The organism is Companilactobacillus bobalius (assembly GCF_009764355.1).
The window spans coordinates 57,672-115,342 of sequence record NZ_LNUA01000011.1 but is presented as its reverse complement, the minus strand read 5'-3'; the positions used below and the strand labels follow the sequence as shown (position 1 = coordinate 115,342).

The 57,671-nt window shown below is 35.2% G+C and carries 58 protein-coding genes (2 of these 58 cut by a window edge); 10 read left to right on the top strand and 48 right to left on the bottom strand.

Annotation, left to right across the window (positions count from 1 at the left end):
- From ATN92_RS02400 to ATN92_RS02380, 5 genes are all read right to left on the bottom strand, one after another.
- On the bottom strand, window positions 1-154 hold the start of the coding sequence (locus ATN92_RS02400) for a WxL protein peptidoglycan domain-containing protein (protein WP_056953584.1). Its footprint begins 839 nt before the window's first position; the window shows 154 of its 993 coding nt (coding positions 1-154); the start codon lies at window positions 152-154; the stop codon falls past the left edge of the window.
- 96 nt (window positions 155-250) lie between these two features.
- Window positions 251-1,342, bottom strand: coding sequence for a DUF3324 domain-containing protein (locus ATN92_RS02395; protein ID WP_056953582.1), 1,092 nt, complete (start codon window positions 1,340-1,342; stop codon window positions 251-253).
- Window positions 1,343-1,454: 112 nt separating this feature from the next.
- Window positions 1,455-2,285: a WxL domain-containing protein gene (locus ATN92_RS02390; protein ID WP_056953579.1), complete on the bottom strand. Its 831-nt coding sequence runs from the start codon at window positions 2,283-2,285 to the stop codon at window positions 1,455-1,457.
- Window positions 2,286-2,409: 124 nt separating this feature from the next.
- Window positions 2,410-2,877: an LPXTG cell wall anchor domain-containing protein gene (locus ATN92_RS02385; RefSeq protein WP_056953577.1), complete on the bottom strand. Its 468-nt coding sequence runs from the start codon at window positions 2,875-2,877 to the stop codon at window positions 2,410-2,412.
- A gap of 112 nt (window positions 2,878-2,989) precedes the next feature.
- Window positions 2,990-3,502: a GNAT family N-acetyltransferase gene (locus ATN92_RS02380; RefSeq protein ID WP_056953575.1), complete on the bottom strand. Its 513-nt coding sequence runs from the start codon at window positions 3,500-3,502 to the stop codon at window positions 2,990-2,992.
- Between the two features lie 94 nt (window positions 3,503-3,596).
- Between ATN92_RS02380 and tpx the strand changes: the two genes are divergently transcribed.
- Entirely contained in the window at window positions 3,597-4,091 is a 495-nt protein-coding gene (tpx, locus tag ATN92_RS02375) for a thiol peroxidase (RefSeq protein WP_056953573.1), read from the top strand.
- A gap of 125 nt (window positions 4,092-4,216) precedes the next feature.
- Here the strand turns inward: tpx and ATN92_RS02370 are convergent, their stop codons facing one another.
- The gene (locus tag ATN92_RS02370; protein WP_056953572.1) at window positions 4,217-4,978 is read right to left on the bottom strand and encodes a flavodoxin family protein; all 762 of its coding nucleotides are present in this window, start codon (window positions 4,976-4,978) and stop codon (window positions 4,217-4,219) included.
- A gap of 111 nt (window positions 4,979-5,089) precedes the next feature.
- Here ATN92_RS02370 and ATN92_RS02365 point away from each other — a divergent pair, with 111 nt between their 5' ends.
- From ATN92_RS02365 to ATN92_RS02355, 3 genes are all read left to right on the top strand, one after another.
- A complete protein-coding gene (locus tag ATN92_RS02365; RefSeq protein WP_056953570.1) occupies window positions 5,090-5,731 on the top strand; it encodes an SDR family oxidoreductase in 642 nt (213 codons plus the stop codon).
- Window positions 5,732-5,962: 231 nt separating this feature from the next.
- Complete coding sequence (locus ATN92_RS02360; RefSeq protein WP_025085615.1) at window positions 5,963-7,303, top strand: NCS2 family permease; 1,341 nt, start codon at window positions 5,963-5,965, stop codon at window positions 7,301-7,303.
- A gap of 269 nt (window positions 7,304-7,572) precedes the next feature.
- Window positions 7,573-10,755 carry an L-type lectin family protein gene (locus ATN92_RS02355; RefSeq protein ID WP_056953568.1) on the top strand — a complete coding sequence of 1,061 codons (3,183 nt, stop codon included), beginning with the start codon at window positions 7,573-7,575 and terminating at the stop codon, window positions 10,753-10,755.
- Window positions 10,756-10,794: 39 nt separating this feature from the next.
- On the opposite strand, the gene ATN92_RS02350 is transcribed toward ATN92_RS02355, so the two are convergent.
- Window positions 10,795-12,708, bottom strand: a complete 1,914-nt coding sequence (locus tag ATN92_RS02350) for a heavy metal translocating P-type ATPase (protein WP_056953566.1) — start codon at window positions 12,706-12,708, stop codon at window positions 10,795-10,797.
- Between the two features lie 121 nt (window positions 12,709-12,829).
- Between ATN92_RS02350 and ATN92_RS02345 the strand changes: the two genes are divergently transcribed.
- On the top strand, window positions 12,830-13,189 hold the full coding sequence (locus ATN92_RS02345) for an ArsR/SmtB family transcription factor (protein ID WP_054643830.1): 360 nt from the start codon (window positions 12,830-12,832) through the stop codon (window positions 13,187-13,189).
- An 84-nt stretch (window positions 13,190-13,273) separates the two neighbouring features.
- Here the strand turns inward: ATN92_RS02345 and ATN92_RS19275 are convergent, their stop codons facing one another.
- From ATN92_RS19275 to ATN92_RS02270, 15 genes are all read right to left on the bottom strand, one after another.
- Window positions 13,274-13,387 carry a hypothetical protein gene (locus tag ATN92_RS19275; protein WP_411762955.1) on the bottom strand — a complete coding sequence of 38 codons (114 nt, stop codon included), beginning with the start codon at window positions 13,385-13,387 and terminating at the stop codon, window positions 13,274-13,276.
- A 252-nt stretch (window positions 13,388-13,639) separates the two neighbouring features.
- Complete coding sequence (locus ATN92_RS02335; protein ID WP_082604558.1) at window positions 13,640-15,061, bottom strand: LCP family protein; 1,422 nt, start codon at window positions 15,059-15,061, stop codon at window positions 13,640-13,642.
- Between the two features lie 147 nt (window positions 15,062-15,208).
- Window positions 15,209-17,326, bottom strand: a complete 2,118-nt coding sequence (locus tag ATN92_RS02330) for an SLAP domain-containing protein (protein WP_056953564.1) — start codon at window positions 17,324-17,326, stop codon at window positions 15,209-15,211.
- Window positions 17,327-17,415: 89 nt separating this feature from the next.
- Window positions 17,416-18,408, bottom strand: a complete 993-nt coding sequence (locus tag ATN92_RS02325) for an acyltransferase family protein (protein WP_056953561.1) — start codon at window positions 18,406-18,408, stop codon at window positions 17,416-17,418.
- Between the two features lie 67 nt (window positions 18,409-18,475).
- The gene (locus ATN92_RS02320; RefSeq protein ID WP_056953559.1) at window positions 18,476-19,450 is read right to left on the bottom strand and encodes an LCP family glycopolymer transferase; all 975 of its coding nucleotides are present in this window, start codon (window positions 19,448-19,450) and stop codon (window positions 18,476-18,478) included.
- 26 nt (window positions 19,451-19,476) lie between these two features.
- Window positions 19,477-20,892, bottom strand: a complete 1,416-nt coding sequence (locus tag ATN92_RS02315) for an oligosaccharide flippase family protein (protein ID WP_056953558.1) — start codon at window positions 20,890-20,892, stop codon at window positions 19,477-19,479.
- Window positions 20,892-22,010, bottom strand: coding sequence for a UDP-galactopyranose mutase (glf, locus tag ATN92_RS02310; RefSeq protein ID WP_056953556.1), 1,119 nt, complete (start codon window positions 22,008-22,010; stop codon window positions 20,892-20,894). The genes ATN92_RS02315 and glf (ATN92_RS02310) overlap by 1 nt, the downstream gene beginning before the upstream one ends.
- 12 nt (window positions 22,011-22,022) lie before the next feature.
- Entirely contained in the window at window positions 22,023-23,201 is a 1,179-nt protein-coding gene (locus tag ATN92_RS02305; protein WP_056953553.1) for an EpsG family protein, read from the bottom strand.
- Between the two features lie 24 nt (window positions 23,202-23,225).
- Window positions 23,226-24,149: a glycosyltransferase family 2 protein gene (locus tag ATN92_RS02300; protein ID WP_056953551.1), complete on the bottom strand. Its 924-nt coding sequence runs from the start codon at window positions 24,147-24,149 to the stop codon at window positions 23,226-23,228.
- Between the two features lie 23 nt (window positions 24,150-24,172).
- Window positions 24,173-25,165, bottom strand: coding sequence for a glycosyltransferase family 2 protein (locus ATN92_RS02295; RefSeq protein ID WP_056953549.1), 993 nt, complete (start codon window positions 25,163-25,165; stop codon window positions 24,173-24,175).
- Window positions 25,166-26,215, bottom strand: a complete 1,050-nt coding sequence (locus tag ATN92_RS02290; RefSeq protein ID WP_056953547.1) for a glycosyltransferase — start codon at window positions 26,213-26,215, stop codon at window positions 25,166-25,168. It lies immediately after the preceding gene.
- Window positions 26,215-26,988 carry a DUF4422 domain-containing protein gene (locus ATN92_RS02285; protein WP_056953546.1) on the bottom strand — a complete coding sequence of 258 codons (774 nt, stop codon included), beginning with the start codon at window positions 26,986-26,988 and terminating at the stop codon, window positions 26,215-26,217. Before ATN92_RS02285 ends, ATN92_RS02290 begins: the two co-directional genes overlap by 1 nt.
- A gap of 1 nt (window position 26,989) precedes the next feature.
- Entirely contained in the window at window positions 26,990-27,655 is a 666-nt protein-coding gene (locus ATN92_RS02280; protein WP_056953544.1) for a sugar transferase, read from the bottom strand.
- A gap of 65 nt (window positions 27,656-27,720) precedes the next feature.
- Window positions 27,721-28,461: a CpsD/CapB family tyrosine-protein kinase gene (locus ATN92_RS02275; RefSeq protein WP_056953542.1), complete on the bottom strand. Its 741-nt coding sequence runs from the start codon at window positions 28,459-28,461 to the stop codon at window positions 27,721-27,723.
- Between the two features lie 5 nt (window positions 28,462-28,466).
- Window positions 28,467-29,243: a YveK family protein gene (locus tag ATN92_RS02270; protein ID WP_056953540.1), complete on the bottom strand. Its 777-nt coding sequence runs from the start codon at window positions 29,241-29,243 to the stop codon at window positions 28,467-28,469.
- Window positions 29,244-29,508: 265 nt separating this feature from the next.
- On the opposite strand from ATN92_RS02270, the gene ATN92_RS02265 reads away from it, so the two are divergent.
- Entirely contained in the window at window positions 29,509-30,459 is a 951-nt protein-coding gene (locus tag ATN92_RS02265; RefSeq protein WP_056953538.1) for a beta-1,6-N-acetylglucosaminyltransferase, read from the top strand.
- Here ATN92_RS02265 and ATN92_RS02260 read toward each other — a convergent pair.
- The 22 genes from ATN92_RS02260 to ATN92_RS02155 all read right to left on the bottom strand — a co-directional run bounded on the left by ATN92_RS02260 (window position 30,421) and on the right by ATN92_RS02155 (window position 50,845).
- Window positions 30,421-31,077, bottom strand: coding sequence for a hypothetical protein (locus ATN92_RS02260; RefSeq protein WP_056953536.1), 657 nt, complete (start codon window positions 31,075-31,077; stop codon window positions 30,421-30,423). The genes ATN92_RS02265 and ATN92_RS02260 overlap by 39 nt on opposite strands.
- A gap of 244 nt (window positions 31,078-31,321) precedes the next feature.
- Entirely contained in the window at window positions 31,322-32,155 is an 834-nt protein-coding gene (locus ATN92_RS02255; protein WP_056953534.1) for an acyltransferase family protein, read from the bottom strand.
- Window positions 32,156-32,270: 115 nt separating this feature from the next.
- Window positions 32,271-33,380 (bottom strand): LCP family protein, encoded by a 1,110-nt coding sequence (locus tag ATN92_RS02250; protein WP_056953532.1) that lies wholly within the window; start codon window positions 33,378-33,380, stop codon window positions 32,271-32,273.
- Between the two features lie 123 nt (window positions 33,381-33,503).
- Window positions 33,504-34,619, bottom strand: a complete 1,116-nt coding sequence (gene glf / locus ATN92_RS02245) for a UDP-galactopyranose mutase (protein WP_056953529.1) — start codon at window positions 34,617-34,619, stop codon at window positions 33,504-33,506.
- A 15-nt stretch (window positions 34,620-34,634) separates the two neighbouring features.
- Complete coding sequence (locus tag ATN92_RS02240; RefSeq protein WP_056953527.1) at window positions 34,635-35,399, bottom strand: glycosyltransferase family 32 protein; 765 nt, start codon at window positions 35,397-35,399, stop codon at window positions 34,635-34,637.
- Between the two features lie 24 nt (window positions 35,400-35,423).
- Window positions 35,424-36,416, bottom strand: coding sequence for a nitroreductase family protein (locus ATN92_RS02235; protein WP_056953524.1), 993 nt, complete (start codon window positions 36,414-36,416; stop codon window positions 35,424-35,426).
- A gap of 31 nt (window positions 36,417-36,447) precedes the next feature.
- The gene (locus ATN92_RS02230; protein ID WP_056953522.1) at window positions 36,448-37,845 is read right to left on the bottom strand and encodes an oligosaccharide flippase family protein; all 1,398 of its coding nucleotides are present in this window, start codon (window positions 37,843-37,845) and stop codon (window positions 36,448-36,450) included.
- Between the two features lie 23 nt (window positions 37,846-37,868).
- Window positions 37,869-38,969: a polysaccharide pyruvyl transferase family protein gene (locus ATN92_RS02225; protein ID WP_056953520.1), complete on the bottom strand. Its 1,101-nt coding sequence runs from the start codon at window positions 38,967-38,969 to the stop codon at window positions 37,869-37,871.
- Between the two features lie 5 nt (window positions 38,970-38,974).
- The gene (locus tag ATN92_RS02220; RefSeq protein WP_056953518.1) at window positions 38,975-40,273 is read right to left on the bottom strand and encodes an O-antigen polymerase; all 1,299 of its coding nucleotides are present in this window, start codon (window positions 40,271-40,273) and stop codon (window positions 38,975-38,977) included.
- Window position 40,274: 1 nt separating this feature from the next.
- Complete coding sequence (locus ATN92_RS02215; RefSeq protein ID WP_056953516.1) at window positions 40,275-41,291, bottom strand: glycosyltransferase family 2 protein; 1,017 nt, start codon at window positions 41,289-41,291, stop codon at window positions 40,275-40,277.
- 1 nt (window position 41,292) lies between these two features.
- On the bottom strand, window positions 41,293-42,267 hold the full coding sequence (locus ATN92_RS02210; protein ID WP_056953514.1) for a glycosyltransferase family 2 protein: 975 nt from the start codon (window positions 42,265-42,267) through the stop codon (window positions 41,293-41,295).
- 22 nt (window positions 42,268-42,289) lie between these two features.
- Entirely contained in the window at window positions 42,290-43,096 is an 807-nt protein-coding gene (locus ATN92_RS02205; protein WP_056953512.1) for a DUF4422 domain-containing protein, read from the bottom strand.
- A 97-nt stretch (window positions 43,097-43,193) separates the two neighbouring features.
- The gene (locus ATN92_RS02200; protein WP_056953509.1) at window positions 43,194-43,862 is read right to left on the bottom strand and encodes a sugar transferase; all 669 of its coding nucleotides are present in this window, start codon (window positions 43,860-43,862) and stop codon (window positions 43,194-43,196) included.
- A 33-nt stretch (window positions 43,863-43,895) separates the two neighbouring features.
- The gene (locus ATN92_RS02195) at window positions 43,896-44,681 is read right to left on the bottom strand and encodes a tyrosine-protein phosphatase (RefSeq protein WP_056953507.1); all 786 of its coding nucleotides are present in this window, start codon (window positions 44,679-44,681) and stop codon (window positions 43,896-43,898) included.
- Window positions 44,678-45,433 carry a CpsD/CapB family tyrosine-protein kinase gene (locus ATN92_RS02190; protein WP_056953506.1) on the bottom strand — a complete coding sequence of 252 codons (756 nt, stop codon included), beginning with the start codon at window positions 45,431-45,433 and terminating at the stop codon, window positions 44,678-44,680. The genes ATN92_RS02195 and ATN92_RS02190 overlap by 4 nt, the downstream gene beginning before the upstream one ends.
- Before the next feature lie 8 nt (window positions 45,434-45,441).
- Window positions 45,442-46,218 carry a YveK family protein gene (locus tag ATN92_RS02185; protein ID WP_056953503.1) on the bottom strand — a complete coding sequence of 259 codons (777 nt, stop codon included), beginning with the start codon at window positions 46,216-46,218 and terminating at the stop codon, window positions 45,442-45,444.
- A 249-nt stretch (window positions 46,219-46,467) separates the two neighbouring features.
- Window positions 46,468-46,734: a hypothetical protein gene (locus ATN92_RS02180; RefSeq protein ID WP_056953502.1), complete on the bottom strand. Its 267-nt coding sequence runs from the start codon at window positions 46,732-46,734 to the stop codon at window positions 46,468-46,470.
- Between the two features lie 272 nt (window positions 46,735-47,006).
- A complete protein-coding gene (locus tag ATN92_RS02175; protein WP_056953499.1) occupies window positions 47,007-47,522 on the bottom strand; it encodes a PadR family transcriptional regulator in 516 nt (171 codons plus the stop codon).
- Window positions 47,523-47,572: 50 nt separating this feature from the next.
- Window positions 47,573-48,109, bottom strand: coding sequence for a phenolic acid decarboxylase (locus ATN92_RS02170; protein ID WP_056953497.1), 537 nt, complete (start codon window positions 48,107-48,109; stop codon window positions 47,573-47,575).
- Window positions 48,110-48,797: 688 nt separating this feature from the next.
- Window positions 48,798-49,616 carry an SPFH domain-containing protein gene (locus tag ATN92_RS02165; RefSeq protein ID WP_025085357.1) on the bottom strand — a complete coding sequence of 273 codons (819 nt, stop codon included), beginning with the start codon at window positions 49,614-49,616 and terminating at the stop codon, window positions 48,798-48,800.
- 18 nt (window positions 49,617-49,634) lie between these two features.
- Window positions 49,635-49,958 (bottom strand): hypothetical protein, encoded by a 324-nt coding sequence (locus ATN92_RS02160; RefSeq protein ID WP_054643824.1) that lies wholly within the window; start codon window positions 49,956-49,958, stop codon window positions 49,635-49,637.
- A 74-nt stretch (window positions 49,959-50,032) separates the two neighbouring features.
- Window positions 50,033-50,845, bottom strand: coding sequence for a glycosyltransferase family 8 protein (locus ATN92_RS02155; protein WP_056953495.1), 813 nt, complete (start codon window positions 50,843-50,845; stop codon window positions 50,033-50,035).
- Between the two features lie 112 nt (window positions 50,846-50,957).
- Between ATN92_RS02155 and ATN92_RS02150 the strand changes: the two genes are divergently transcribed.
- Window positions 50,958-51,368 (top strand): peptide deformylase, encoded by a 411-nt coding sequence (locus ATN92_RS02150; protein WP_056953493.1) that lies wholly within the window; start codon window positions 50,958-50,960, stop codon window positions 51,366-51,368.
- A 20-nt stretch (window positions 51,369-51,388) separates the two neighbouring features.
- On the opposite strand, the gene ATN92_RS18675 is transcribed toward ATN92_RS02150, so the two are convergent.
- The 3 genes from ATN92_RS18675 to ATN92_RS02135 form a co-directional block, all read right to left on the bottom strand.
- On the bottom strand, window positions 51,389-52,831 hold the full coding sequence (locus tag ATN92_RS18675) for a hypothetical protein (protein ID WP_234032516.1): 1,443 nt from the start codon (window positions 52,829-52,831) through the stop codon (window positions 51,389-51,391).
- A gap of 241 nt (window positions 52,832-53,072) precedes the next feature.
- Window positions 53,073-54,713 carry an Nramp family divalent metal transporter gene (locus tag ATN92_RS02140; protein ID WP_056953491.1) on the bottom strand — a complete coding sequence of 547 codons (1,641 nt, stop codon included), beginning with the start codon at window positions 54,711-54,713 and terminating at the stop codon, window positions 53,073-53,075.
- 30 nt (window positions 54,714-54,743) lie between these two features.
- Window positions 54,744-55,184 carry a universal stress protein gene (locus ATN92_RS02135; protein ID WP_056953489.1) on the bottom strand — a complete coding sequence of 147 codons (441 nt, stop codon included), beginning with the start codon at window positions 55,182-55,184 and terminating at the stop codon, window positions 54,744-54,746.
- A gap of 406 nt (window positions 55,185-55,590) precedes the next feature.
- Between ATN92_RS02135 and ATN92_RS02130 the strand changes: the two genes are divergently transcribed.
- Window positions 55,591-55,752, top strand: coding sequence for a hypothetical protein (locus ATN92_RS02130; RefSeq protein ID WP_156638765.1), 162 nt, complete (start codon window positions 55,591-55,593; stop codon window positions 55,750-55,752).
- Between the two features lie 38 nt (window positions 55,753-55,790).
- Window positions 55,791-56,462 (top strand): metal-dependent transcriptional regulator, encoded by a 672-nt coding sequence (locus ATN92_RS02125; RefSeq protein WP_056953488.1) that lies wholly within the window; start codon window positions 55,791-55,793, stop codon window positions 56,460-56,462.
- A gap of 42 nt (window positions 56,463-56,504) precedes the next feature.
- Here the strand turns inward: ATN92_RS02125 and ATN92_RS02120 are convergent, their stop codons facing one another.
- Complete coding sequence (locus ATN92_RS02120; RefSeq protein WP_143444247.1) at window positions 56,505-56,756, bottom strand: Mor transcription activator family protein; 252 nt, start codon at window positions 56,754-56,756, stop codon at window positions 56,505-56,507.
- Between the two features lie 103 nt (window positions 56,757-56,859).
- Here ATN92_RS02120 and ATN92_RS02115 point away from each other — a divergent pair, with 103 nt between their 5' ends.
- A protein-coding gene (locus ATN92_RS02115) for a helix-turn-helix transcriptional regulator (protein ID WP_082604555.1) crosses the window boundary here: on the top strand, window positions 56,860-57,671 show its 5' portion. 181 nt of this gene lie beyond the right edge of the window; the window shows 812 of its 993 coding nt (coding positions 1-812); its start codon is at window positions 56,860-56,862; the stop codon falls past the right edge of the window.

Below are 57,671 nucleotides of genomic sequence, written 5' to 3'. Positions count from 1 at the left end.
CAAACCTATCAGTAACATCACTATTAGCATCCTCAATTAAGGGAGTCACTGTAACATTACTAATATCGGCCTTCACGACAGTGTTGTTAAACGTTATAAAGCCTATAAAGGCAAAGAATACCATTGATAGAAAATAGATTATTTTTTTATTCATTGTTCTGCCCCTGATAATTACTTCACCTCTAATAATACTAAAAAAGCCGTTCCAAGTCTTGGAACAGCTCAATATTTAATTATTTATCAAAGAATATTAACGACGACGACGTCTTGTAGGTTGATTGCCATCTCCACCGTTGTTGTTCTTGTTATTGTTTCTCTTACCTAAGTAAATACCTAATCCTAGGATAATTGCCAAAGCAAGAATGCCTAATAGGATGTACAACCATAGATAATTAGGCTTGATACCAGCTAATTTATTATACTTAGCAGCATCGTTATTTGTGATTGCAAAGTCTTTATTTAAAACCCAACTCTTCAAACCACCATCTGTTTTATAAGTTAACTTCAAATGATAATTACCCGATTGAAGAGTTTTTTTACCCCACGGAATACTCAAATCATAATTAGTAGTTGAAGCAATATCTTGTGAACTATAATTCTGAGTTATCTTAAAGCTTTTATCACCTTTTTTAGTGACAACAGCCTTAGCAGAAAGTGTACCTGCATATGAATTAGTAGAGTTATGAACATTGGCTAAAACGCCTTGTTTTCTACCCTTAAATGTCTGTACCAAACCAGGTTTTACCGTTCTAACTGAATACTTAGGTTGTACTTTAGGTTGGCCAGTTTGATGAATTTGCACAGGTATAGAATAACTAAACTTATTTTTAATCAAAGTACCATTATCTGAGACGCTTCCTTTAGCCTTCTCTTTATATGGAGCAATTGTTACACCACCCATTAAAGTACCTGCAAATTTTTTCTTAGGAACAGTCACGTTTAAAGTAATTGTGGCTGTTGTATTGCCTGGAACTTTAAATATTGATTTTTTTGGAGATAACGCGTCTTTAGTTTGAATTTTAAGAGATGGATCTTTTACATTCGTATCATCATACGATAAAGTACCATTATTATTAGTATAGGCAGTTGCTGCATAATAAATAAAATTACGTGTATCACTGGCCTTATTAACAACCATCAATTTCAATTGTGCAGTTTGACCAGGTTTACCCGTTACCATATACGATCCATTATCAATATTTACGACATCATTACTTTCGCCACCTGGTTTAATCGTATAGTCACCAGAGGTTGCGGCCCTAACATTAGTAGCACCGAATAATCCTGTTATCATAGTAAAAATAAATGAAATTAGAAACAAGAATCTAACTTTTGGTTTCAAAACTTGAACCTCCCTTTTTAAAATCAATGCATAAGTCGTTTATATTATAAAATAAAAACCACTACTATTGTAGTAGTGGTTAACATTTTAACATTTATATTTTAAATACTCACTATGCTGTAACAGTAGATTTTGTCTTCAATGTCCATGTAATTGTAGCATTGTATGATTGAACACCATCTTTGCCACTTGTTGCTGGAGTATCTGTAGCTAAGTTCAAGTATGTGTTCTTGTCAGTTGGTGTAAATGAAGCATTGATAGGACCATCTGTATATGTACCCTTATCCAAGTCAATCATAGTTGAAGCTTCTGGAGCTGTTGAATCAGCACTTCCGGCTTTATTAGCTGCACCGGCAATATTGATACCTGTAGTATATCTAGGACCATCGGCTGAAACATCGCCACCCTTATCATTCTTCAATTGTGTCTTTTGTAGATTCAAAACAAATGGTTGACCTGTCTTGTCATCACTACCGGCAAAGAAGTTTGTAATAGCAGCATCAACTGTGAATCCAGGTGCGTCAGTACGTGAATCAGTTACTGTTAATACACCTTTATCTTGACTATCTGTAGCACTGTCATCACGATTGTTGCTATCCAAAGCAACTGTTGTGCCAATGGCAGCATTACCAAATCCAAAATCAGGAACAGAATCTAATGTCAAAAGACCTGATTGAACTTTAACATTAGCATTTGATTGAGCTGATGCTTCACCAACAGCTGTAGTCTTTCCATCTGTAGTTTCATCATATGCAATTGCTAATTTACTATCACTGCCACCAAGTGGTCCAACATCTGTACCAGCTTTGTATGAAACAGTTCCATCAGCAGCTGTAGCACCTGAAGATGTAGCAGCTTGTGCTGTGATTGTTGGTGCAATTGCTCCTAAAACGATTCCTGCTGTTGCTAATGATCCTGCTAAAACACTCTTAGATAATTTCATGATATATCCTCCCTGATATAGAAAATTATTTTTTGTTTTTGTCTTTCTTGATTACAATTAGATAATACCAAATTTTACGAACCGTACATCTCATAATTTGTAAAAGATATTTATCAGAATTGAATCAATTTGTTACCTTTGAAACGTGTAAAGATTGGAAGCTTTTCCGGAACTTCAATCCATAAAAAGCGAATAGACCAATCAAAATAGTAAAGCCTAAAATGACTAATCCGGTATCATGCGCATCCCCGGTTTGTGGGTATGTTGACATGTTGTTGACGTTGACTGACGGTGTATAGTCAGTATCTTTAGCTTGTGTTTGGCTACCGGTACTTGTTCCAGTATTATCACCAACTAAGACGTTAGCATTAGTTGCTGCACCGCCTGCGCCTGAAGTACTACTATCAGACGTCTTAGCGAGTACCGCAACTGGTGCTGCAGCGTCATTCCCTGCCGTGCTGTCAGATTCAGCAATAACTTTGTTAATACTGAATCCACCAACCACACCTAACAAAATAACGGCAATTGCGAAGAAACCGACTATTCGCTTTTTGACTGTGAGACTTTTTCTAGTTCTCGTTCTTTTTTTCATATAAAAACCTCTCATCAAAAGTCAGTCTATTTTCTCCTTACAAGAAGTATAGTACCATCCGTATACCATTTGCTTACTCCGAAATAATTAAGAATTTCTTACAAAAAGTGAACTATTCCTTCAGAAGATAATATCTGACTATATTGCTATGTGTTGCGAATGGAAGCGCTTGGTCGGCACTGTAGATATATTTGAACCCTAATTTTTCTAAAATCTTCTGAGGAACTTGATTTTTTTCTTCAGTGGACGCCCAAATCTCTTTCAAGTGCAACTGTTTAAATCCATAATCAATCACTAACTGCATTGCTTCTGTCGCAAATCCCTTTTGTCGATACTTTTGATCGATAACAAAGCCGATTTCTCGTGTCAAAACAAGGTCTGCGGACTCTCCACGATGATTGATCTCGATAATTCCTACCATTGTATTATTTTCTACTTCAGCAATGACATTAGCATCATCTCTTTTGCAATACATTTCAAACAACTGGTGAACATAATTGGAATCCGTGCTATATTCCAATCCCGCTAGTTCATGATTAGTCTTATCACCGACTAACGCTAGAAACTGAGGAAAGTCAGTTTCCGTAAAATTTCTTATCTTAATATCTTTTCCTACTATTAACATGGCATCACCTCAATTTGCAATCTAATTTCTAGGTTTTTATTTTGCCCTAACTTATAATGAGTCTAGCATCAAAAAAGAAAGGGTGAATATTCGTATGAATTTGGAATTTAAAGGACAAACTGTTGCCACAATTGGTCAACCACTATCTGTTGGAGATAAGTTCCCCGACTTTACCGTATTAAATAAGAACAATCAAGAAATCAAACTCAGTGATCTATTAAACAAACCATTATTGATCAGTGTCGTTCCTAACATCAATACTAGTGTCTGCAGTATTCAAACTAAACATTTCAATGAAGAAGTCGATGGTCACTCGGCTATCAACTTCGTTACCATTTCTACTAACACTGTTGAGGAACAAACCCACTGGTGTGCAGCTGAAAATGTGAAGAACATGCAAATGTTAGCTGATGTCAACCGCGACTTCGGTAAGAAATCCAATCTTTGGATCAAGGACTTGGACATTTTGGCACGTTCAGTCTGGGTAGTTGACCCTAACGGCGAAATCACTTATTCTGAGGTAGTTCCAGTACAAACTGACGAACCAAGTTATGATAAGGTACTGGATCAGATTGACCAAATGAATTAGATTCATCGAACCATTCAGCATTTGTAAAAATTCCTATACAAATGTAAAGAACCATTCCTGATAATAATACATTTCAATAAGAAATCTCGACCAATTTACAATAAATTGTCCGAGATTTTTTTAGTTTAACGACGGCGATGTTTGACAAACGTTACAAAGTGCAAGATACAAGCCAGTAAGACAAAGAAAATAATAGTAAAACTAGTATAATTCAACCAGAAATTGTTACCGATCCATCCTGAGAGTGGTAATTGAATCCCCATTGTTATTAGTGCCATCACGGCAATCATAAAGAATAGCTGTATATATCTTTTCACGGTTGAATCATCCTTTCTCTTTCTGACAGAAATCTTTTTAGCATACTTTTGACACAGTTTCTTCTTATTATATGGAATGGTTTTCATGCCAAAGGTATTCGGCAAAACTATTTCCCCTACTTTAATTACTCCAGCAGCGGACATTACTCGATCAATCGTCTTAAATGAATCGTCAGTCACACCAGTAACAAAGTTTTCTAATATAGAAACGTAACAAGACGAAATACTCAAGTAGTGCTTATTCTTGAATGGACCTGGTATCGTGTCGCCATTTTGTTTGAAATAGACAAACTTAGGTCGCATGCAGTCGAAAAAATTCTTTAAAACTCCTGACAATTCTCGCCAATAAGTAGGTGCAGCAAAGATCCAGACGTCACTGTCCATTAATTTCTGCGCCAATTCATCCAAAACAGGATTGTCCTCATGATATTTGTGAGGCGTAATATCATAATTCTCTAAGAAGATTGTTTCTGTTTCGATTCCACTATCAACATTTTTCAACACTTCATCCAACATTTGGGCATTGAGACCATGTTCTTGATGGGAGGCCAAAATTCCTAATATTTTCATACGCTATTTCCCCTTTGTATATAAGTCTAATATACTCAAATATAAGATTCAAAACACTAGCATTATTAAAAAAATGTTGCTACAGTATGTTTAACTAAGGAGGTTTTGAGTATGAAAGTTCTTATTATTGGTGCCCATGGCAAAATCGGACACCTACTGATTGGTGAATTACAATCAAGAAACATCGAATTTGTTGCTGGATTGCGTAGTCAAGAACAAATCAAGGCCTACAACGAAAACAATATCGAAACTCAATTTATCGATCTAACAGCTTCTCTAGACGATATTAAGAATTCAATTGAAGAGTCTGGTGCTGACATTATCGTCTTCTCTGCCGGTGCTGGTGGTGCTAGCGATGCTCTAACAATTGAAATTGATCTCGATGGTGCTATCAAAACAATGATGGTTGCCGAAGCAATTGGAATCAAACGTTATATTATGGTTAGTTCTGTCTTTAGTGACAATCGAAATAAGTGGGACGCAAGTGGTATCAGACCTTACATGACTGCTAAACATTACGCTGATGATCATCTGCGTGGCACTAGTCTCGATTACACAATTATTCATCCCGGAACACTAACTAATGAAGATGGTACTGGTAAGATCAAATTATTGGGACCTAATGAAAATGACACAATTCCTCGAGTTGACGTTGCTAAAGCTTTAGCATTGATTATTCAGAATTCGTCAACAATCGGTAAAGAGTACACCTTTGCCAGTGGTGATCAACCTGAAGAAGATATATTTAGTTAATATCGAAAATAACAGTCAGTGACTCAATTTGAGTTGTTGACTGTTTTGCTTTTTAAATATAATTCGTTATTTAATTATTTAATGTATAACTTTTAGATAACAATTATAATTATATAGATATAAATACGAACAATTATCCAAATTGTAGCTTGAATTAATCGTATTTTACTTGCTATTTTCCATAATTTTTGTAATACTTTCTAAGTAGTAAAAAACTTAGGGGGTTATATCATGGAATCATCAACAGATTCAAATCGTAGCTTCATTGAAAAATTATTCCATCTCCAAGAAGCTCAAACTACTGTTAGACGTGAAATTCTAGCTGGTTTGACGACTTTCGTATCAATGGCCTACATCCTCTTTGTCAATCCGCAAGTTTTAGGGGTCGCGGGTATGAACAAAGGTGCTGTCTTTACAGCTACTGCTCTTTCAGCAATCTTGGGTTCTATTTTAATGGCATTATTAGCTAATTATCCAATTGCAATAGCTCCAGGTTTAGGCGATAATGCCTTCTTCACTTACTCAGTTGTACTAGCCATGGGAATTCCTTGGCAAACGGCAATGGCTGGTGTCTTCATGTCCAGCGTTCTCTTCCTCTTGATTTCCGTACTTAAATTACGTGAACTGGTCATCGACTCAATTCCACATGATTTAAAATTGGCTATGGCGTCTGGTATCGGACTCTTTATCGCCTTTGTTGGATTACAGGGTGGTGGTCTAGTTGTTGGTAGTAAATCAACCCTTGTTGCTATGGGTTCACTGACAGTTCCTACAACTTGGTTAACTATCTTTGGACTAGTTGTAACTGGCTTACTAATGGCTAAAAAAGTTCCTGGTTCAATCTTCATCGGTATGGTGCTAACTACTATTTTAGGATTAGTAACTAAATTGATTCCTTTGCCAAAACAAGTTATCTCTACTATTCCAAGTATGAAACCAACTTTTGGTGTCAGTATCGCTCATTTACCTGATCTATCAGATCCAAAACTTTGGGCAGTTGTCCTAGTCTTCCTACTTGTAGCTTTCTTTGATACTGCTGGTACTTTGATTGGTTTAGCTGAACAAGCTGGCTTCATGAAGAACAACAAGATGCCTAGAATTGGACGTGCTTTGATGGCTGATTCTATTTCAATGCTAGGTGGTGCTGTTATGGGTACTACTCCAACTGCCGCTTACGTTGAATCTTCTGCCGGTATCGCTGTCGGTGGTCGTACAGGACTAACATCCCTCGTTGTCAGCATCATGTTTGCCATTGCCATGTTCTTCTCACCACTATTGACTGTTGTAACTTCAAACGTTACCGCACCAGTATTGATCATTGTTGGTATTTTAATGGCTCAATCAATGAGACAAATTAACTGGAACAAATTCGAAATTGCTATGCCAGCCTTTCTTACTATTGTAGGAATGCCTTTGACATACAACATCTCTTATGGATTTGCTTTCGGAATCCTCTTCTACCCATTAACAATGTGGGCTGCAGGTCGAGGCAAGGAAGTTACACCTATTATGTACATCCTCTTCTTCGTCTTCGTTGTTCTACTTTACTTTATTAATATTTTGCCAGGTTAAAAACGAATCTGGTACGAAAAAGAGACTCTAATTACAATTAGGGTCTCTTTTTTTGTCTCGAATTTTTAATATGATTTATTCCCTCAATTATTAGATATTATCTTTAACCAGAAACAACCAGTCTTTATTAAATCAATGTCATAACATGTCATTAGTTTAATAAAATTCAAATTATTATAATTTATATCTTATATATAGCACATTTTATATTTTGATATTATAATAATCGTGAAAGCTTACGGATAATGTATTTTTAAGGGGAAATTAATATGAATTATCACAAGTTATGGCATAATTTGCTACCTACGATTATGTTCTTTTTGACGTTAACAATTTTTTCTATGTGTACAACCAATGTTCATGCGATTGTGGACTTCTCAAGTGTGGCACCATCAAATGATGACGTCCTGAAGGCTGCTCCGAACGGAATGAAGATTGGTAATCTATTTGAATATCCTACAGACTATTCAGGTTCTAAGGACACCAAAAACTCTGTACAGATTCTAGAGGGTGGTGGTTCGAACCCTAATCCTGTCGATGTAATTCAAATGACGGGTGCTCAAGATAACGCAGTAGGTTCCATTTGGGGACGTATGACCAATCCTGATGATTCTACTGAATCATACAATTACTTTGATTTGACTAAAGAACAGACTATTACTGGTTGGATCTACGTTGGACCAACATTTAACGTTTCTGGTGACGGGATTGCTTTAGTCTTACAAAACGACGATAGAGGTATCAACGCAATTGGACGGTACTATAAAAAGGCTGGATTACTTTCGTTTATTGATCCAGAAAAAAACTATGCGGCTTCTGGTGAATCTCTCGGCGTTTACGGAGGAACTTCTTCGCCCGCTACTGTTTCTAATGCAACTGAGTTTGCTGGTAATGCTATCCAAAATAGTTTTGCTCTTGAATTTGATTCTTTTAATAATTCAAGTTCGAGTGCGGGTCTTAGCAATGGCAAAGAACAATTCAACGATAAAAAAACGGATGATCTATTCGACGGTTTATACGATTCTCATCTAACACAGGAGACCAAAGGTCAACATGTTGCTTGGGCCTACCCCGGTGATCCAGACACGTACGTACAAAAGATGGCTCTAACTTATTATTTCTTTGGTATGCATCACCACAATGTTATATTTAATGCTACTATTGGTGGTTATGACTCTCTTACTGGCGCTACAGGTAAAGATGCTTGGCATCACTTTACTTTCACTTACAAACCTGATAAAGATGATAGTAACTACGGCTACATCAATTACGTCTACAATGACCGTGAGACTGACGGAACTGTTAAGCCATATCACACTTGGGATAAACGTCCTCGTGATATTGATGATCCAATCAAAATTGATTTAAGAAAGTTTAATTTAAAAGATGGTCAGACTAAGATTCGTTGGGGCTTTACTAGTTCAACTGGTTCCCCTAATTCATTGCCTGGCTATAATGACATTATTCTTGAAAAAATACCAGCAATCGCTAACGTTACTGATGCATCCAGTCTTTATGATGTTACTCAAGATCGTGCTATCAAAGACCTTGATCGTCGTGATACAAATCCAACTGATAGTGATTCAGATTATACGGTTGATGATGGCGATAAATTAGCCTTTAACTACAATTTGAAATACACTTCTGGTGCTATTGGTACAGGTGATATTACTACCGAACTTCAGCTACCACAACATGTGCTTTACCAAAATGACAGCAATAACCGAATCGGTGAAATTACCTACCCTGACGATCCCGATAGTGTTACTTACATCAGTGCTTCACAGTTGACCACATCTAAAAATGCTGACGGTGATGAAGTACAGACACTCAATCTAGATCTTGGTGCTCTTTCCAAGAAGAGTACCGAAGTTAACATCAAGATTTACGGAACTGCCAACGCACCTATCAGTAATACACTCACTTCAACTACTGTTAGTCCTGAACATACTTCCTATAAGAGTGATTACTATAACGCCGATGTTATGAGTTATGGTTTCAAAATAACTAATCAAAAACTACAAATTGTGGCCGCAAAAGACAGCGAGACACAAAAGGTCAAAAGTACTGATGACTTTAAACTGGAAGGAACTGCTAGTTACCTATTTAGTTCTAAATTCAGTGGTGATGACCTTTCCGCTTACGGTGAAATCTTTGACGCTAATGGCAAGACCACAAATATGAAGAGTACTTGGACCGTGCCGGTTGCTAAAGATGCCACAACAGGTGACTATTCACTAGATGTCCCCAAAGGCACTCTAGATCCGGGCGACTATAAAATCAAAGTTTACCTAACCGACAGTCAAGGACTCGTTTCTAATACCGTGACCTATAACATCACCGTAACCGACAGCGAATTAGTTATCACTCCTGACAAAACTGATATTACGGTTAATGATAATAAACCAGTCACGCTATCAGGAAGCTACAAGTATTCTGATGATTCTCAATTTAAAGATGAAGATGCCACAAAGACTTATGAAATTACCAATCCTGATGGCACCGTCCATAAGATCACTAAAACTGTAGCCCACGATAAAAAGATCGATATTACTTTGAAACCAATTGCTTATGACAAGCCGGTTACTCAAACTTTAGATGATTATCTAAAGAATCCCGCTGAAGACAACGTCCTAGCTGAAGGTAAAAATACTGTTAAAGTAACAGTTCAAGATGGAAAATATGCTAGTGCAAGCACAACGATTACTGTCAATGTGCCTAAACTAACACCAAAGATCACTGCTAAATCTAATGACTTAACGGTCCTAGGCCCTAGCGGTAATATTTACTTCCCAATGGACTTCACTTACGATAGTGACTATGCCCTCAACTATCATGATTTAACTGGCGTCTTCACAGTTGACAATCAAACACCGATTAATCTCAAATTGCCTAATCCAACCGAAGCTCAAACTTCGAGTTTTGATATGAGTTTCAACTTATCCGGTGATCAATTGAAACTACCAACAGACAAAGATACTTCTGTGGTGTCTGTCTACTTCACCGATCCATATGGGCGAAAGACTAACACAGAAACCTTCAACTTAAAGATTTTAGCCAAAGCTTTGGAGCTAGACTTCAACAATTATCGTTTCAAGACAATTGACCCTAAGTCATTCAAGCCCGGTTATATCAACCGTTCTGGCGATTGGAAACTGAATGTCACAAGCTACAAGGCTGGTTGGACCCTCAGCGCTAAAGCTGGCAACTTGGACTACGCAGCTACTGACGAACAATCTGACCTTTCGATGGCATTCGTTAATAAAGATAACCTAGCTACTCCATTAAATATGGACCCTGTAATTGCTAAAGACAGCAGTTTAGCAGCTCATACGGTCGATATTAGTAACCAATGGAGTTCCGATAATGGTATTCTTTTGAAAGCTAATACCGTACCAAGAGCCGGCGATTACAAAGGTCGAGTTAACTGGAATTTGACCGAAAGTCTATAAAAAAAGAGACCCGTAAGGGTCTCTTTTTTGTGTTCAATATTAGTTATCAAAGTTAATAAATTGCAATCGAATTGCATTTAAAACAGCTATAATGGTTACTCCAACATCGGCGAAAACAGCTTGCCACATGTTGACCATTCCTAAAGCTCCCAATAATAGGAACAAAATCTTAATGACCAAGGCAAATGAGATATTCTCAACCACAATACGACGGGTCTTTTTGGCTATCTTCATAGCTTCGGAAACTTTTGATGGCTCGTCTCCCATGATGACGATGTCAGCAGCTTCAACCGCTGCATCTGAACCCAAACCACCCATTGCAAAACCGATATCAGCAGTTACTAGAACGGGAGTATCATTGATTCCGTCACCAACAAAGGCAACTTTCTTGTTGTTTTGATGTGATACTTTCAATAAATCATTGATAATCTCAACTTTATTTTCTGGCAAAAGATTCGTGTAAGCTGCACTCATTTTTAACTTCCGAGCCATTGCTTGACCGACAGTTTGATTATCGCCGGTTAACATGACATTCTTGTGAATTCCTCGATTGTTCAACAATTGAATTGCCTTTTGAGCATCACTCTTAGGCACATCCGCAATCACAATATCACCCCAGAATTGGTTATCGACAGCCACGTAAACAACTGTTCCCACAGCATCTGTTTCAGTGAAAGCAATCTTGTTTTGCTTGAGTGCTTTGGCATTTCCGACGATAACTTCTTGACCATCTACTTGAGCCATTAAACCATGTCCGGCTTTTTCATCAGCTTTAGTCACGGTCAATAACTCACCTTCGTAAGCCTGAAGGATTGATTTAGCAATCGGATGAGTTGAATTCTTCTCAACACTAGCCGCCATCTGCAACAATTTTTGTTCTAAAATATTTACCGAATTAACTTGCACAACTGAGAATTGACCTTTAGTCAAAGTTCCCGTTTTGTCAAAAGCTACTGTATCCACGTCATTCAAGGCTTCCAAGTAGTTGCTTCCTTTAACAAGGATACCTTGCTTAGAAGCCGCACCGATACCACCGAAAAAACTCAATGGTACTGAGATAACTAGAGCACAAGGACAAGAAATTACTAGGAAAATTAATGCTCGGTAAATCCAAGTATTCCAATCACTCGTCATAAGAGACGGTACGATTGCTAAGGCTACTGCTAGAAAGACTACGATTGGTGTATAAATTTTAGCAAACTTAGTGATAAATTTTTCCGTATCGGCCTTCTTGGTGCTAGCATTCTCAACTAAATCCAAAATCTTGGCTACGGTCGAATCGTTGTAAAGCTTAGTAACCTTGATGCGCAAAGTTCCAGTCTGGTTGATCGAACCACTCAAAGCTGTATCACCCACCTTGATCGACTGTGGCATCGACTCACCAGTTAGAGCTGATGTATCAACTGCTGAGCTACCTAAAACAACTGTTCCATCTAGTGGAATTTTTTCTCCAGGTTTAACCAAAATTGTATCACCAATCTGAACCAGATTAGGATCAACAACATTATTCTGATCGCCTGAAATCAAAGTTGCGTAAGCCGGCTTTACTTCTAGTAAAGCTGAAATAGAACGTTTTGACTTATTAACAGCAATGTCTTCAAAAACATTACCCAACTCATAAAAAAGCATAACCGCAATGGCCTCAGGATATTGTTTGAGAATGATTGCCCCAATCGTGGCGATACTCATCAGGAAGTTCTCATCGAAAATTTCTCCGTGAAAAATATTCTTGATGGCCTGCCAAACGATCCGTGCCCCAATAACTAGATAGGCTCCGACCAATAAGACAATATTAAAAGGTTCCGGAACAAAGGAACTGGACCCCACTATCAACAAAATGAAGGCAATCAATAGTCGCGTGATTGTCAGTTTTGTTTCCGAACTCATTTCACTTTTTATTTGATTAGCTTTCTTTTTAACTTTGTAATCAGTTTGGACATTATATAATTTCATAACGTTGTCCTCCTCGAAAGAGTTTACATGTTCAATTGAATATATGAGCATTCATTCATATGTGAATTATAATATAATAAAGTATCAGTTTGCAACCTATTTTTGATAAGAGGAACAAAAAATGTCAGAACAAAATTTTGAGATGGAACACCAACAAGCTCTCCATAATTTAAAGCAAGGTTTACCCGATGATACCGATTTGGAAGCCATGGTCAACATCTTCAAAGCATTCGGCGATATGACCCGAGTTAAGATCATCTTAGCTTTATCTGAAACGCCTTTAAGTGTCGGTGAGATTGCGGATACCTTGGACATGAGCCAGTCCTCCATCTCCCACCAACTCAGCATTTTGAAACAGTTAAATTTGGTCTCCAACGCCAGACGTGGTAGAAATATTCACTACCGTTTGAGCGATCAACATATTATTACCATCTTCAATCAAACTAAAGAACATATTATTGAAGATGACAATGACTTCTAACGCAAAAAATTCCACTAAAATAACTTGATTAGTTATTTAGTGGAATTTTTGATTTTCTACGATAATGAATTAAAGCATATTAACTCAAGATATAACTACCAAATCAGTTATTTCACTATATCCTTTATTGCTCATTACCAAAGCAGGTCTTCGTTTTTTTATCCCTTTCCCTGTGGAAGAATCAAAGACAATTTGAATAATATCTTGTTTGTCAGGTATACATTAGAGTTCATTTCCCAGAAGATGTCCTCCCATTTCCTCCTTTTGATAAGAGTTACGGTACTTTCTTATGATTTTTTTACACTATTATTATCCATAATTACTAACCTCTTTTTCATTACATCTTAAATATATATACTGTGTAATTTTAAAATCCAATTTAAAAGCAATTTTGAAATTGTGTAACAAAAAAAGGTTCCTTCAAGTTTAAATTTGAAGAAACCTTTTATTTTATTCACCATAACCTGATGATGCATAACCATTATTTACATCACTGCTAGAACTGTCAGTAGATGCTGATGAACCGCCTCCATATGAGGATTCACCACTATTACTTGAAGAACTGCCGCTACCGGTTGTTGAACTGGAGCTTCCGGTATTAGATGACGAACCGCCACCATAATAGCCGCTATTTGCTGAACTTCCGCTGTTACCTGTTGATGAACCACTTCCGTATGAAGAACCAGTACTAGATGATGTGCCACTTGAAGAATTGCTACCATAAGATGAAGTACTTCCAGCACTATTACCTGTTGCACCGGATCCGGCTGTTGAGGAAGAACCTGTTGCTGAACTCGTGGTACCAGTTGTATCAGATGCAGCACTATTGGCTGTTCCACTATCAGTATCAGAAGTATTGCTGTCAGTTGTTTCCTTCTTAGTCGATTCTTTCTTGGTCTTCTTCTTAGTTACCTTTTTCTTCTTGTCCTTCTTTTTAGCTGGTTCGGTAATCTTTTCACCCTTTTGATAAGAAATCTTACCTGTCTTGACGTGTTCTAAATTCAAATTGTCACGAATAAAGTTAGTTACTCGCTGCAACTCTGAATCCTTGACGATTTTCATACTTTGACCAGCAACTTTTGCCGCTGTACCTTTCATATGTGTTTGATTCGTTTCGCCATTATAGAAATAATTCTTAGCTAAAACGTTCAAATCAGCGAAGGTTAAATCAGTCTGTGTTTGTTCAGCCATTGAGTTGAAGAAACTTTGATTTAACAAGGTTGAAATTGAGTCACTCTTATGCAAAATGGCACTTAGAACGTCGAATTGACGTAACTGACGACCATAATCGTTATTGGCGTTATTGACATAATCAATGGCTTTGGCACCATCCATATGTGTCTTTTCCCCTTGTTCGTAGACATCAACTCCACCGACTTGATCGATCACATCTTCCATACCTTCTAAATTAATCAAGGCATAAAAATCGATTGGTACGTTCAAAAGTTTAGATACAGTTGTCACAGCTGTTTTAGCCTGGCCATAAGAATAAGCCGCATCTATTTTAGCAGGTGACTTCCCTTTGTAACCTGGAACTACAACTGCTACATCCCTTGGAATACTTGTAATAGAAGTTTTTCTAGTCTTAGGGTCGATTGTAACGACCATCATTGAGTCCGTGCGACCCGTATAATTACGACCAGAAGCTCCATTATCTGTCCCCATTAATAAGATTGAAACCGGAGTCCTCTTTTTCAAAATTGAACTGACATTACGTGATTTATTCGCACCAGACGGTGCAAAAGAACTGTTAATTGCTGCTTTGACACTACGATAGTGTGACATTCCAAATGCCGCTGTACCGAAGATGAGCAAAGCTAAAATTGACAAAAATACATTACGAAATGTGTGACTTTTGTGTTTTTTGTGCATGTTGTTTTCCCCCACATTTTCTAACTACCCTTAGGTGCTCATATGAACTTTATCATATTTGCCAAGGTGATTAGAGGTATAGACGGAAATATCTTTAATATAGGAAACAAAAATCGCTAAAATCTGTTTGATTTTAGCGATTTCTCATCATGCACGAACAAATTCATCTGTAGCAATACGATAATAAGCAATTCCATTAATGACAACCTTACGGTCAACTTTCCAAGAAGTACCAGTTGCCAATTGATAATCTAATAACTTACCAGTAGCCGAATAAACTGGTGTTTTAACTTTAGCAGTGAAGACTTTGGGGAATGTGGTTGAAACTACCTTACTACCAGAAACATTCACTGCATCAGCGGCTACCCACTCGTCACTGGCAACACGATACATTTTGATTCCATTAATAGTGGCACTACTATCAGTTAACCAATTGGAACGTGCTGGCAAAGTTGTACTCAATTTAATACCTTTTGAATTGAACAAAGGTACAGCTGAACTTGCTGCCAAAACTGTTCTCGTTTGAATTGGTGTATAAGTAATTCCACTATCAGCTAACAAGTATTCATTAGTTCCCACTTCATAATATTGTTGACCATTGATTTCCACTACTCTGTCATAAGTCCAACCGGTATTAGGCCCTAATTCAACTGCCAATGTGTTACCTTCAATATCAGTTAATTTTGTATAACCATTGAAAGTTCTGACAACACCACTCTTATCAACATATGTTGGTGCCACTGGAGTTGTGGTTGTTTCACTAGATTCATTACCTGCAGTGTCAAGAACGTTACTTGATCCAGTTGAATCACCAGTCTCTGTAGATTGCGCAGGTGTTGTCGGTTCAATCACAGGTTTAGTTGAAGTCTTCCAAATCAAAGGTTGTGAGTACATCCCGAAGTATTCCAAAGTTGAGTTGCCGTAGCTCTTCTGCAACATCGAATCGTCATTACTGCTGATGTAGTCGCCAATAATGCCGTAAGTTAATTTCTTAGCCGAAGTGTCAGGATCGGCAATCTTATAAACGTCGCCTTTAACATGAATCAAGTTATCGTCAGCAGGCGTCTTGACCGTCGTCGTGTAGTGGTAAGTCGAGGCCAGATCTTCACCATCAATTCCTTTAAATGGCAAAGCAGTAAAGATTAGACCTGCTTTACTTGCGGTAGCGTAGACAGGTATAGTGCTGGCTACATTATTGTGATTAACGAATACAGTTACCGATTTTGTTCGATTGATACCTTTCAAGGCCGAAAAGTTAGAAATCGAACCGTTATTCAAAACAATGTCATTGTATGTTTTACCGTTATTAGCATATTTGACCAGCCATGGTGCAATCTTTTCTAATTGTGCTTGCGTAATTCCTGAATTAGCTGAAACGGCAGTATCACCAGTTAATTCAACATTTGTAGCTTTAGAAATATCCAATTTAACCAATTGATTCAAATCAATTTCCTTAGCCTTAGCATTGCTATAGTTGCCGTCCAAAGTAAAATTGTAAATTGGAATTCCATACAAAGGTGACAAATCGAGGTCAGCTTTCGGATCTGAAGCTAATTTAACTTGGAAAAATACCTGAGTATTCTTTGGTAAATACTTCAAAACTTGCAAACCATCAAGATTTTCAATTGGCGTATCGGTTTCATCTGTCACATTAGGATTAATGCCAGATAAATAAACCGTTTCATTTAGGAAAAATTCAGAATTATTAAACTTTTGAAATTCTCCAACGGTTACTTTGTCCTTATCATTCAAACCCAATGACCATTTGACCATTGATGATAGTGTCGGATCCTTGATATCTATGACTGTATCTGCCGATTCTGGCTTGTTCGCTACCACATTAGTTGCTGGTGTTTTCTTAACTACAGTCGGTGCCACTTTAACTACTGGTTTGGCAGTTTGAGTAACTTCAGGTTTTGCTACTGAATTGTCAGTTGGTGCAGTTGTTTTTTGTACATTAGTAGTTGTTGACTGTGTTGTAGTCGTAACTGGTTTTGATGTAGCCGTGGTTGGCGTCTTTTCTGTTTGCGTATCAACTGTTGATGATTGCGTAGTTGTTACCAGTTTTGATACATCAGTATTATTTGTTGGTGCTTGAGTCGTTGTAGTGGTTGAAGTAGTTGGTGGTACAGCCTTTTCAACACTCACATTAGTATTTCCATCAGTTGTAGTATCGGCTTTAACGGTTTGATTTGATAATGATGTCAAAATCATTGCTGAAAATAGTGTTGCCCCTAAATATACACATTTCTTATTTAATAACATAACTATCATCCTTTTCCATATCTTCTGCCGTAATAATAGTTCATGAATTCTTATGTAGTTATTTATAAGAATCGTTTTGTACTTTTTGTCTAACTCCGCACTAGTCGTGGATAAAAAATCCATCTGACCAATTTAATTCTATTGACCAAAAAGCAAACGAAGAGTGACAATAACCAAGTCCCAGCAATCAAAGCCAATACAACCAAGAAGTAATTTGATAAAACAATCTTAAAGAGCAGCACTTTCAACAATGTCTTAATCGGAACGTGAACTAGATAAATTACGATTGAAGCTTGACCATATCTACTGAAGTAGTTATATAAACGACTTGGATGTAGATTACTAAAAAGATAGAAGAAAACGAAAATACTCAATAATTTAGAAATGCTAGTTGCCGGTACCATTCCATCAGTGTTGTACCAATCACTGACTAGAAAATATTGAAATACCAGACTGACCAACATCCCACCTAATGAACCAAAGAATAGTAACTTGTTCTTCAACAAAGCTTGATGTTTCTTTAAAACGACTCCAATCATAAAGCAAGGTAACCAACCAAAAGTTCCAGAAACCATGAATGGCAGTTGAACTGTCTGTACAAGAATGAATAAACCGCCATAAATAAGCAATTGCCAGTACCATTGAATGTGCAATAAATCGATCAAACCAACTACTAAAAAGATAAAGAATAAACTGTACAAAAACCACAACTCACCAATCGGTTTATTCCAAATCTGCCCCAAACTGCCCCAGGTATATAACTTATTAACATTACTCTTGTCGAATTGTTGCAGCATAATAAAAATTACGGAAAAAATTGCATAGGGAATCATCAATCCGCAAAATTTTTTCTCCATCCCTTTAAGATACTCACCACTCGACTTAGGAGCACGATACAAGAACCCTGATAGCGCAAAGAAACAAGGCATGACGAAGGTCAAAATAATTCCCAGTAAAAACTGTGATAGCAAATTATAATTTCCAAAGTGGTTTGATTCTAACAGATCACTCAGGCAGTGGGCTACGACCACAAAGAAAATCGTCAAACCTTTGCCAAAATCAATCCAGCCAATTCTTTTCATGATGTTTCCTCCCTTCAAAAAAAGGAATCATATCACACCGATATGGTTCCCTTTTTGATATCAAAATTTATTTCTTAGCGACTGGAGCTTGAACCGGTACGTATTCAATATCACCAGTTGTAGCTTTGGACAATCCTAGGTTAACTCTGAGATCATCTGTGACACGTTGTAATTCAGCTTTGTTAACAACTTCCATGCTTTGACCAGATACTTTGGCAGCACTGCCTTGGAGGTTATCTTCAACAGTATGATCACCGACTTCATCATAATTCTTGTCTAGTAAAGTCATACTATCGAAAGTTAAATCTGTTTCCATTTGACCAGAAACTGAATTGATCAAACGTTGGTTGAACAATGTAGAAATTGAACGCCCCTTGTGTAGCAAAGCTGATAGAACAGCTCTTTGACGGTCCTCACGAACATAGTCATTGCCATTACTGATGTAAGCCATAGCTTCTCTGCCGTCCATATGTGTTGAACTGCCCTTTACAAAGTTATAACCTGCAACGCTAAATGAAACATCAGGAACGACTTCGATACCTTTGACATCGTCAATTGCTTGTTTCATACCATCCATATTCAATAGCAAGTATGAATCAATTGGCACATTCAAAAGTTGTTCAACAGATGTAACAGCTGTCTTAGTTTGACCTAATGAGTAAGCCGAACTAATTGTAGCTGGTGAACTCTTTTCAAATCCAGGCACTTTAATAGCAACATCGTGTGGAATTGTAGTGATAGTAGTCTTCTTAGTAGCTGGGTTCACGGTTAGAACCATCATACTGTGAGTATCACCTTTGTATGAACTGATCGAACTATTGGTATTAATACCCATCAACAAAATGGAAAATGGTTTGCGAGCTGCCAATTCAGCGTGGACATCACGACTTTCAGCTCCAGAAGGTACAAATGAACTGTTGACCGCACTCTTAACATCACGATAACGAGTCATTCCAAAGGCTGCGCCACCTAAAATAAAGATTAAAACGAACCACATACATAAATCTCTTATAGTGTGTCTCTTATTTCTGTTTCTATACATAAGGCCTTTCCTCCTCATATAGGTATTTATTTTTTCAAGAATCGCTTAGCTTGAGTTAGCATCTTAACTTTAAATAACAATATCAAAGCCAAATATGTCAAGAAACCAATGGATACTTCAAAAATGATTGAGAACCATCCATTAGGTAGAATTCTATCTAATGAAAAAACAATACAAAACATAATCAATCCCGACAGTAAGTACTTATAAGTGTCGTCAAACAACTTAGAATAAGATACTTGGTGCCGGATAGAGACTAATTGATACAAAGTGACCGATAATTCTGACAAAATCGTTGAAATAGCCGCTCCAACTGTACCCCAAAAGAAAATCAGTGGAATATTGGCAATCAGATTTACCACTGCCCCTAAAATAACTGAAATCGTATAGGCCTTGGTCTGATTAGTTGGTAACAAATATTGCATCCCAATCGCATTGCTCCAAGCAATCAAGATGATAATCAACGCTTCGATCATCATAATCGGAATAACTCCGTGAAATTTGTTGGTAAAGAACAATGGTACAAATTTAACGGTAATCGCCATCAACCCCAACATCATCGGGATGGACGACATGGTAATAAAAGAAAAACTGGTATACAAATACTCTTTAGCTTTGTCCAGATGACCATTAGCAAAGGCATTTGCAACGTGTGGTAACATCACAGTTCCCGTCGCCGTCACTACTGCTAAAACCATTTTGATGATTTTGTCTGACTGATCAAAGTACCCAGAAGCTTGAACCGAAACCATCGAACCTAACATCGTCTTATTCAAAACAACATAGATTTGAGTGGCAATTTGCGGTACGAATAGAATCAAGGCTGGCTTGAAATGTTTTGCAATCCGCAAATCGTGAAATCTGGGTCTACCGATATACTTGTGCAAACTGGGAAACAGGGTCAAATTCCCAATCAACAATGACAGTGACAAAATCAAAATGTAGATAGTCAAATCAGCTTTTGACTTCACTAAAGTAAAAATACTGACCAAAGTTAAAATCTTAATGATGAAATTTCGTAGCACTGTCACAGCAAAATTCTCAATTCCCATAAAAAACCAGGAAATATCGAAGATAACGGCTATTAACGAAATTGCTTGAGCTAAGTAATAGATTTGGTAATCACTCACTAATCCAAAGAATATTCCAAAGGCTAAAGTAGCTATGACCACTGTTATTAGCCGCATCAGAAAGATTTCGTAGAACGTGGCGGTCAATTTTTGCCGATCATTGCGGACAAAAGCAATTTGTCGATTTCCATAAAGATTCACGCCAATGCTTCCAAAGAGGATGAAATATTGAATAATTGAATTCGTGTAAGAATTTATTCCAACTCCCCTCGGACCCAGCACTCTAGCTAAATATGGCGTTGTTACTAAGGGAACTATCAGAATAAATACTTGATAAAAAGCATTATAGAGGTAATTTTTAATAACTTTCATTAATCGTCAAATTCTTTCTTGACAGTTTGTAGAGCTGCCATAATCGTCTGATCCATATTGTAGTAACGATATTGACCTAAACGTCCGCCAAAAATCACTTGAGGATAATCTTTACGAGCTAGTTGCAGATACTTGGCATAGAGTTCCTTGCTGGCGTGGTCATTGATTGGATAATAAGGCTCATCCCCAATCTCCCAAGCCTTAGGATATTCATGCGTTATAACGGTTTTATCTTTAACATCTTGTCCAGGATCAAAGAATTTATGTTCAATGATTCTCGTGTAAGGCGTCTGGGAATCGGTATAATTAACAACTGCATTGCCTTGGTAATTAGCCTGATTCAACACTTCAGTTTCAAAACGAAGGCTTCGATACTCTAAGGCTCCAAACTGGTAGTTGAAGAACTGATCGATCATTCCGGTGAAAATAATTTTGGCACCTGACTTCAAATATTCATCCTTATGATCAAAGAAATCGGTCTGGTTCTGCACTTCAATCAACTTATTACCCAACATTTTTTCGATAATTGGTGTATAACCACCAATGGGAATTCCTTGGTATGGATCGTCGAAATAATTGTTGTCATAAGTAAACCGAACTGGCAAACGACGAATGATAAAGGCTGGTAAATCCTTAGCTGACTTGCCCCATTGTTTCTCTGTATAACCCTTGATCAATTTTTGATAAACGTCGGGACCTACTAAGGAAATAGCCTGTTCTTCCAAATTCTTGGGATTACCATCCAGTTCTAAAGACTGCTTCTGTTGCTCAATCTTGGCTTGTGCTTGAACTGGAGTAACTACGCCCCACAACTTATTAAAGGTGTTCATGTTGAAAGGTAAATTGTAGATTTCCCCATTGAAATTAGCGATGGGACTGTTGATGTAGTGATTGAATTCCGCAAATTGATTGATGTACTGCCAAATTTCTGATGACTTGGTATGAAAGATGTGAGCTCCGTACTCATGAACCTGAATACCGGCAACTTCATGCGTATAAATGTTGCCGCCGATGTGACTACGTTTCTCAATTACTTTGACTTGATGACCTCGTTTAGCAGCCTCATAAGCAAAAACAGCTCCAAACAATCCTGAACCAACGACTAAATATTTTGTCATATTGCACCTCCATCAAAGTGCCACGGTCTGATAAACTGCAACGTACCAATATCCAAAGAGTACAAAGGCTGTGGCGTAAGTCATCAAATTATAGAAGAACATCAGATAAGCCGTTCTGTCTTTGAGTCGTTCGGTTGAAAACAGTAATGCCTTCAAAGGTGCGCTCATGAAGAGCAGTAACATGATGGCTCGCAAGTAAATCTGTGAATTCATAAATGATCCAATTGTAAAAGCGATGATATATAGATAGAGCGTCAAATAACCTTTTGGTAAAACCGTATCTTTATACAAAGATAGGAACAGCAGCAGCTCCACAATCAAAGCTACAAAAACCATCGAGGTGAAGGAAACCTCCGCTCTACCGGTTGAAGCACTAAACTCAGTTTGTCCATAAACGTAATTCTGTGACTTGGAAAATAGTGAACTCATCATTGGCAACTCACTGACTTGAGCCAAAAGATTAACGATGAAAGTCATGAAATGGTTATAGATCAAAAGAATCACCATCACTACTGCGTCAAAAATGTGATTGCCAAAGAAAACAAATTTGTTTTTCAAAGCCAGTAACAATCTGAAGAGGACAAACACGATGGCAATGGGATGAAAGAACATGCAGAAGATGTAAGCAATAATGGCTTCGACTTTTTCATGCTTTTGTGTTGCGGTCAAATCGGTGAAGATAGCCCAGGCGAAAATCATAAAGGCTAAGAAATTACGAATTCCCTCAATTTGGTAAAACAAGTTAAAAGTTGTCAGAATCACAAACTGAATCAAAATCAGATTCCAGTGCGAAACTTTGAAATACTTGCCAACTTTCAATAACAAATGCGACAGAAAAATCAGGAATAAGAACGTTGTTATGAAGAAGAACATCCCATTATTTTTGAAAAAGCTAAAGATCCAAATATACACAGCCACCACCGGTTCAGCGGCATACTCTGAATAATTCAGTACCCAATTTAATCCACCACTCAAGCCTGAAATTAAATTAGCATCACGAATCTGATCCAAAATATATTGAAAACGAACTGTATCGAAGTAGACACCATTCATCGGATTAGCCACATAAGCTGGTAAAGCTAACAGAATATCGCTAATCAAAAAATAATGTTTGAGATCATTTTCTTTGAAGATGTAACCAAAAATCAAAAAGAGTACTAATAGCACTGCATAAACCATTCCAAAATTCATGTCATCATCAGTCCCTCCTTGAGATTAGTCACCCTTAGTTTTGGCGTTCAATACGTAATGAATTTTTGGATTGAAGTACATGCCCTCGATAATACCTTTGGACATGATGCCCAATTTCTTAAACCGTTGATGTACCTTGTGGCTAAACAAAACTTGACCATATTCAATTCCGATTCGACCTAAAGATTTAATTTTCTCCGCACCTTTGGCCTTACGAGCACGAAAAGTTTTATTCCGGAAAAGATAAAAGTATCTGCTTAAACGACTGCCACTTTCATCTATGATGTCAATTCCGTCATTAGATTTGGTCTTATGATGGACAATACTTTCTGGAACAAAATAACAGCTGTATTCCCGACTGATTCGAGAGGTATATTCGGCATCATCTTCCCAAATGAAGAATTCCTTGTAAGGTAGACCCTTGACGGAAATCACTTCTCGAGGCACTAGTAAGGAAACAAAACTAGCTGAACTGACTCGTGGATAAAAGATATTGTCGCTGATTTCCAAGTCGTCGCTACTCCAATGGGCCTGGTCTATAGCTGGTACATTCATCACAGCTGGTTTACCGTCAATCCAGCGAACATTGCTAGCTAAAAATCCAAATTGACCAATCGTTGACCAACACTGACTCAATTCTTTTAAAGCTGTCGAAGTCGGAATCGTATCATCATCCATGATCCAAACAAAATCATCAGTCAATTGCTCTTCAAAGATTTTGATGCCTTCGTAGAAACCACCTGAGCCGCCCAGATTCTTGGCTAAATGTTTGACGATCAAACCGTCGATTTGAAGCGAGTCAAGATATTCTTTGGTACCATCTTGACTGTTATTGTCGATCACCAAAATATGTTTCACTGGATAAGTTTGTGCAGTGATGGCGGCAATATTCTCTTTTAAAAGTTTCAAACGATTATAAGTAACTACTAATGCTGTAACTTGTTTCATTTTGCTCACCAGACTAACTAAAATTACGTAACTGGATTCTTCTTTTGGTACAAACGGATATAAGTTTGTGGTGAAAATCTAGCTAAGATAACCGCAGCTGCGTATCTTTTTGGCAAATATTGCAAGGCCTTGAGAATCGCTGGAATTGAATAAAGTGACCAGTATCTTCTTTGCTTTGTCTTATTCCAACTCGTGTCATATTTGATGTGATGATGAATGATATATAACGTCGTTCTGATCTTAAAAGCATTGATAATCGCTGTTTTGACATGTAGTCCGCGACTATTCAAAATTGCTTGTACCTTATTTTCATACTTACTAGCCCAATAGCTGATCTTGGGATTGAACGAAGTTGTTGTTGTTCCCAAAGTCTTGTAGAGGTCGTACAGTATCTGATTGATGAAGACAACTTTTCCCGGTCGGCAATTCAACAAGTACCGCAGATTGAACAGTGAATCCTCGAAGAAATTGCCATTATTAAAACGGAGTTGGTGCCCTTGAATCAGACTCCTGCGAAAAATTTTGTTCCACAAGCCAGTGTCGAATTCCTTATTTTTATCCAAATAATTGGTGATCAAATCTTTTTCATTCTTAGCACCAGTTAGGTCGGTTTGATCTTCCACAACTGTCTTATCCGGATAGATTTTTTTGATTCCACACATAACCAAATCATTGTCAGCTTCAATTTTATGAACCATGATCTGCAACATATTTTTTTCAACAATGTCATCACTGTCAAAGAACATGACATAATCACCTTTGGCATGATCTAGGCCATTATTACGAGCTGCGGACTGTTTCAAATTCTGTTGTCTGAATAATTCAATATTGGCAAATTTCTTCTGATACGCTTCAATACAACCAATCGAGTCATCAGTTGAACCATCGTCAACTACGATAATTTCAAATGGAAAATCAACTTGTTGTCGCTCAATTGAATCAAGACAACGACCAATCGTTTGCTCGGCGTTATACATCGGAATGATAATACTCAAAGTTATTTTCATTTTTATCATCTACTTCATTTCCGCCAAACTAGCCCAAAAACGTTGGCAAAATTTATCAGTCGCATATTTTCCTAACGTCTGTTGCACCGTGACGTGATTGAAATGTACTTGCTTGATCAACTTCAAAATGTCAGTTACTAAACCTTTGACGTCACCGACTCGATAGAGAAACCCATTCTCTGAATCGATAATATCTGCCGGTCCAGTCGGACAATCTGAAGCAATTCCGGGAACGCCATAACTGATTGACTCCGCTAGAGCCATCGGAAAGCCTTCATACTGTGAAGTCAAAACCGTCGCATCTAATGTCCGAATCTCTTGCCATGGATCTTTCACCCAACCATGCCAGATAACTGTCTGTTTTACATGATGTTTAGCCAGATAAGCCTTACATTCAGCTATCTGTCCAGTGCCATAAATATGTAAAACAACTGCCTGTGGTGGTAAAAGAGTTAGCGCATCAAACAATTCTTGCAAATCCTTTTGCCCCTTCAACATCACTCGTCCGACATAAGCTAAATGAATCACACCATCATCAGCTGGCATGATTACTCGTTTCTTTTTGTCGACTGGATTAAAAATCAAACGAATTCGTTCGGCTTTGATACCCAATGATTCCAATTGCTTGACGATACCAGAACTGATAGCTAAGTGATAGTCGGCATAATGCAACTTGTCAGGATCAACTGTCTTTTCATTAAAAATTGAGAAGTGAATCCAAGAGACTATCAAATAATGTTTACGGAAAACTTTCCTGATTAAAGCTGACCAATGAATGATAGTTGTACTCAAACAAATCACCTGCTCAAAACCACCAAACAACAACCAGTAACTCAAAACCAACATTCGTAAAATTTGATTATCTGTCGCAAAATGAACTTTCACTTTGGTCGGTAATTCAGTGATCCATTGATTATTTTTGTGACCACCCAAAATAACTAAGTCGATCCGATTTAAATTTTCAAAATACTCATTTTCCTGTAAAACTGTCTTCAGAACCGTTTCCGTACCACCATTACCCGATAACTTAGGTGTGATGATAGCAACTTTTCTTTTCATTAGAAGTGCGTCTTTCCTACTTCTAAGCCAAACCTCCGGCAGAAGAAATAGAAGTATTTTTTCATCAGATGCTTGGGACCCACTTCATACCAACGAACTTCGGTATAACGAACCCGATTCTTCTCGACCCAGACATCCATTAACAATTCGCCCAGATAACCATAAACGCGTGAATCCTGTTGCGAATAGTTCGAGATATCCAGTTGTTGTTCCAAAATGTCTAAGACGTTAAACAGAAATTGAGAATATTGATCAAAAAATTGTTTCTTCATGATAAACATGTTGAACATGTGTGCACTGCGACGATGCATCACTTTATCAAAGGAATCTAAGTAATCAGGATAGTAAGTCGCAATCACGTAACGTAATTTATCTAAGGGGTCACTCTTGTGGGCGTGAACGTAATGCGAATAATTCGTCTCAATATAGTAGTGCCGCTTAGTTGGCAAAATAACGTCAGTTGTCTTCAAAATATCGGCAATCTCTTCATCAGTCAGTGGACCATTTTTATCTTCATATGATTTGAAAAAGCGGCGGTACTGTACGAGTCCAATTGCGTCTGACGTATCAAAATTCTTCCAGGCCCAATACATTGCGGTCAACTCGTTATAATGAGGGTTCTTTTCAGAAATGTTCTTGCCAGTATCATCACGTTGAAACTTAATACCTTGTTTAAAATTTTTAACAGCTCCTACCAAAACTGGTAGATATGTCTTTTTATCAACTGGCATTGGAAAAACTTTATGTGCCGCTACGAGTACTTTTGCATCCATATCAATAAGCCCCGTTTTCCTTAAAAATATCGACAAAGTTAGCTAAGATAATTTTCAAATCGACTGTTAAACAAGCTTCATCAATGTAATGCATCTCAATTTCAGCTCGTCTGGGATAGCCAACTTTACTGCGACCTGACGCTTGCCAAAGCCCCATGGCGCCAGGTTTAACTGATAATAATTTCTTACGGTCATATTCCTTCAGTTCATCCTCGACTACTGGTCTTGGCCCTACCAAGCTCATATCACCCTTAAAAATATTGATAAACTGCGGTATCTCATCAATTGAAGATCTTCTCAAGAATCTCCCTAGCTTGGTAATACGTGGATCTTCATCTGGTGGCAGTTTAAAATTATTTTTAACGTATTCTGCGTACAGTTTCTTATCAGCGTGCAGTTCTTCGTCTGCGTTAACGACCATAGAACGAAACTTATACATTTTAAATTTTTGTCCATGGAGCCCCATTCGTACTTGCCCGTATAACACTGGTCCGCGATTAAACTTACTCAAGTGATCTACTAAGGCAATGACCAGATATATTGGACACAAACAGATTAATGCCAACGCTGAAACAAGAATGTCGAATAGTCGCTTGATAAACAGATACCAAGCTGTTTCAATGTCAAAATGTAACTTCTTATACTTCTCATGTTTCGATTCGATCATTTATCCTGCCCCAAAAGCCATTAGGCTTTCCAGTCAATTTAAATTCTCTCCTCGGATATACTTCATTAACTCTTTCTCTGATATTTCTCTAAACCGTAATAACTCCCGTAATAACCATAATGTTGGTCACGAATGACTCGATTCATTACTGCCCCTAAGATGTGTGCGTGAACCATCAACAAAGCTTGTTTAGCATGAGCAACAGCAGCCTTATTAGCAATTCCTTGTGGAACAACTAAAATCACACCATCAACTAAATTGGCCAGAACCTGAGCATCCGTTACTGTATTGATTGGCGGTGCATCTAAAATTAATAGTCCAAAACTTTCTGATAGTCTGGTAAATAATTGTTTAATTTTATTACTACCAAGCAACTCTGAAGGATTAGGTGGAATTGGACCACTCGTAATGACGTACAAGTTGTGAAAATCAGTTGGTTGTATAATCTCTTCAAAAGTTGCGTTGCCCAATAGATAATTGGATAAACCTTTTTTGTTATCAACATTAAAGGTTTGATGAACCGTAGGTCGACGTAGATCGGCATCAATCAATAGAACTTTTTCATTCTGTTGCGCCCAAGTCACGGCAATGTTGCTGCTGACAGTAGACTTACCTTCAGAAGGTTCTGACGAAGTAAATAGAATTGATTTCAAGGGCTTATCAACCGATGAAAACTGAATGTTAGTCCGAATCGTTTTAAATTGTTCCGAAATGATACCGTTAGGATCATCCGAAGCAACCAGACCAACACCATGATGCAAACTGTAATTATCTAATTTTTTATGCTTATTTTTGAAATTTAACATTTGGTTTAAACCCTCCTGTAATTTCTTTCATCGACAGTATTTAAAGTTGGTTCGTCTACAACTGACTTCTTAGTATCTGTCTGTTCAATTACTTTTTGGTCAATCTCATCGACAATTCCCAAGCTGGTCAAACCTAATTCATCACTTAACTCAGTTTCAGTAGTGACAGCACTATTGCTTAACTCTTTCAAACAGGCAAACGCGATACCGAAGATGATACCTAAAACAATTCCAATCAAGACGTTTAAAATTTTCTTAGGACTTGTTGGTGTCGGATCAACTGTAGCTTTAGAAACAACCGAAACATTGTCGACACTCATCAACTTACCAACACGTTTCTTAAAGACACTGGCGGTCTCATTAGCAATAGCGGCCGCAGTTCCCGCATCCGTCGATTTAGCTGTTAAAGAGAACACCTGCGAGTTCTGTGCATTACTAATCGATAAAGATTTGGATAAATTACCGGCACCTTGATAACCGGGATAATCATGAACTCGTTGATTAACCTCGTTTAAAACTGTGGGACTGGTAATGATATCTTTATAAGTACTGATCAATTGCACATCAGCTTGAGCTTGTTGAAACTGACTAGCTTCCGCATCAGAAGAAGCTTTACGGTTGACCAAAATCTCAGTTGTGGCACTGTACTTAGGCGTCATAACGAAGAAAGTTACAAAAATGGAGATAATGATTACAAAGAATGCGGTACCGATAATCATACGAATGTGTTTTCGAATTATCTCCCAAATCCGCAACACACTGATTTTTTGTTGATTTTCCAATTTGCTCCTCCTAATGAATAGAATTTAGGGTATGCAAAAAACCTCACGAAACACTAATTGCACAAAAGCCACTCATAGCTTTCATGAAACCAGTCCCTCATAAGGTTTCTGATTGTCATAGTACTATCATTTTCCATAAACATTCATCATTAAGCCCTCGATTAGACTTAATGTATGAAACACCTACTTTTATATGATTATTTTTTAATTCTAAAAATTAATGTGCTAATATCTATCAAAAAGTTATGCCTTGGAGATGCCAATCATGACTAAACATGCATATTTGATTATTGCGGATAATAAATTTGAACAACTAGGATTCCTATTAACGCTATTGGATGACTCAAGAAATGATATTTATCTTTTAATCGACAAAAAAACGTCGCTAACTCAACAAGACAAGCAGAAGTTACACACTTGTGTTGAGAAAACGACGTTATTAATATTGCATGATATAAAAATCACTTGGGGTACTTACTCCCAAATTGCAGCCGAAATGGAATTGTTTGAAATCGCCAGTGAACATGATAAGTATGGTTATTACCATCTAATCTCCGGCCAAGATTTGCCGCTACGCAATCAGAATTATATTCATAACCTCTTTGACCAACATTCCGATATGATTTTTCTGACCATTCCCTGTCAGGAGATCTATCAAAAAGTTAAGATACCTGAACGGGTTTTGTATGAACACTATTTTATTCGATTTTATGGTAGATCTAGTTTGAATAAGTATGCTAAGAAGTTCTTTCGTATCTTGGAAAGAATCAACTTTGAAATTCAAAAGATTACTGGCGTTACCAAACGTAGAAAAGCTAGTTTGCCACCTATTAAATATGCCTCTAATTGGGTTAGTTTAAATGATGCGGCTGTTAGATATTTAGTCAGCCGGAAGGACTTTATTTATTGGACTTTCCGACATGCTTTTCTTTGTGATGAATTGTTTGTTCCTACTGTTTTGTTGAACAATGAGAAATTTAAGGATACTGTTTACCACCCTCAGCCTGTGCATGATCGACCTGATGAGTTGCAGGGTAATCTGCGGTATATCAATTGGTGGGATGGCTCTCCCTATACTTGGTCTAGTGATGATTGGGATAAGGTGGAATATGGTCGGGATTTGGGACATTTGTTTTCTCGGAAATTTAATTTGGAAACGATATTGCAAACTAAAACCTCATTTTTCAACATACATATTTATACTAGTTCCATGTAATTTATACCTATTGTACTCACCATACAGCACATCTGATTCTATTTTAACTTTTTTATAATTATTATTTTTGAAATCCTGAAACATTGTATACCAATAATTATATTTTGCAAAAATGTTCTTATAGTATGAGGAATCAGCATAATTTTTACTATCAATTTTAACAGTATCCTCTTTCAATGACTCACGTATAGTAGAAAGACTCCCATAAAGTTCAGCCGCAATTCTACTATTTTTTCTATATCCCTCTAGAGAATGTAAATCAAATTCTATATTTTCGATACTAACTTTTACTCTTTCTCTTAAAGAATCAATATCTGAACTATTCCCCGCTGCAAAAGGACCAAAATCACGTCTCAATTCGTCAGTCGTATTTATACTATTATTTGTAGTTATTTCAATTGATTGACGCGTTATATTGTTCTCTAACTTTTCAGTATGTACCTTATCATTTTCAACTTTCCACTCTGTCACTATATTAAGTAACATTGGTACAGTGGCTAAAATCATTGTTGTAATAGTTTTTGATACCTTCTTTTCTTTTTTCGATAAAATCCAAATTGTAATAATCATTATTATTACAATTCCAATATAAATTAATGCTATGAGATGTTTTTTCATAAGATTCTTTTATAATCATATTCTTTAGAAGATTGACAGGTGATTTAAAAAAGCTTCATACCCATTAAGGTACATTAGTTGGTAATTATTTTATTTTTAAATATTTATTAGGATGGAAAAAGAAATTTATTATGTTTACCTTCCTTGAAAGATAACAAATAAATAATGAAGCGAACCATGATAAAATTATTGATAAAATCAAAAAGATAAAATAATTTGGAATTCCAATTTTAATCAATAAAATTTAAAAAAAGGACGTCAAAGGTAAATGTACCAGATAAATAACTATTGAATAATTTCCATACTTCTCAAAATATTCAAAAAACTTATTATTTTGAACATGGTAGAAGAAAAAGAACATCAGGAATATACTTCCAACTTTGAAAATTGCAGTATTCATTAGCATATCATTGTTTCTAAACCATGAACCGCCTAAATATATTCTTATTGCTAAACCAAAAATCGTAATTATTAAAGAAATTACAAATACCATATAATTATTCAGAATATTCATATTCCTCTTAATTAGAATTCCCATATAAAAACATGGTAACCATGAAAATGTCGCATATATAAAGTAAACTGGATTTATCAGTTGTACTACAATAAACAAAATTATGCTTAAAACTAACTGAATGTTAAAAGGAACCTTTATTATATCCATCAAACCTATAAAAACAAATATTAAAAATAATACATATAAAAACCAAAGGTAACTTATTGGCTGTTTATATATAAATATCAGACTTCCCCATGGATTCAATCTATTAACTTTCGTCAAATGCTGTAAAGATACATATAAAATTGAAAATACGATATACGGTATCGAAAAATTTACAAATTTTTTTCTAATTGAATACAGATATCCTTTATTCGATTTAGGTGACTTATATAAAAAACCTGACAGTGCAAAAAAGCATGGCATTATAAATGTATATATTATTGCCAACATCAATTTAGAAAACACATCATATTTTGGAAAAATATTTGTTCCATAAAGTTCATCTATACAATGTGCAGTCAATACAAAGAATATGGTAAATCCTTTACCAAAATCAATCCATCTAATTCTTTTCATTAAATTATCGCCCCTCAAAAGTCATTTTAAAACTTCTTTTTTGACAAAAAAATGAGAAATCACTATTCTTAAGAATCATGATTTCCCATATGTAAATATATAGTTTTCAAAAATTCTAATACCCTGTATTTGAATACCCTGAGTTGCTAGTAGTTCCCTTACTTTTTGCAGTAGAATCATTTGTAGTATTTGAACGCTGTGAACCAATATTATTAATATCTTGAACTGATTTATTGGTATTAGTACTCTGTGTTGACGGTTTAAACTCAATATTACCAGTCTTAGCGTGAGGCAAATCCAAATTCTCACGAATAAAGTTTGTTACGCGTTGTAATTCAGATTTTTTCATAACTTCCATACTTTGTTTAGCAACTTCATCGCTACTACCCTGCAAATGTGTTTCTGAGGTATGTTTTCTAACCGAATTATAATCCTTAGCAATTGTAGTTAATTCATCGAACGTTAAATCAGTTTGCGTTTGATCAGACAATGAGTTAATAAAGCTTTGATTTAATAACGTAGATACTGAACTACTCTTATGTACTAAGGCAGTAAGAACTTCCCTTTGACGAGTCTGACGACCGTAGTCGCCTTTTGGATCGTCATATCTCATACGCGAGTATGCCAAGGCCTTTTTCCCGTTCATATGAGTTTTTTCATTCTTTGTAAATGAAGATCCTTCATATTTAAAACTCAAGGACGGTGTTACATCAACTCCGCCAGCCTGGTCAATAACTTTTTCCATACCACCCATATTGATAAGTGCATAGAAATCAATCGGAATGTTCAAAAGTTTTTGAACAGTTTTAATAGCTGTCTTAGTTTGGCCGTATGAATATGCAGCATTGATTTTAGCAGGAGAAACTGACTTATATCCTGGAATATTAACAGCCGTATCACGAGGAATACTTGTTACAGTAGTCTTCTTATTATTCGGATTTAAAGTAATTACCATCATACTATCAGTACGTCCCTTATAATCTCGACCTAATGCACCGGTATCTGTTCCCATTAAAAGAATAGACACTGGCTTCTTATTCTTTAAGGCATTACTTACATCACGTTCTTTAGTCACACCTGATGGTTTAAATGAACTATTTACTGAATTCTTTACGCTTCGATAGCGCGTCATTCCATATGCTGCTCCACCCAAAACAAGTAACAATACGAATGATAAAAATACATTTCTTAATGTATGTTTTTTCTTTTTTCTATTATTATGCATCTTATCCCCCTAAAACCAAATCATCCATGTTCTAATTAATTAAACTAATACAATAAATACCCGAGCTATTACAGATAGACTATCTAATGATTCATTAAAATTTCTAGATATTCACATGGTAATCTAATTTTCAAATTCTCTTTTTACTATTTGCATTGCTGACATAATAGTTTGATCCATATTATAATAACGGTACTGTCCTAATCTACCACCAAATATAACATTTGGAAATTCATTTCTTGCTAATTTAACATAATTTGAATATAAATCTTTATTTCTTTTATTATTGATTGGATAGTAAGGATCATCCCCACGATGCCATTCTTGAGGATACTCATGGGTAATAACTGTTTTTCCATTATTCCCTTGACCAAATTCAAAATGCTTATGTTCGATGATTCTAGTAAATGGTGTATCTGAATCAGTATAATTTACAACTGCATTTCCTTGATAATTATCTTCATTCAAAACCTTTGTATCAAAGCGTAAACTACGATATTCTAATTCACCTAATCTGTAATCAAAGAATTGATCAATCATACCGGTAAAAATAATTTTATTATCAGATTTCAAATATTTGTTCTTATTTTCAAAAAAATCTGTATTAATTTTAACGTCTATTAACTCATTACTTAGTAGCTTATTAATAATTTGAGTATAGCCGCCAATTGGAATTCCTTGATATGGATCATTGAAGTAATTATTATCGTATGTAAATCTTACAGGTAATCTACGGATAATAAAAGCTGGTAAATCCTTTGCGGATTGCCCCCACTGTTTCTCTGTATATCCTTTAACCAGTTTTTCATACACATCTGGCCCTATTAAAGATAGTGCCTGTTCCTCAAGATTTTTGGGATTTCCTTCAATATGAAGCGCTTCTTTTTGACTTTCAATTTTTCTTTTGGCTTCAGTAGGTGTTATTACTCCCCATAGCTTGTTGAATGTATTCATATTAAATGGAAGGTTATAAATCTCACCTTTATAGTTTGCAATTGGACTATTTATATAATTATTAAAGTCTGCAAATTGATTAACATAATCCCATATATCCTTCATTTTAGTATGAAAAATATGAGCACCATACTTATGTACTTGAATTCCCTCTACTTCTTTAGTATAGATATTACCTCCAACATGATCTCGCTTTTCAATAACAGTCACATTATTTCCTCTTTTTGCCGCTTCGTTGGCAAATACCGAGCCAAATAAACCTGAGCCAACCACTAAGTAGTTCATATAAATCCTCCTAATTTATTGTTTTCCTCGTCCAAATAGTGGTGAATACACCTTAAATATTAAATTATATACATGAACGCCTAAATATTTTTTTATTCTTCTAGAAACCCTTGCATGCCTATATTGTTTCTCTAATGAGAATTTATTCTCTGAAACCCAGCTACTATTAAAATGATGTGTCGTATAAGCATTACCAAAATCTTTAGAATTCTTAATTTCTCCATACTGCTGAGGACAAAAAACAGAAGTTTCATAAATTATATGATTATCAATATTCTGACGTTTCCCATTAAATTTAAATCCTCTATCTTTGAAGAAAGATGTCACTATCTCAACAGTACTACTATAATTTATTGCATTTATAGCCGCATCCTTATCCATTGAAGAATATATATTCAAAATTTCACCTAAAATAGTATCCCCTTTTTCAGCAGCAAAAATTAAACCTGTATTAATCCGATCAATTTCCTCAGTAGCAAAAAAGGAGCCATTATTGACAATTTCATCTATATTCCTTAGGAACTCAACATCAACATCAACATAAATACCACCATTCTGATGAATAATATCTAACCGTGCATAATCCGATACAAAGGCAAATTTGTTCATCGAATAGGCACATCGAACAAACTCATTGGAATTTATATCGTAATTTTTCTCATTCCATTCTACAATTTTGTAATCTGGACAATATTTTTTCCAAGATGAAATTATAGATTCAAAATTATCTGGCTTTGTTCCATGTCCAAACCAGCAGTAATTAATAACTTTCGGAATCATATATTCATTTCCCCTTCTATAAAACTAATCAACAAATTTTAGTACTTCATTTGTAGGTTTTCTTGCTGATTTTGCTGCTAGTACTTCATCCTTAGGATACCCTGCCGCAACAAATGCTATTAAAACCTCTGAAGGTGAAATTCCTAATATTTTTTTTACCTTCCTTTGTTCTTCGTTAGGTAACATCGAGTTAAGAATGCATGATGCCAAGTCAAAGTATGTTAAAGAAAAATCAAAATTCATTAAAAAGAGTCCACCATCTATATATGCTTCATTTCTTTCATAACTCCCTATAAAGGATCTTCTATCGACAGTAACTAAACTTAATGTTGGAGGTAACTCATAACCATTGAATCCTTTTTGCAACCTTAACAATTCAGCTATTTTATTTTTATTACTTGTTGTGTAGACTTTCCAAGGTTGCCTATTACAGACGGAAGGTGTTTTTAAAGCCAACTTTACTGCTTCATCAAATACACTACTATCCACGCCTTTATGTGAAAATTCACGTTGCGTTGTTCGATAATATTCAAATTCTTCAAAGCTCATGTCATTTGCTTCTTTATTAACATGTTTCTCTGCACCAGCCATTTGCTTTCCAAATGAAATTTCATCAAGATTAAATAATGAATCAAAAAAAGGAGTATCAATACCCGCATTTTTATGCTTGTTTTTGTAAAATTTTAAAACGGAAATAGCATTTTGGTAAGAAAAGTCATTTTTATCAAGATTCAAACGTTCAAATTCATCTAAATTTGCCTTCAAACCAGACAGTGCTCTTTTTCCAAAATTAGGTCTAAAATGCGGATGACTAAGTCCCTTCTCCAAAGCATGCGTATGAAAAATCAATAATTCTTTAACTCCCTTATCCGAACTACCTACCAAATGGAAATTAGTTGAATTATTATATTGAACAGCATCTTCGCGAAATTCATTCTTTACACGACCATGTTCTCTAAACTCTCTATACTTAATTACCCAGATGTTGGGAACAATCTTTTTTACAAGTTCTTTCATCTCGTTACCTCTTTGATATACAATTTAATTATTAATTAAAAAATTTTGCCTTTATTCCAGAAACAACAATTCCAAGAATTTGTTTATTTAAGACAATGGAATACCCCATAGCAAATATGCAGGAAGAAATTATTGCCAAAGGTGTCTGAACCATGAATAAGCTCAATACAACACCACTGGCTATAATATTGATAAAAATGATTCTCTTTGAGTAACTCAATTTAACCATGCCTTTAACTTTCATTCTTCTATACCAATAGATGAAAAAACTTGACAGCAAGGTAGCAAATGCCGCAGCATATATTCCCATGGTCTTAATAAGGACAATATTAAGAACCAGATTAATAATGGCAGACCATACAGTGGTTGTACCCAATATCCACGTATTTTTATGGGCTGTGAAAACACCACCAAAAAAACCAGACAAATTCGAAAAGAACGTTGCAAAAAGTAATATTGGTACACAATAGATTGCACTATAATAACGATGATTGACAAAAAATCTAAAAATAATTGGCATAAATGCGGTCATTAAAAGAACTACTGAAATTAAAAAATTAATCAAATACACAAAAATCTTTTGAAAAAATGCATCACTATCATCTTTTGCAAGAGCACGTGCAGAACTTTCTTTCCATGACTGATAGAAAAAGCCATATACTGTATCCATTAATGTAGGAAATTTATAAGCTACGGCATATAAACCTGATGCACTGGCACCTAAAACATTCATTATCACAATTCTATCCGATAAATTTATAATAGACCAAGAAATACTATTTGGAATCATTGGTATTGAGTATCTAAGCATTTCTCTGTAATTCCCTGACGCCTTGAAATCTATGAAACGCCAAACATGTATTCTGAATGCCGTAAATATGGCTACCGAACTTTGTGCAATTATAAAAGCAAATAGCATACCATATACACCAAATCTAAATACAGCAATCAAAGTTACATTCAAAATAACATTCAAAATTCCTGTAATACAATTATATAAGGCATACCAATCTGTTCTTCCTATACCTCTCAAAAAAGCACTAAAAAGAGTTGCCACAACGGACGAAATCATATACATTAGGAAAACCAATATCATCACTTTATTGATAAATAGATATAATATTCCACAAATAGCACTAACTATTAAAATTCCTACTCCAGTGATTTTTACCGCTACACTAATTATCGATTTTCTTTCATTATCATTTTTTGCATCAATTAAATAACGAAACATAGACTCATCCATTAGCATAGTTGCAAAGGGAACACAAAAGGTTGAAATACTTATTATATAATCGACAGTACCATATTGGTTAGTGGTTAATAACGCCGTATATAATGGTAATAGAAAAAAAGAAACCAGCTTAGTACTCAAATTTCCTAAAGCAATTAATCCCGTGTTCTTTATAAGCCGATGTTCTTCTTTCATAACCTACTCCTCTTGATAAAAAGTTAATCATTTTTTGATAATGCTGATTTCAAAAAATTAATCGAATTCTGCTTAAGTAATTCGAGTTTTTTATTAACAGTTTTGAAGTCAATTTGATCATCCATATTAAAATTTGAATCCATTATCCTATTAGTTAATCCTAAGTTACCCAATAAATCTAACATTCTAGGAAAACTCTTCCTAGTTTTAAAAGTTGCAAATCTTTTTTCGAATATTATTGAAAAAACAGTAGCATGAAAGGAATTAGTAACTACATATTCAGCGTTCTTCAATTTAGATAGAAATTCATTTGGTGCCAAACCATATAAATTTTCAGAATTAACTGAATCAAAAATTTTCTTTTTTGTAATGTTAGATATATATAATACCTTTAGTTCTTTTTCCTTGGCTAATTTAGATACATAATCTACCAATTCATTATTTGGCTCCAAGAGATAAACAAATATGTACTTACCATCATTATCTTTATTCAATAAAGTGGAATAATCATCACTTTTTAAAAGCAGAGTGGGATCTAGTACAACTTCAAAGTCCCTATTTGTTAAGCTTTCTAGTTTTTTCTCCATACTTTTTTCACGTATTGATAAAGAATTAAAACTTTCTAACATTGGTTTTATGGTATCAAGATCTTTTTGATTTTGTCCGTTTTGTCCCATACTTGGTGCGTACGCAATTTTTTTCTTTGAAGAACTAACGAAATCCAAAAAGTAAACCGAATCTACTCCACCTGTACACTCAAAGTTCCAAATTTGATCGCTTCCAGCTACAAATGCATTCATTTCAGTATTTAAGCTTTTTAATTCTTCAATAGAGTTATACTTTTTTGAAGTTATTTTTAGATATTTCTTATGAAATTTTCTAAATGAATGTCTTCGTTTTAAATTTTTTTTCAAATATAAAATATCTGAAAGAAAAGTTTTAGGTCTATTCTTATACTGATGAATTCTAAACAATTTATAATTTTCAAAATCATACATACATATATAATCTATTATTTCCGATTCATACCCCATTTGCTCAAGTACTTTTTGTAAAGCAAAGGCCTGTAGGGTAGAACCGTAATTATATGGGTAATGCAATGTTACTGTACCCACTTTTTCCATTGTATTTACCTCAAATCCTCTGAACCATTAGTTTCATTACTTTTTAAATTCTTAAACATAAAGAACGATAGTAAAAACGCCCCGGTAAAAGTAAATGTTCCAAATTGCCATCTAAAAAAGGACGATGCTAGTATTTCAACTAGGATCATAGCTGGAAATACATATTTCTCATTTTTAAATTCTGTAGATAATACATATATCCATTTACTTAATCCACCCAAAATCAGGGAACCGATGAAGACTCCCCAAATTCGAAAATCAATATATAAATCATAAAACATAGTATCAAACGCGTTATACCAATTACCTGAATATATTTGAACCCAATTTTGTTGAGGTATATTAATTAAATTTGCAACATTTTCATATACTGGTAAATTTATTCCAAATTTGTTTAGGATCACATCCAAAAGCTGAAAGATTCCACCAAAAAATGCTAGACCATTTCCCTTAACGCCACTAGTATCTACTGTACCTATCCATCGAGATAATATTGGTAAGTTTACATTGAAATATGCATATACTGAATTGATTTTTAAAGATCCGACACTTTGAGACTTAACCCTAAACAATGTGGTAACAAAAGCAACTATTCCTAAAACTAGGACAAACATTCCAACTCTTCTAATAGTTTTCCATGGAATATCTTTCCTATAGTATCCCATAGCAAAAATAAACTGGAATAGCATAAACATAATAATTAATCGTCCACCAGTTGCTATTATGTAAGCACCAATACTTATCCAACTCATTACTTTATATTGTAACTTTAGCCTACCATGAAAGAGTTCAATAACTGCTACTGGTGCAACACAATACGTCATTGGAACATCGACAATATTATAAACATTCAACATTAGCTTAGAAGTAAAAAACTTTGTTCCATCATCATTATATGAATATAGCAAGTCTCTAATATATGCATAACTAATACCACTTCTTAAATAATTAATCATAATGACAACTAACATAATATTGAATACGGTACTGAAAACAATTATTAGTTTAATCAACCAATTTCTATAAGTTGTTGGGAAAGCACTTCCAGAATTATTTATTCTAAATGCCCCTACTAAAGTCTTACGGATTAATACAGTTCCTAAAATGAAACTTAATGTACCTATAATTACTAAATTTAAAGCTTCCTGATTTATCTGCCCATTAATCCGATATATATCTAACACATAAGTTAAAAGACACAAAACCCATGGAATTAAAAAATAAATTAATGGGTGTGTAAGATCACGTCTTATAAAGACAATGAAAATAATTATGCAGATAAAAAATATTAATAAATAACCCATCTCATTTCCCCATCCGTTTAATATGAATAACTAAACTATTCAACTTATTTTCCATAGAGTAAAACATCCCTTTAGAAAGCTTTAATAGATTTAATTCAGCTCTATACCTAGGAGAGAGAAGTTTTTTTTCTAACTTCCCATAATTCTTTGACAGAATTAATTGTAGTTTTTCATCCTCACCAAAGTCTAATCTCTGATTTGACAATGCAGCCTCTCTATATATGTCAATTATTGCTGCAATAACAGAGACTTTTAATTCAGGTAAAAATTTTGGTTTCAATTTACCTAGTTCCTTTTTTCTCAAAATCCTCGCATCCAACAAATTAAAAAAGGACTTATAACTATCGGAATGAACTATGGAATTATCTCGTTGATTATAAAAGTACAATGGTTCATCTAATAAAACTATAACTTTGGCTTTTAAGTACGTTTTATAAACCGTAGAAACGTCCTCATAAGTTGTACCCGAAGGAAATGAAATTCCTTTCCAAGTAGAGGCTTTATAAATTCTCCCCCAAGTTCTACTTCTGAACTTTCTGTCATCCAGTAATGTCTTCAAACTTGAATCACTATCTTGACGAACACATTTTCCAGAAGTATCTGGTTTTTCTATTCTATCGCCATATACAAAGTAGTTTTCACAAGCAACAATATCAGCATTTTCATTTAAAAGGACGTTCAACAATCGTTCTATCATCTCAGACTTCACCCAATCATCCGAATCAATGAATACTATAAAATCACCATGCACATTCTCTAATCCGACATTTCTAGTATCAGCTATTCCCGAGTTTTTTTTATGAATAACCCTAATACGAGCATCATGATTTGCAAGAGAATCACATAATTTATCAGACCCGTCTGTTGAACCATCATCTATTAATAAAATTTCTAAGTTATCATATGTTTGAGTACAAACACTTTTTACAGACTTTTCTAAATAACTTACTACATTGAATACCGGTATTATTACTGATACTACTGGATTTGATTTTTCCTCTTTATTTAAAGAATCCATACTATATTCCCTTTTTTACTTTAAGATAATACTTCCAAAAACAACTGTATACGGGATAGCCAAGGTATATTAAAATTAAGGCAACTTTATCCCTTGTAGGCGTCTTAGAATCACCTAGAACTTTAAATCCATTCAAGCGAATTTGTTTCACTAGTTTGTTCTTTATATCCCTATGTTCTTTAACACCTTGCATTTGGTTAAGTGTACTAATTTTAGCATAGACCCTTCTACGTAAAACAGCTCTTTCCAGCAGAGGAAATTTCTTGCTAACGTCTTTCCCCATTTGATCAGTCATACTAATCAAATCCATCTTATTCAAGCTGAACTTTCTATTAACAATAGACTTAGAGCGATATACATAATTATATTTTTCATCGCTACCAATAGAAACGTACTCTGACGCCATAATAAACTTATAAGTGGTTGAAATATCTTCAAATAATTTTCCGACAGGAAATTCTATATTCCAAAATAAATCTTTGCTATATAATTTTGCCCAAGCAGAAGTATCCACTTCATCAGAATATAAAAGTCGTTCTAATGTTTTTACAGATGAAAGTTTCTCATTTCCATGGTAAAAATGATGTTCTACTTTCCCATTAGTAAAAACAGTCCTGTGTTGGCAAATAGACATTTTTACATTATTTTTTGATAGAAGATCATAAAGATACTCGACATAATCATTATCTATAAAATCATCTGAATCAACGAAAGTAACAAAATCACCACTAGATTTACTGACTCCAAAATTTCTTGCATCGGACAATCCACCATTAATCTTGTCAAATAGTTTAAATCTAGAATCTTCATTCACAAATTCTTTACAAATACTTCTACTACTGTCTGTAGAACCATCATTAACCATTACTACTTCAATATTCTCATAAGTTTGATTTTCTACACTTTTTAAACATTTTTTAAGATATTCTTCAACATTAAATACTGGAATCACTACTGAAACTAATGGTGTATTCATAAAATCTCTCTCCAATTATTACCTAATCAACATGACTTTTAATATGTGCTTCACCATGTCCAATAACTTTTCTTTTAATAAATCCAATTCCCTTTTTAAACAATTGTTGTCCCTCTACATACAACACTGGCACTTCTACAAACGAAATCTTATTGTTCTTTAACCATACATCCAATAAAAGTTCACTTACATAGCCAAAAACTCGAGCCTCTTGCTTTGAATAATCTGATATATCTAATCTATTTTGTAATTCAAAAAGAATAGAAAATAACCACTCACAATATTCATCAAAGAATTCTGATTTCATAATAAACATATTAAACATATGAGCAGATCTTGCATTCATTACTTCATCATACGAACTTCTATATTTGGGATACATCTCGGAAATAATATTCTTTGTACATTTCAATGCCTCAGATGGATGGGCATGAACATAATGTGAGTAATTTGTTTCAATATAATATTTTCTCTTTTGAGGTAAAATAACATCAGCGCTTTTAAACAACGATTCCAAATCTGAAGTAGTTAAAATCTTATCAAAAATTTTATTTTCCCCATTAGTAAAATGATTTTCTTTACTTTTAAGATATCTGCGATAATGAACCAATCCTTTATACCTAGAATTAACATTTTTCCAGATATAGTATATTCCTGTCAATTCACTATAGTTGGAATTCAAATTAGAAATATTATCCCCTATATCATCTCTTGTAAAATTTGGTATTGTCATTTTACCCGAGGCACCAACTTGAATGGGAACATAAGAATTATCTTTCGGCATATCATATTTCTTGTGCCCGGCAACACCAATAAAAAAATCTTTCATAGTTAAACATCCTCAATTAACTTCTTTTAACAATATAAGGCCCAGTGAGATTATGCAATCAACACTCAGCCTTACAAAAAATATAGTTATAAATTTATTAATATGCCCCATTAGGGACAAAGAAAATACCGACAGTCTTGATCATAACGTACAAATCAAAAGAAATACTTCTTTTACTTATATATTTAAGATCCAAACTAACCATTTCATCAAATCCAACATCGTTTCTTCCACTAACTTGCCATAAGCCCGTACAACCAGGTTTCACAGTTAGTCTTTGCATGTCATGATCTGTATACTTAGCAACTTCTCTTGGTAAAGGTGGACGAGGTCCCACTAAACTCATTTGGCCTAACAATACATTAACTAATTGTGGAAGTTCATCAATACTATATTTTCTGATAAATTGTCCTACCCTTGTAACTCTAGGGTCGTTTTTCATCTTAAACATAGCACCTTCAATTTCATTTTGTTTCAATAATTCCTTTAAATGACTATCAGCATCAACTATCATTGAACGGAATTTAAACATTTTAAATGACTTTTTATTTTTTCCTAATCGTATTTGTGAATAAAAAACGGGGCCTTTTGGATCTTCAATTTTTATCATAACTGCGACAATCAAAAATAATGGTGATAAAATTATTAATCCTAATAAGCTTGCAACAAAGTCAAAAATTCTTTTTGACATTCGATAGATATACCTTCTATTCTGATATTCAAGATTAACAGTTGCCTTATCACTTTTATCATCAAAATATTCCATATTAAAATCCCCCCTAAAAACACTGTCTTTATACTAAAATAGCCAAAATTTCTTTTTCTTCTTAGGTAATGAAGATATCTCAATAAAATCAGTATCACCAACGTCATCACCATTGATGATATTTCTTGCATTAAGATTAAATAATTGTGCCTTGCGAAGTCCCTCTTCTTTTTCTAACTTCTCAAAGGCTTCCTTCATCAAATATCTACGCCCCTTAAAATTATGGGCATCAGATGAAAAAACAAATCCTAAATTGGCTTTAATGATTTCTTCAGTAAGTGTTTGAACCCTTTTACCAAACACACCAAGATAACTGCTACTTGTCAATTGTGTTAAACATCCCATTTTAACGAAATCATATAATTTATCAGGATCCTCTTGGATTCCTTGATTACGCTCTGGATGGGCAATAACTGGCGTTATACCACGAGTAGTTAAATCAAAAATCATGTCCGCTGTATATTCAGGAATACCATCGTGTGGCATCTCTAACAATATATAACGATTAGTTTCATCCATGAACAGAACATCATCTTTAGCAATGGCATCCATTAGTTCCCCTGTTAGATGAACTTCCTGACTAGCAAACACACTCAACGGTATGCCTGCATTATCTAAAGCTTCTTGAAATTCATTAGTCTTTCTAATCACATCTTGTTTGTGATTAGTGTATTCCCCATCCATATGGTGAGGAGTTACCAGACTATTGGTAATTCCTTGATCTACAGCTGCCTTAGCCAAATCTAATGACATCTGCATATCTTTGGAACCATCATCAACGCCTGGCAATATGTGGCAATGCAAATCAATTAATTTCATTTCTCTTTCTCAGCTCCATAGTATCCGCCATAATAACCACCATAGTATCCACCATAATAGCCTTGTGACTTTTCTTTTGTGACACGATTCATAATCACACCTAGAATATTAGCATGAACCGTATCTAATAATTGCTTAGCATGAGCAACGCCAGCTTTTTCAGCAATTCCTTGAGGTACAACCATAATTACACCATCAATTTGTGCTGCCAAGACTTGCGCATCAGTAACTGTATTAACTGGTGGCGTATCCATAATTAATAATCCAAATTTATCTTCAAGACGATTAATTAAATCCTTAGTTCTCATACTCCCAAGAAGTTCGGACGGATTAGGTGGTATTGGTCCACTAGTAATAACAAATAGATTTTTAACCATAGTTGGTTGAATAACATCTTCAAATGAAGCATTTCCCAATAAGTAACTGGACAATCCAACACGATTACTTACATTAAAGGTTTTATGGATTGTTGGACGACGAAGATCGGCATCAACAAGAACAACGGTCTCACCTTGTTTAGCCCAAGTTACCGCAACATTGTTACTTACGGTAGATTTACCTTCAGATGGAGCAGATGAAGTGAATAAAATTGAATTCAACTTTTTATCTACAGATGAGAATTGAATATTAGTTCTGATAGTATTAAATTGCTCTGAAATCGTACTGGTAGGGTCATCATAAGTAACCAAACCAACACCATTTTTCAAACTATAATTATCTAGCTTTGTAGTTTTCTTTTTAAATAATGCCATTTTATTCCCTAGACCCTTCTATGATTTCTTGAAGATTTATTGATACTCAATTTAGATTGAACTTTCTTATGTTCAACAGTTCTTTCAATATCTTTTTGATCAATTTCAGCAACAGTTCCCAAACTCGTAAGTCCTAAATCATCAGTTAAGAACGTCTCAGTTGAAACTGTTCTATCAGTTAACTCACGAATAAATGCTAATGCTATTCCTAAGATTAAGCCTATAATTACACCAGCTATAACATTTAAGGCCTTTCTAGGACTTACCGGTTTTGTATTTGCCGTAGCTTCAGAAACAATTGAAACATTATTAACACTCATAATTTTTACTACTTTTTTCTTAAAAACTTTTGCTGTCATATTAGCGATTGCTGCTGCAGTTCCTGCATCAGAAGATTTTGCCGTTACTGAAAACACTTGAGAATTCTGAGCATTACTGATGGATAACGAACTCTTTAACGCATTTATTGAACCCGGATATCCCGGATACGCGCTTACTTCCTTATTAACATCTCTTAAAACAGTAGGACTAGTAATAATATCCTTATAAGTACTAATCATCTGAACATCAGCCTGAACTTGTTGGAACTGCGCTGATTGCATATCATCTGATAATTTACGATTGACCAAAATTTGTGTAGTGGCGCTATATTTTGGTGTCATAACGAAAAAGGTAACGAAAATTGCTGCCAAAGTAACAACAATAGTTGTTCCGAAAATTGCTTTTATATGTTTGCGTAAGATGCCTACGATCTGCATCATACTAATATTTTGTTCTGATTCCACTTCGTCCTCCGAATATATACAAGTTATTGTAAATTATATACATAAAAACCCCAGCTTAATTAAAGCATGTATAAAAAAGTATAGTCCATTAGCTCGTTCCAAACAATAATTCTTGACAAATTTAAAAATTTGGCAACGTTTACCAGACGCTTTTTTCCGTTTAGTAAAGGTTAACCAGATTTTTATTTTTACTTTTTGATTAATTGTTTTTACATATATTTTGGACGACCAAGTTTAAATTTCTTAGCTTCATTTTTTATCCTTAAACAATGCCTTTCTAATCCATCTCTGGGAAAAACCATAGATGTGTGACAAATCTTTAATACTTATGGTCTTATCACTGATGCTTCCCAAATATTTTTTAAGTGTTTGACGATCATAGAGTTTCATCGGCATCTGTACTTGGGTGCCTCGGAATTCATGATAAACTTTCATCATATTATCTTCGCCAACTAAATCATAAAGAGCCTTGTATGTTGGATGTAAAACCTCGTAGCGAATTTTTTCCTTTTTCAAAATTATTTCCTCCCGAACTCCACTAATATATAAAATAGCAAAAACTTGGATACTGTAAAAATGCACGGCGCAATACAAAAAGCATGTATAAAGTCCTATGAAATGACATATTAATGGAGACTTATTATTTTTATTTTTTGTGTTTCTTCCTATTATTAATAGTTAGTTAGGCTATTAATAAAAAAGAATAACTATATTCGAACCGGTTCATTCATCTTTGTATGTTCAAATATATCGGGAGTCAAGTTCAATTGTACAAAAAAAGGACGTCATTAAACGTCGCTTTCTCGTTTTAACCACTCAATATGATTTTTTTCTCGTTCGATAGCACGCGTCAAAATCAAATAGTGACCATAATTATTTTTTATTTGTTGCTGATTGGAAAATACTGTTTGGAGTCGTATTTGCAAATGAGCATACTTATCCTGATTAATTTTTAACTCTTCAAAAATCAGTTTCTTCATCAGCGGATCTGTTTCATCCAATACAAAGTACATTTTTAGCGAGAACAAGTCCTCATCTGCTTGCAGTGGTTCTTCCATCCAGGCACGCAAAACTCCATGGCCGACTTCAGTAATTTGATAGTAAGTTGATTTACCATCTTCTTGATCAATTAACCAACCGTCCTCTTTCATACGAGCTAGTTCGGGATAAATCTGACTGTGTGATGCACGCCAAAATTCGCCAACTTCATTTTTGAATTCTTGACTGATTTGGTATCCGGATAACTTGCCTTTATTGTTTATCAATCCAAGCAATACATATGGCAAAATTCGTCTCTTAGGCATAATTCCTCCAAAAAAAATGATATACGATGTTCTCGTATATCATTCTAATACTATTTATTAATACGGTTATAATTCTTATCGAAATATTTACCATTTCTAATATCATCAGGCATCCCTTTATAAGGTGCTTCACTGATAACATCTTCGTTATCTTGACCAGCATCACCCATATATGTGATATTAGCAAATTCAGGCACAACTAATTTTGGATATGTCTCGTACTTTTCACGTGATTCTTCCATTAAATCAATATGTTCATTTTGATATGTCACAGTAATTTCTGGATGTTCTTCAACCCACTTAGGGAAAAAGATTGTTCCGTGTAATTTCTTTTCATTAGGCATGAAGTCCAAGGCTACGTCTGTACCTGTTGGTTCTGTCCAAGAAATCTTGTAAATACCTTCTGTTAACATAATGATATCAGCTTTTTGATCAGTTACCCAACGGCCACCAACCATACCACCGTGAATACGGTAGTCAACTGTGTGGTCGTTTTTTGCGTACCATTCATATTCCCAACCGTTATCGTATGTGTAAATGAAATGTGTTCCTAAAAAGTCTTCTAAAGTTTTAAATGTTTTTGTCATAGTTATTTGCCTCCTTGTGTCGTTATCGACAATTAATAGTATATGTCGATATAAACATATAGTCAAGAGCTTTGTTTTTTTAGAGATAAAAAAAGCCCTCATGCTGAGGGTTATCAAAATACTTATGCTCAATTATCACAAATCAAATTTTAAAAGTTTGATTTATTTAGTTATACTCAAGCTAGAGTCGTAAAGGGTCATTTCTCTTTATTGACTTTAGTGGCTTTAAAAACAAGTAGTATACTCCCTCTCGATTACTGGAGAAATGGAGGGTTAACTATGAGTGAAATGATAAGGTGCGTTGGGCTGTGTTTGCTTTCGCAGAATCCGTTGTTCAACTAGGTATCGCCTGCATATTTTTTGCAGTGGCCTATTGGATAATAAAAAAAGCTAACCACTAGGGTTAGCCAACCAACGAAATTTTTCGAGTCATGATTGAGATCACGGGAGCCATATTCCTGTGGTCTCTTTTCGATTACATAAATATTATAAATGATGATTATTCTTTTTGCAATCTTGAGCGGTTCTTTATTTAGATAACCAATGTTCTTGGCAATATAGTGGAAACGAGCTGCGTGAGGGCAACCTCTTCCGGTTTGCTACAGTATTGAAATTGCCCGCAAAATCCGCGTGCGATTTCAGTACTTAGGCAAATCCTCGGAGGCTAACCGCCCTCACTCCGCTCTCTCTACTTTTTACTAATCTGATTCATAACTTGTGCGGTAACGGGGATTTCGGAGAACTTTCCGATATCTTCTTTACTCATCACAACGGTATTACTTGAAGATTCTGCCAAGGCTGCGAATGCTTGGATTTGTTGATCTGTGAAGTATTTATTGTCGGCTGATGCTAACATGTCATTCAACTTCTTGATTTCGTATGCTTTGGCATCGGCTCTGGCGATGGTTGCAGCTGCTTCGGCTTTGGCTGTTGAGACGGTCGCATCGTTTCTGGCTTTTGTTTCAATTTCAATACTTCTGGCTTCACCATTTGCTTTAGCAATGGCGGCTGTCTTCTCACGATCAGCTCTGATTTGTTTCTCCATTGATTCGGTGATGGAAGCTGATGGTTTCAATTCATCGATATTTACACGGTCTACTTTGATTCCGTAGGTATTAGTCAAATCCCCGATTGCTGCGGCTAAATCTGCGTTGATCTTTGAGGTTGACCCTAGTGCTTCGTTCAAGTCGATCTTACCGATAATATCACGTAAGTGTCCACGGACTAATTGCACCATTGATTCAACTGAGTTGCTGTTTTCATATTCGAATTTACGCGCATCGGTAACGTGATAATTTAATGTAACGTTTGTCTGTACTTCAGCGTTATCTTTGGTAATAACGGAATATCCTTTTAAGGACAACGGTATCATTGCAAGGTCCACTATTCTAACTTTTTGAAAAATGGGAATGTAAAAACTCAAACCAGCGTTAACTTCACGCTTGTATCTCCCCAAAGTTTCAACCAATCCTACATGATTTTGACGCACTACCTTAAATCCAAACATTATTCCCCGCCTACTTTTCTATTTTAATTCCTGTATTGTCAGGATATTACCATTTGCTTTAATAACCTGATAATTACGTTGGGTGTTAACTGAATCGTTTGCCAGTAAATCATAGCGATAGTAGATACCTTTAACCTCGACCAAGTCGTTTGCCATGTTGATCTTATCCCCTCTGACGATAGACCCTACAATTTGGCGCTGTTCGAGGTTATTTGTAGGTACAGCTTCACTCAATTTGGTGACAATATAATTATTAACACTACGATTCTCACGACCTGCATCTTCTGCTATTCGGTCGTACAAATCTTTATCTAGTCTTAATGCAATCATCTTATCTGCCATATCTGTATTATAGCACCTTTATATCAAAGTGATATCACTTTGATATAAAATTTAGGCAAAATAAAAAAAGCCTACTAATGTAAGCTTTTGGCAACATGTGCATAATGTTTGTACAATCCGGAGAAGCGTTCTTTGTAATCTGACTTCCAAGGTTTATCCCGCCCACAGAAATGTAAGATTGAGGTATGTTCAATTACCCAATCAATATCCCAGACGCCGTTACTCTTGGTGTAATAGAGTGGATTCATTCGAGCATCGTAATTGTAGAGTTCATCGGGAATCTTTTTGATGTGCTGTCCATAGAGTCCATTCAAGATATCTTGATCTGGTAAGAACAGTGCTAGATTCTTAATTCTGATGTAGCCATAAATATCTTCAGCTTTGACATGTTCTCGTTCTTCCGGCAGGTTCATCAAAATGACTCCAGAATTGTAATAGCCATCGGTATCAAAGTTACCTAAACGGATCTTATTTAATGAATCAGTTACATCCAGTGCGATGTGACTAGCGGCTGCGTACCAGTAACCGTCGAAGTCCATGTTATATAATTTTTTCAAATCATTGATCACTAAAACGTCGGTATCGAGGTAGAGTACTCGCTTCAGATTCTTGGGTAGATACTCGTAGGCCAGCAAGCGATAATAAATTGTCTTCGGATAGCGGTCGGTCACTGGTGCCTTGTCGAAATGGGTATTGGAAACAATGATTGGATGATAGGTCATCTTGAGTTTCTTACAGACCTGGATAATCCTTTGGGTATGAGTTAATTTCTTATCTTGAATCACATATACGGAAAAACTGGTTGCGGAGGTATTACGTTTGATTGAGTATAAGACTGTTAGTAGTTGATCGACGACACGATCATCAATCGCAAATAATAGATTCATTGGTTCCACGCTCCTCTGAATTGATTAACTACCCTCATTATAGCCGTTTGTTGCTTGAATCTACTATCTTTCATCGCTTATAATGAGAACATTCTATTCTAGGAGTTTAATTATGATTAAACCAATAAACCACGACCAAGCACTTCTCAGTCAAAAATCCAAATTAGCCACTAAAAATGATTCTCAAGTCGTTCAAGATCTACTCGACACTCTACAATCACATTCCGAAAACTGTGTCGGTATGGCAGCCAACATGATTGGCGTCAACAAACGTATCATCGCCTTTTCTATGGGAATAATGAATGTTCCTATGATAAATCCTTCTATTATAAGTATGCAGAATCCCTATCACACTTCTGAAGGTTGTCTTTCTCTTGACGGTGAACGTCCTACTAAACGTTATAAAAATATTACGGTTAAGTATTTAGATGTTAATTTCAAAGAACATACACAAGAGTTCTCTGACTTCATTGCTCAAATTATTCAACATGAAGTTGATCATTGTGATGGTATTTTGATTTAAAGATTCAACACACAGTCACCTTAGTCACATTGTATACTACAAACCTCAATTAATTCTTGAAATGCATCTAACTGTTCTTTAACTTTATTGAAATAAATCTTTTTTGTATTAGAACTACCATGTGAAAACTCATTTCTATTATCACGTATACATGAAATCAATTTATTCATTTTTGTTTTTGAAACTCTACTAGATACTTTGGATGACTCATTCCAAAGTATTTTGTATATAGCATACATTGATGTTCCACTTGCTTTAATGATTTTCTTTGAAACAGCCTCTTTATATTCTTCTTCAGTTATATAATCTTTCAAAAAATAATCATCATATTTTTTTACTCCATAATAAAAATTTTTTGCATATTTTCCCTTACTAATTTTTTCTATACAAGGACAGATAACTTCGTATGTAAAATTTTCAAATGCCATATTTAATAACAATACGCTTTCACCCAATTCCTCAATAAGTAAATAAGCCTTCGCATCTAAATAAAGCTTTTCATATAGTGGCGACGAGTTGGACTCATATATATCAGAGAGACTTAATGTTTCTACATTAGGGGATATTTCATACGTTCCTCTATCATACATTGGTATATTTCTAAACACAGTATCCATAGCACCATATTTAATAGAATGCATTCCTATCATTGAAGGATAAATTCTTTTAATCCAATACTCACCCGTCTTTTGTCTATACTGATCAATAACCAAATTAATCGATTTACATACAATCTCTTGCATTACTGATGCAGTTTTATCTTTAGAGCTGTTTTTCTCACAAGATAAATAATTATTTATTTTTACAGTCCATTTAGAATTGCTAACTATAGATTCTCTATCCTGAAATCTAGTAACATTACCATTTGTTTGAATAATAGAATTATTAGCTCCTCTAGTACAAGAAACACTAGCAACTAATTCATCTTGTTGAAGAAAAACTTTAACGGGCTCTAATGTGCTATTCATTGCTATTGGCACCGTTAAATTTGTTTCCGTCCATAGTCCATTATCCCTTATAGCATATAAAATTTTAGTATCTTCGCTATAAATATCTTGAGTCTGCTCATCGAATACTCCAATTTTTTCCAATTGTTCAAAGTATTCTTTTGCCTGAATTAATTTATTACTTTCCCTGTCTTCTAGATATAAAATCAGCAAAGTTTTTACTGCTTCTGATAAAAATGCACTTTTATTTTCTTTAAGTTCTTTAGAAAATCTTTCATGCTGCATCGTTTTATACATCCAAAAAAGTGTTTCTTTATAAAAGGAATTCGAAAAAAGGAAACCAAACTTTCCCCGATAAATGACATACATTCTTTTTTCTATGACATTCTTTTGATTGTCGTTCAATTCTTTGTATTGTTTCAATACATTTTCAAGTAAACTAGAGCTTTTAAAAGATGAGTTAATAAATTCTTGAATAGTATTATCAATATTTTTAATTTTGTTTTGATTGTCCATTATATTTTCTCTCCATATAAGAAATTCAAATCATCCGTTGTATTTAATTTTAATATTTGATATAGCAAAATGGCCAGAAAACTTATCATTTTCTAGCCATTTTTGTTTTAACGTTTCATATCTTCTAAATTCTATTTTTTGATAACTATGGTTCTTGGAAATATAGTAAAAATGAGTTTCTCAAGTATGACGGGCAATTCCAAGGCACATCCTCAGAGGCTGACCGCTCTTACTTCGCTCTCTATCTTTCTGCGACTGCTTCTTTATCGAATTCAGCTTCTGAACCGGCTTCTCTTGATAGTTTAGCCAAGTGTTCATATGTTGATGATACGTGTTCACTTGCTAATTCTGTCTTCAATCTTTCATTACCTTTGTGCATATCAACCAATGTCCATACTAGTAAGGCTACTACGGCTACGATTAATACCCAGGCGATGATGTCGGCTTGTGTTGATTGTGCTGCTGTAATTCCATCTCCATAGAAAGCCTTGATTTGATCTGGCAATCCGTAAAGGTTTAATCCTGTTAGGGCTAGAACTGAGAACCAACCGAATCCTTTGATCCAGACTGCGTTCTTAAATTTCTTACCCATTTCAGTAACACTGTCGGTCATTAATAGTAATGGCAACATTGAGAATGGTAAGGCGAAGGCTAAGAAGACTTGTGAGTTGTTCATTAAATCATTCAAAGCCACGTGCTCATCAATTGAACTCTTACCACTTGTTAACATAACACAGATTAGAACTGGAATAACTGATAGCAAACGTGTTACTAAACGACGTAACCATAGAGGCATCTTCATATGAACGAAACCTTCCATGATAACTTGTCCTGAAAGTGTACCTGTAATTGTTGAATTTTGACCTGAAGCTAACAAAGCTACAGCGAACAATGTTGAAAGGATACCTGATTTAGCAACGGCAATCAAAACGCCATTACTTAGTGTTGATGTATCTGATAGAGCTTGGTATAAACCGAAGAATGATGGATCTTTAACGGCACCACTCTTGAAGACGGCAACACCCATGATCAATAGCAAAGCATTAACAAAGAATGCGGCTGTTAATTGAATATTTGAATCCCAAGCTGAGAAACGTACGTTTTGTGCAACTGATTTTTCATCAGCATGATCAACTTTTCTTGTTTGAGAAATAGCTGAATGTAAGTACAAGTTATGAGGCATAACTGTGGCACCAATGATTCCTAGAGCACCTTGCAATGGTGATTGTCCACCAATTGTTGGATGTGTAGCGAAGGTCTTACCTGTTGGAACTAATCCAGCAAAGGCAGCGCCCCAGTTAGGATCTGATAGTGCAACTTGGTATACGAATACGAATAAAATAACAAGAATTAAACATACAACGATAGCTTCAATTTTTCTGAAACCAATCTTAGTTAATAATAACAGTACTAAAACATCACCAACGGTGATAAATACAGCGATTACTAATGGAATATTGAATAATAGGTACAAAGCAATCGCACCACCGATAACTTCAGCAATATCTGTCGCCATAATAGCGAACTCAGTTAAAATCCATAAAACGATTCCTAATGATCTACTTGTTCTAGCACGAATTGCTTGTGCCAAATCCATCTTACTCACGATGCCTAGTTTAGCAGCCATATATTGTAACAACATGGCAATTAAACTAGACAAGAGAATAACTGACATTAATAGGTATTGGAAATTTTGACCACCGGTGATTGATGTTGACCAGTTACCTGGATCCATGTAACCAACGGCAACTAAAGCTCCTGGACCTGAGTATGCAAGTAGAGTTTTGAAAAAGCCTTTGTCCTTTGGAACATCGACTGTACCATTGATTTCTTCTAGTGAAGGACCATTGGCATATTGGATTAATTTACGCTTTTCAGCCATATTAATCTCCCCTTATATTTAAATTTGGTTTTAGCGAATAATCATAATTGAAATAGGTGAATATTTCGCCATATATGCAGCTTGAGAACCGAAGTACTTTCTAATCCCCTTCTTAGATAACGAACCGATTACTAATAGGTCAGCTTTGGCAGTAGGAATGATATCTTTCACGATTGTCTCGCCAGGATCTCCTTCACCAATTACAAGTTCGACCTTTTGGACTCCAGCATCCAAGGCAATTTTACGATACTCTTGCATATGCTCTTCAAGATCTTTACGTTCACCGTGAACATAATCTCTAGTTAAGGCTTGATATACATTCATATCTCCGCTTTCCAATATGGAAGTAATGATCAAAGTTGAATTATCTTTGATGCAACGATGCATAGCGTATCTAAATGCTAATTGAGCATCAGCTGAATCATCAACACCAACCAAGACACGTTCAAATGTGTTATTTTGCTTTGACATTGGTTTCTTTCCTCCAATTAATTTTTATCAGACAAGTAAGTCCTACCCGTCTTTCCAAAGACCATTCTACCGCTTTTTAAATCTATGTAAACTATTTTTTAAGTCCGCCTAATAAAAAAGTACAATCAGCGATTTTTCTATAAAATTTCAAGAAAACGATTACTTGCCCATTATAAAGACTTTCAAGGCTACCTAATGTGATATAAAAAATTATTCTTAAACTCAACTTAACTATTTCAAATAAAATAATTATGTTATATTAAAGGCGTTAACGACAGAGTTATAGCGATTCATGAATATAACTATTTGACAATATGTCCATACAATAGCTTTTATATTTATGTTTAACTATTTTTATTAGTCTAAACTAATAAATCACTCTTATTCTTATTAATGGAGGAATATCATGCGTAAAGAAACACATCGAGAGGTAATCAACGAAGTCAATGACGAGGAATTCTTAACCAATAACTGGTTAACCTCCGAGGTTTTAGTTGGTATGTATTCAAGAATTTTTACTAATTCCTTACTATTAGATGACATGATTTTTAAGAATCGCAGAAAATAGGTTGAAAGAACCTTATTAAGAAAAAGTGGTGAACGATTTTGAACGACCTAAATTTTTTAAGACTTATTTTCGAGCTTGGTGGCAGCTTCCAAAATGTTAACAATATAGATCTAGCCATCAAAGCTAACGTCAGTAAGGCTTCTATTTCCGACCGTACCCAACATCTTTCCAAGTTAGGCTTGGTTAAATATACGAAATACTACGGTAGCAAGTTAACTAAGAAAGGTTTAAATGATGTCATCCCTTTAATTCAGCAACATCGTTTAATCGAAACTTGGCTCTATGAGAAATTAGATATCCCGTTGAGTGACATTTACGATAAGGCCACGACCTTATCAGATCATCCCGATTTATTATTGATCGACCGTCTGAATATCTACTTGGAATATCCACAGACTTGTCCACACGGCAACATCATCCCAATTAATTCCGCAATTCCCATTTATTCCACTGATTCTTTGTTAGCCAGTCAGAACATTTCCGATACGACTTTCAAAATAGTCAACTTTACGGAAGATTCCTATTTATTCAAAATTCTAAGTAACATTGATATAAAGCTTTCCGATTCTATCAAGATTCTCAATATCAACGATTACGATCACTCAATGGTCATCTTGAACCTGCGTAACAATTTGAAGCAGATTCTCCCCAAGAACATCACTAAGATGATTCACATTGAAAAAGTTAAAGAGACACAAAAAAGCGTTTGAGTAGGCATGATTGTAAAATCACGCGTTGTCAAACGCTCTTTTTTATTTGCTGGCTTCCCTGATCCAACGTGGTGAATAGCCATACTTTCGCGATAACATCATAATTTGGTTCGATTGCACGTCCATTTTTTGAAGTTTTTTACGTAATTTATTAGCGTCATAGAGTCGCATTGGCAGTTGTAGTTGCATACCACAATAGTTATCACGAATTTTTAGCATCGCTTCAACTCCAATAACTTCAGCTATTCCTTTATATGATTCATTCAAAATATCATAGTCTACTTTTTCAGACATAATTGTCACCTAATTCTCCTTAATACAGTAATTTTATCTTCAAAATTACTTTATAATAATAGATAGACGAATCCTGTCCACTTATGCAAAAAGAGGAAAAGTTTTGAACACATCTGAGCGTCGCTTCGCTATTTATATAAAACTACTTGACAATCAAATTTTGAATAAGAACGACTTGGCCCGTGAATATAATGTGACTCCACGTGCCATCCAACGAGATATCAGTCAGATAAATTTAACTTTCGAAGACATCTGTCTGCCCTACAGAATCCAGTATGAGAGGAGCAATTCCGGTTATCGTATGCACAGTGATCAACACATTCTTAATGCTCAGGAAATCCTCGTTTTGATCAAAATTTTATTGGCTAGTCGTGCGCTTAATCGGCGTGAATTAACTAATACAGTCGATGGACTCTTAAACTTGGCAAATAGTCAAATCCGTAGTGAGGTCCAGCCTTTGATTCAAAATGAGATCTTCAACTACACGCCTTTGCATCATCAACAAAATTTATTAGATAAAATTTGGACTTTAAGCAAATACATTACACAGAAAAAAGCTATTGAAATCAGATACCGTCGTCAACATTCGGAAACAGTTATTCGCAATATTCTGCCACAAGCTCTGATTTTCTCTGAATACTATTTTTATTTAGTTTCCTACAATCCTGATTACAAGGACAACTTACTTTACCGAATTGACCGAATCGAAGACTATCACGTAACTGGCAAGATTGATTTAGACTATAAAGATCGTTTTGAAGAAGGTAAATTTCGTCAAAAGATTCAATTCATGTATCCCGGCAAATTGATTCATCTAAAATTTCAATTCTGGGGTATCGTTGAAGCTGCACTCGACCGCATTCCAACTGCTAAAGTTGTAGCACACTGTGACGCCAATGGAAATTTACTCTCAGA

What these genes read in the sequence shown, in the direction of transcription:
- ATN92_RS02390 (WP_056953579.1), bottom strand. Translation starts at nt 2,285, where the DNA reads ATGAAATTATCTAAGAGTGTTTTAGCAGGATCATTAGCAACAGCAGGA.
- ATN92_RS02385 (WP_056953577.1), bottom strand. Translation starts at nt 2,877, where the DNA reads ATGAAAAAAAGAACGAGAACTAGAAAAAGTCTCACAGTCAAAAAGCGA.
- ATN92_RS02380 (WP_056953575.1), bottom strand. Translation starts at nt 3,502, where the DNA reads ATGTTAATAGTAGGAAAAGATATTAAGATAAGAAATTTTACGGAAACT.
- tpx (WP_056953573.1), top strand. Translation starts at nt 3,597, where the DNA reads ATGAATTTGGAATTTAAAGGACAAACTGTTGCCACAATTGGTCAACCA.
- ATN92_RS02370 (WP_056953572.1), bottom strand. Translation starts at nt 4,978, where the DNA reads ATGAAAATATTAGGAATTTTGGCCTCCCATCAAGAACATGGTCTCAAT.
- ATN92_RS02365 (WP_056953570.1), top strand. Translation starts at nt 5,090, where the DNA reads ATGAAAGTTCTTATTATTGGTGCCCATGGCAAAATCGGACACCTACTG.
- ATN92_RS02360 (WP_025085615.1), top strand. Translation starts at nt 5,963, where the DNA reads ATGGAATCATCAACAGATTCAAATCGTAGCTTCATTGAAAAATTATTC.
- ATN92_RS02355 (WP_056953568.1), top strand. Translation starts at nt 7,573, where the DNA reads ATGAATTATCACAAGTTATGGCATAATTTGCTACCTACGATTATGTTC.
- ATN92_RS02350 (WP_056953566.1), bottom strand. Translation starts at nt 12,708, where the DNA reads ATGAAATTATATAATGTCCAAACTGATTACAAAGTTAAAAAGAAAGCT.
- ATN92_RS02345 (WP_054643830.1), top strand. Translation starts at nt 12,830, where the DNA reads ATGTCAGAACAAAATTTTGAGATGGAACACCAACAAGCTCTCCATAAT.
- ATN92_RS02335 (WP_082604558.1), bottom strand. Translation starts at nt 15,061, where the DNA reads ATGCACAAAAAACACAAAAGTCACACATTTCGTAATGTATTTTTGTCA.
- ATN92_RS02330 (WP_056953564.1), bottom strand. Translation starts at nt 17,326, where the DNA reads ATGTTATTAAATAAGAAATGTGTATATTTAGGGGCAACACTATTTTCA.
- ATN92_RS02325 (WP_056953561.1), bottom strand. Translation starts at nt 18,408, where the DNA reads ATGAAAAGAATTGGCTGGATTGATTTTGGCAAAGGTTTGACGATTTTC.
- ATN92_RS02320 (WP_056953559.1), bottom strand. Translation starts at nt 19,450, where the DNA reads ATGTATAGAAACAGAAATAAGAGACACACTATAAGAGATTTATGTATG.
- ATN92_RS02315 (WP_056953558.1), bottom strand. Translation starts at nt 20,892, where the DNA reads ATGAAAGTTATTAAAAATTACCTCTATAATGCTTTTTATCAAGTATTT.
- glf (WP_056953556.1), bottom strand. Translation starts at nt 22,010, where the DNA reads ATGACAAAATATTTAGTCGTTGGTTCAGGATTGTTTGGAGCTGTTTTT.
- ATN92_RS02305 (WP_056953553.1), bottom strand. Translation starts at nt 23,201, where the DNA reads ATGAATTTTGGAATGGTTTATGCAGTGCTATTAGTACTCTTTTTGATT.
- ATN92_RS02300 (WP_056953551.1), bottom strand. Translation starts at nt 24,149, where the DNA reads ATGAAACAAGTTACAGCATTAGTAGTTACTTATAATCGTTTGAAACTT.
- ATN92_RS02295 (WP_056953549.1), bottom strand. Translation starts at nt 25,165, where the DNA reads ATGATAAAAATGAAAATAACTTTGAGTATTATCATTCCGATGTATAAC.
- ATN92_RS02290 (WP_056953547.1), bottom strand. Translation starts at nt 26,215, where the DNA reads ATGAAAAGAAAAGTTGCTATCATCACACCTAAGTTATCGGGTAATGGT.
- ATN92_RS02285 (WP_056953546.1), bottom strand. Translation starts at nt 26,988, where the DNA reads ATGGATGCAAAAGTACTCGTAGCGGCACATAAAGTTTTTCCAATGCCA.
- ATN92_RS02280 (WP_056953544.1), bottom strand. Translation starts at nt 27,655, where the DNA reads ATGATCGAATCGAAACATGAGAAGTATAAGAAGTTACATTTTGACATT.
- ATN92_RS02275 (WP_056953542.1), bottom strand. Translation starts at nt 28,461, where the DNA reads ATGTTAAATTTCAAAAATAAGCATAAAAAATTAGATAATTACAGTTTG.
- ATN92_RS02265 (WP_056953538.1), top strand. Translation starts at nt 29,509, where the DNA reads ATGACTAAACATGCATATTTGATTATTGCGGATAATAAATTTGAACAA.
- ATN92_RS02260 (WP_056953536.1), bottom strand. Translation starts at nt 31,077, where the DNA reads ATGAAAAAACATCTCATAGCATTAATTTATATTGGAATTGTAATAATA.
- ATN92_RS02255 (WP_056953534.1), bottom strand. Translation starts at nt 32,155, where the DNA reads ATGAAAAGAATTAGATGGATTGATTTTGGTAAAGGATTTACCATATTC.
- ATN92_RS02250 (WP_056953532.1), bottom strand. Translation starts at nt 33,380, where the DNA reads ATGCATAATAATAGAAAAAAGAAAAAACATACATTAAGAAATGTATTT.
- glf (WP_056953529.1), bottom strand. Translation starts at nt 34,619, where the DNA reads ATGAACTACTTAGTGGTTGGCTCAGGTTTATTTGGCTCGGTATTTGCC.
- ATN92_RS02240 (WP_056953527.1), bottom strand. Translation starts at nt 35,399, where the DNA reads ATGATTCCGAAAGTTATTAATTACTGCTGGTTTGGACATGGAACAAAG.
- ATN92_RS02235 (WP_056953524.1), bottom strand. Translation starts at nt 36,416, where the DNA reads ATGAAAGAACTTGTAAAAAAGATTGTTCCCAACATCTGGGTAATTAAG.
- ATN92_RS02230 (WP_056953522.1), bottom strand. Translation starts at nt 37,845, where the DNA reads ATGAAAGAAGAACATCGGCTTATAAAGAACACGGGATTAATTGCTTTA.
- ATN92_RS02225 (WP_056953520.1), bottom strand. Translation starts at nt 38,969, where the DNA reads ATGGAAAAAGTGGGTACAGTAACATTGCATTACCCATATAATTACGGT.
- ATN92_RS02220 (WP_056953518.1), bottom strand. Translation starts at nt 40,273, where the DNA reads ATGGGTTATTTATTAATATTTTTTATCTGCATAATTATTTTCATTGTC.
- ATN92_RS02215 (WP_056953516.1), bottom strand. Translation starts at nt 41,291, where the DNA reads ATGGATTCTTTAAATAAAGAGGAAAAATCAAATCCAGTAGTATCAGTA.
- ATN92_RS02210 (WP_056953514.1), bottom strand. Translation starts at nt 42,267, where the DNA reads ATGAATACACCATTAGTTTCAGTAGTGATTCCAGTATTTAATGTTGAA.
- ATN92_RS02205 (WP_056953512.1), bottom strand. Translation starts at nt 43,096, where the DNA reads ATGAAAGATTTTTTTATTGGTGTTGCCGGGCACAAGAAATATGATATG.
- ATN92_RS02200 (WP_056953509.1), bottom strand. Translation starts at nt 43,862, where the DNA reads ATGGAATATTTTGATGATAAAAGTGATAAGGCAACTGTTAATCTTGAA.
- ATN92_RS02195 (WP_056953507.1), bottom strand. Translation starts at nt 44,681, where the DNA reads ATGAAATTAATTGATTTGCATTGCCACATATTGCCAGGCGTTGATGAT.
- ATN92_RS02190 (WP_056953506.1), bottom strand. Translation starts at nt 45,433, where the DNA reads ATGGCATTATTTAAAAAGAAAACTACAAAGCTAGATAATTATAGTTTG.
- ATN92_RS02175 (WP_056953499.1), bottom strand. Translation starts at nt 47,522, where the DNA reads ATGCCTAAGAGACGAATTTTGCCATATGTATTGCTTGGATTGATAAAC.
- ATN92_RS02170 (WP_056953497.1), bottom strand. Translation starts at nt 48,109, where the DNA reads ATGACAAAAACATTTAAAACTTTAGAAGACTTTTTAGGAACACATTTC.
- ATN92_RS02165 (WP_025085357.1), bottom strand. Translation starts at nt 49,616, where the DNA reads ATGTTTGGATTTAAGGTAGTGCGTCAAAATCATGTAGGATTGGTTGAA.
- ATN92_RS02160 (WP_054643824.1), bottom strand. Translation starts at nt 49,958, where the DNA reads ATGGCAGATAAGATGATTGCATTAAGACTAGATAAAGATTTGTACGAC.
- ATN92_RS02155 (WP_056953495.1), bottom strand. Translation starts at nt 50,845, where the DNA reads ATGAATCTATTATTTGCGATTGATGATCGTGTCGTCGATCAACTACTA.
- ATN92_RS02150 (WP_056953493.1), top strand. Translation starts at nt 50,958, where the DNA reads ATGATTAAACCAATAAACCACGACCAAGCACTTCTCAGTCAAAAATCC.
- ATN92_RS18675 (WP_234032516.1), bottom strand. Translation starts at nt 52,831, where the DNA reads ATGGACAATCAAAACAAAATTAAAAATATTGATAATACTATTCAAGAA.
- ATN92_RS02140 (WP_056953491.1), bottom strand. Translation starts at nt 54,713, where the DNA reads ATGGCTGAAAAGCGTAAATTAATCCAATATGCCAATGGTCCTTCACTA.
- ATN92_RS02135 (WP_056953489.1), bottom strand. Translation starts at nt 55,184, where the DNA reads ATGTCAAAGCAAAATAACACATTTGAACGTGTCTTGGTTGGTGTTGAT.
- ATN92_RS02130 (WP_156638765.1), top strand. Translation starts at nt 55,591, where the DNA reads ATGCGTAAAGAAACACATCGAGAGGTAATCAACGAAGTCAATGACGAG.
- ATN92_RS02120 (WP_143444247.1), bottom strand. Translation starts at nt 56,756, where the DNA reads ATGTCTGAAAAAGTAGACTATGATATTTTGAATGAATCATATAAAGGA.